This is a genomic window from Shimia fortis (assembly GCF_040225985.1).
In the GTDB taxonomy this organism is placed as follows: Bacteria; Pseudomonadota; Alphaproteobacteria; order Rhodobacterales; family Rhodobacteraceae; genus Shimia.
In genome coordinates, this window is the sequence record NZ_JBBPEU010000014.1 from 1 (window position 1) to 56187 (window position 56187).

The 56187-nt window shown below is 59.2% G+C and carries 57 protein-coding genes (1 of these 57 only partly in view); 14 read left to right on the forward strand and 43 right to left on the reverse strand.

Going from position 1 to position 56187, the window contains the following annotated elements:
- Both WNE31_RS16750 and WNE31_RS16755 read right to left on the reverse strand, forming a co-directional pair.
- On the reverse strand, positions 1-125 hold a 125-nt coding region (locus WNE31_RS16750), incomplete at its 3' end, for a GTP-binding protein (RefSeq protein ID WP_231704078.1).
- Positions 126-229: 104 nt separating this feature from the next.
- Entirely contained in the window at positions 230-841 is a 612-nt protein-coding gene (locus WNE31_RS16755) for a hypothetical protein (protein WP_349981099.1), read from the reverse strand.
- 125 nt (positions 842-966) lie between these two features.
- On the opposite strand from WNE31_RS16755, the gene WNE31_RS16760 reads away from it, so the two are divergent.
- Complete coding sequence (locus WNE31_RS16760; RefSeq protein WP_349981100.1) at positions 967-2322, forward strand: cytochrome P450; 1356 nt, start codon at positions 967-969, stop codon at positions 2320-2322.
- A 13-nt stretch (positions 2323-2335) separates the two neighbouring features.
- Here WNE31_RS16760 and WNE31_RS16765 read toward each other — a convergent pair whose 3' ends face one another.
- The 3 genes from WNE31_RS16765 to parC form a co-directional block, all read right to left on the reverse strand.
- Entirely contained in the window at positions 2336-3454 is a 1119-nt protein-coding gene (locus WNE31_RS16765) for a M48 family metallopeptidase (RefSeq protein WP_349981101.1), read from the reverse strand.
- Complete coding sequence (locus WNE31_RS16770; RefSeq protein WP_349981102.1) at positions 3451-4719, reverse strand: YjgN family protein; 1269 nt, start codon at positions 4717-4719, stop codon at positions 3451-3453. The genes WNE31_RS16765 and WNE31_RS16770 overlap by 4 nt, the downstream gene beginning before the upstream one ends.
- Before the next feature lie 63 nt (positions 4720-4782).
- A complete protein-coding gene (parC, locus tag WNE31_RS16775) occupies positions 4783-7125 on the reverse strand; it encodes a DNA topoisomerase IV subunit A (protein WP_349981103.1) in 2343 nt (780 codons plus the stop codon).
- 155 nt (positions 7126-7280) lie between these two features.
- Here parC and WNE31_RS16780 point away from each other — a divergent pair, with 155 nt between their 5' ends.
- The 4 genes from WNE31_RS16780 to WNE31_RS16795 all read left to right on the forward strand — a co-directional run bounded on the left by WNE31_RS16780 (position 7281) and on the right by WNE31_RS16795 (position 9700).
- Complete coding sequence (locus WNE31_RS16780; RefSeq protein WP_349981104.1) at positions 7281-7931, forward strand: SH3 domain-containing protein; 651 nt, start codon at positions 7281-7283, stop codon at positions 7929-7931.
- 78 nt (positions 7932-8009) lie between these two features.
- Positions 8010-8840: an SDR family NAD(P)-dependent oxidoreductase gene (locus WNE31_RS16785; protein ID WP_349981105.1), complete on the forward strand. Its 831-nt coding sequence runs from the start codon at positions 8010-8012 to the stop codon at positions 8838-8840.
- A 65-nt stretch (positions 8841-8905) separates the two neighbouring features.
- A complete protein-coding gene (locus WNE31_RS16790) occupies positions 8906-9124 on the forward strand; it encodes a twin transmembrane helix small protein (RefSeq protein ID WP_349981106.1) in 219 nt (72 codons plus the stop codon).
- A 3-nt stretch (positions 9125-9127) separates the two neighbouring features.
- Positions 9128-9700 (forward strand): cob(I)yrinic acid a,c-diamide adenosyltransferase, encoded by a 573-nt coding sequence (locus tag WNE31_RS16795; RefSeq protein ID WP_349981107.1) that lies wholly within the window; start codon positions 9128-9130, stop codon positions 9698-9700.
- 109 nt (positions 9701-9809) lie between these two features.
- On the opposite strand, the gene WNE31_RS16800 is transcribed toward WNE31_RS16795, so the two are convergent.
- Positions 9810-10598 carry an enoyl-CoA hydratase/isomerase family protein gene (locus WNE31_RS16800; RefSeq protein WP_349981108.1) on the reverse strand — a complete coding sequence of 263 codons (789 nt, stop codon included), beginning with the start codon at positions 10596-10598 and terminating at the stop codon, positions 9810-9812.
- Positions 10599-10890: 292 nt separating this feature from the next.
- On the opposite strand from WNE31_RS16800, the gene WNE31_RS16805 reads away from it, so the two are divergent.
- On the forward strand, positions 10891-11649 hold the full coding sequence (locus WNE31_RS16805) for an electron transfer flavoprotein subunit beta/FixA family protein (protein WP_349981109.1): 759 nt from the start codon (positions 10891-10893) through the stop codon (positions 11647-11649).
- Positions 11649-12578, forward strand: coding sequence for an electron transfer flavoprotein subunit alpha/FixB family protein (locus tag WNE31_RS16810; RefSeq protein WP_349981110.1), 930 nt, complete (start codon positions 11649-11651; stop codon positions 12576-12578). The genes WNE31_RS16805 and WNE31_RS16810 overlap by 1 nt, the downstream gene beginning before the upstream one ends.
- 57 nt (positions 12579-12635) lie before the next feature.
- Here WNE31_RS16810 and WNE31_RS16815 read toward each other — a convergent pair whose 3' ends face one another.
- Positions 12636-13457, reverse strand: coding sequence for a DUF6473 family protein (locus WNE31_RS16815; protein WP_349981111.1), 822 nt, complete (start codon positions 13455-13457; stop codon positions 12636-12638).
- A gap of 160 nt (positions 13458-13617) precedes the next feature.
- Here WNE31_RS16815 and WNE31_RS16820 point away from each other — a divergent pair, with 160 nt between their 5' ends.
- A complete protein-coding gene (locus tag WNE31_RS16820; protein WP_349981112.1) occupies positions 13618-14493 on the forward strand; it encodes a 3-hydroxybutyryl-CoA dehydrogenase in 876 nt (291 codons plus the stop codon).
- A gap of 52 nt (positions 14494-14545) precedes the next feature.
- Here the strand turns inward: WNE31_RS16820 and WNE31_RS16825 are convergent, their stop codons facing one another.
- The 7 genes from WNE31_RS16825 to WNE31_RS16855 are packed head-to-tail and all read right to left on the reverse strand — an operon-like array spanning position 14546 to position 19955.
- Positions 14546-15433, reverse strand: a complete 888-nt coding sequence (locus tag WNE31_RS16825) for a lysophospholipid acyltransferase family protein (protein ID WP_349981113.1) — start codon at positions 15431-15433, stop codon at positions 14546-14548.
- 29 nt (positions 15434-15462) lie between these two features.
- A complete protein-coding gene (locus WNE31_RS16830) occupies positions 15463-15741 on the reverse strand; it encodes an HPr family phosphocarrier protein (RefSeq protein ID WP_349981114.1) in 279 nt (92 codons plus the stop codon).
- A gap of 4 nt (positions 15742-15745) precedes the next feature.
- Positions 15746-16138, reverse strand: coding sequence for a PTS sugar transporter subunit IIA (locus WNE31_RS16835; RefSeq protein ID WP_349981115.1), 393 nt, complete (start codon positions 16136-16138; stop codon positions 15746-15748).
- Entirely contained in the window at positions 16135-17067 is a 933-nt protein-coding gene (gene rapZ, locus WNE31_RS16840; RefSeq protein WP_349981116.1) for an RNase adapter RapZ, read from the reverse strand. The genes WNE31_RS16835 and rapZ overlap by 4 nt, the downstream gene beginning before the upstream one ends.
- 2 nt (positions 17068-17069) lie before the next feature.
- Entirely contained in the window at positions 17070-17519 is a 450-nt protein-coding gene (locus tag WNE31_RS16845) for an HPr kinase/phosphorylase (protein ID WP_349981117.1), read from the reverse strand.
- A 3-nt stretch (positions 17520-17522) separates the two neighbouring features.
- Complete coding sequence (locus WNE31_RS16850) at positions 17523-19244, reverse strand: sensor histidine kinase (protein WP_349981118.1); 1722 nt, start codon at positions 19242-19244, stop codon at positions 17523-17525.
- Between the two features lie 9 nt (positions 19245-19253).
- Entirely contained in the window at positions 19254-19955 is a 702-nt protein-coding gene (locus WNE31_RS16855; RefSeq protein WP_349981119.1) for a response regulator transcription factor, read from the reverse strand.
- Positions 19956-20316: 361 nt separating this feature from the next.
- On the opposite strand from WNE31_RS16855, the gene WNE31_RS16860 reads away from it, so the two are divergent.
- Positions 20317-21915: a phosphoenolpyruvate carboxykinase gene (locus WNE31_RS16860; protein ID WP_349981120.1), complete on the forward strand. Its 1599-nt coding sequence runs from the start codon at positions 20317-20319 to the stop codon at positions 21913-21915.
- A gap of 81 nt (positions 21916-21996) precedes the next feature.
- On the opposite strand, the gene WNE31_RS16865 is transcribed toward WNE31_RS16860, so the two are convergent.
- The 15 genes from WNE31_RS16865 to WNE31_RS16935 all read right to left on the reverse strand — a co-directional run bounded on the left by WNE31_RS16865 (position 21997) and on the right by WNE31_RS16935 (position 39503).
- Positions 21997-23385, reverse strand: a complete 1389-nt coding sequence (locus tag WNE31_RS16865) for a bifunctional enoyl-CoA hydratase/phosphate acetyltransferase (RefSeq protein ID WP_349981121.1) — start codon at positions 23383-23385, stop codon at positions 21997-21999.
- A gap of 3 nt (positions 23386-23388) precedes the next feature.
- On the reverse strand, positions 23389-24168 hold the full coding sequence (gene fabI / locus WNE31_RS16870; RefSeq protein WP_349981122.1) for an enoyl-ACP reductase FabI: 780 nt from the start codon (positions 24166-24168) through the stop codon (positions 23389-23391).
- Positions 24169-24170: 2 nt separating this feature from the next.
- Positions 24171-25877 (reverse strand): PHA/PHB synthase family protein, encoded by a 1707-nt coding sequence (locus tag WNE31_RS16875; protein ID WP_463407443.1) that lies wholly within the window; start codon positions 25875-25877, stop codon positions 24171-24173.
- A 292-nt stretch (positions 25878-26169) separates the two neighbouring features.
- Positions 26170-26559 carry a RidA family protein gene (locus WNE31_RS16880; protein ID WP_349981124.1) on the reverse strand — a complete coding sequence of 130 codons (390 nt, stop codon included), beginning with the start codon at positions 26557-26559 and terminating at the stop codon, positions 26170-26172.
- 69 nt (positions 26560-26628) lie between these two features.
- Positions 26629-28722: a molybdopterin oxidoreductase family protein gene (locus tag WNE31_RS16885; protein WP_349981125.1), complete on the reverse strand. Its 2094-nt coding sequence runs from the start codon at positions 28720-28722 to the stop codon at positions 26629-26631.
- Between the two features lie 20 nt (positions 28723-28742).
- Entirely contained in the window at positions 28743-29843 is a 1101-nt protein-coding gene (locus WNE31_RS16890; RefSeq protein ID WP_349981126.1) for an acyl-CoA dehydrogenase family protein, read from the reverse strand.
- Positions 29844-29847: 4 nt separating this feature from the next.
- Positions 29848-31026, reverse strand: coding sequence for an acyl-CoA dehydrogenase family protein (locus WNE31_RS16895; protein WP_349981127.1), 1179 nt, complete (start codon positions 31024-31026; stop codon positions 29848-29850).
- A gap of 57 nt (positions 31027-31083) precedes the next feature.
- Entirely contained in the window at positions 31084-32244 is a 1161-nt protein-coding gene (locus WNE31_RS16900; RefSeq protein WP_349981128.1) for an ABC transporter substrate-binding protein, read from the reverse strand.
- Positions 32245-32313: 69 nt separating this feature from the next.
- Positions 32314-34200, reverse strand: a complete 1887-nt coding sequence (locus tag WNE31_RS16905; RefSeq protein ID WP_349981129.1) for an AMP-dependent synthetase/ligase — start codon at positions 34198-34200, stop codon at positions 32314-32316.
- Between the two features lie 2 nt (positions 34201-34202).
- Entirely contained in the window at positions 34203-34976 is a 774-nt protein-coding gene (locus tag WNE31_RS16910; RefSeq protein ID WP_349981130.1) for an ABC transporter ATP-binding protein, read from the reverse strand.
- Complete coding sequence (locus WNE31_RS16915; protein ID WP_349981131.1) at positions 34973-35737, reverse strand: ABC transporter ATP-binding protein; 765 nt, start codon at positions 35735-35737, stop codon at positions 34973-34975. The genes WNE31_RS16910 and WNE31_RS16915 overlap by 4 nt, the downstream gene beginning before the upstream one ends.
- Entirely contained in the window at positions 35734-36831 is a 1098-nt protein-coding gene (locus WNE31_RS16920) for a branched-chain amino acid ABC transporter permease (protein ID WP_349981132.1), read from the reverse strand. The genes WNE31_RS16915 and WNE31_RS16920 overlap by 4 nt, the downstream gene beginning before the upstream one ends.
- A 4-nt stretch (positions 36832-36835) precedes the next feature.
- On the reverse strand, positions 36836-37711 hold the full coding sequence (locus tag WNE31_RS16925) for a branched-chain amino acid ABC transporter permease (RefSeq protein WP_349981133.1): 876 nt from the start codon (positions 37709-37711) through the stop codon (positions 36836-36838).
- Between the two features lie 80 nt (positions 37712-37791).
- A complete protein-coding gene (locus tag WNE31_RS16930) occupies positions 37792-38826 on the reverse strand; it encodes a zinc-binding dehydrogenase (RefSeq protein ID WP_349981134.1) in 1035 nt (344 codons plus the stop codon).
- Positions 38823-39503 carry a TetR/AcrR family transcriptional regulator gene (locus WNE31_RS16935; RefSeq protein ID WP_349981135.1) on the reverse strand — a complete coding sequence of 227 codons (681 nt, stop codon included), beginning with the start codon at positions 39501-39503 and terminating at the stop codon, positions 38823-38825. Before WNE31_RS16935 ends, WNE31_RS16930 begins: the two co-directional genes overlap by 4 nt.
- A 115-nt stretch (positions 39504-39618) precedes the next feature.
- Here WNE31_RS16935 and WNE31_RS16940 point away from each other — a divergent pair, with 115 nt between their 5' ends.
- The 3 genes from WNE31_RS16940 (at position 39619) to WNE31_RS16950 (ending at position 41722) form a co-directional block, all read left to right on the forward strand.
- A complete protein-coding gene (locus WNE31_RS16940) occupies positions 39619-40428 on the forward strand; it encodes an SDR family oxidoreductase (RefSeq protein ID WP_349981136.1) in 810 nt (269 codons plus the stop codon).
- A 134-nt stretch (positions 40429-40562) separates the two neighbouring features.
- Entirely contained in the window at positions 40563-41078 is a 516-nt protein-coding gene (locus WNE31_RS16945) for a sigma-70 family RNA polymerase sigma factor (protein ID WP_349981137.1), read from the forward strand.
- 2 nt (positions 41079-41080) lie between these two features.
- Positions 41081-41722: a ChrR family anti-sigma-E factor gene (locus tag WNE31_RS16950; protein WP_349981138.1), complete on the forward strand. Its 642-nt coding sequence runs from the start codon at positions 41081-41083 to the stop codon at positions 41720-41722.
- 34 nt (positions 41723-41756) lie between these two features.
- Here WNE31_RS16950 and WNE31_RS16955 read toward each other — a convergent pair whose 3' ends face one another.
- The 5 genes from WNE31_RS16955 to WNE31_RS16975 are packed head-to-tail and all read right to left on the reverse strand — an operon-like array spanning position 41757 to position 46466.
- Positions 41757-42317, reverse strand: coding sequence for a DUF3833 domain-containing protein (locus WNE31_RS16955; RefSeq protein WP_349981139.1), 561 nt, complete (start codon positions 42315-42317; stop codon positions 41757-41759).
- Positions 42314-43540, reverse strand: a complete 1227-nt coding sequence (locus WNE31_RS16960; RefSeq protein ID WP_349981140.1) for an MFS transporter — start codon at positions 43538-43540, stop codon at positions 42314-42316. Before WNE31_RS16960 ends, WNE31_RS16955 begins: the two co-directional genes overlap by 4 nt.
- On the reverse strand, positions 43540-44034 hold the full coding sequence (locus WNE31_RS16965) for a hypothetical protein (protein ID WP_349981141.1): 495 nt from the start codon (positions 44032-44034) through the stop codon (positions 43540-43542). Before WNE31_RS16965 ends, WNE31_RS16960 begins: the two co-directional genes overlap by 1 nt.
- Positions 44027-45184 (reverse strand): cyclopropane-fatty-acyl-phospholipid synthase family protein, encoded by a 1158-nt coding sequence (locus WNE31_RS16970; RefSeq protein ID WP_349981142.1) that lies wholly within the window; start codon positions 45182-45184, stop codon positions 44027-44029. The genes WNE31_RS16965 and WNE31_RS16970 overlap by 8 nt, the downstream gene beginning before the upstream one ends.
- Positions 45123-46466: an NAD(P)/FAD-dependent oxidoreductase gene (locus WNE31_RS16975; protein WP_349981143.1), complete on the reverse strand. Its 1344-nt coding sequence runs from the start codon at positions 46464-46466 to the stop codon at positions 45123-45125. Before WNE31_RS16975 ends, WNE31_RS16970 begins: the two co-directional genes overlap by 62 nt.
- Positions 46467-46605: 139 nt before the next feature.
- On the opposite strand from WNE31_RS16975, the gene WNE31_RS16980 reads away from it, so the two are divergent.
- Both WNE31_RS16980 and WNE31_RS16985 read left to right on the forward strand, forming a co-directional pair.
- Positions 46606-47376 (forward strand): DUF1365 domain-containing protein, encoded by a 771-nt coding sequence (locus WNE31_RS16980; protein WP_349981144.1) that lies wholly within the window; start codon positions 46606-46608, stop codon positions 47374-47376.
- Positions 47373-48098, forward strand: coding sequence for an SDR family NAD(P)-dependent oxidoreductase (locus tag WNE31_RS16985; protein ID WP_349981145.1), 726 nt, complete (start codon positions 47373-47375; stop codon positions 48096-48098). The genes WNE31_RS16980 and WNE31_RS16985 overlap by 4 nt, the downstream gene beginning before the upstream one ends.
- A gap of 27 nt (positions 48099-48125) precedes the next feature.
- On the opposite strand, the gene WNE31_RS16990 is transcribed toward WNE31_RS16985, so the two are convergent.
- From WNE31_RS16990 to gntH, 9 genes are all read right to left on the reverse strand, one after another.
- A complete protein-coding gene (locus WNE31_RS16990; RefSeq protein WP_349981146.1) occupies positions 48126-48761 on the reverse strand; it encodes a ChrR family anti-sigma-E factor in 636 nt (211 codons plus the stop codon).
- Positions 48758-49276: a sigma-70 family RNA polymerase sigma factor gene (locus tag WNE31_RS16995; RefSeq protein WP_349981155.1), complete on the reverse strand. Its 519-nt coding sequence runs from the start codon at positions 49274-49276 to the stop codon at positions 48758-48760. The genes WNE31_RS16990 and WNE31_RS16995 overlap by 4 nt, the downstream gene beginning before the upstream one ends.
- A gap of 216 nt (positions 49277-49492) precedes the next feature.
- Positions 49493-50914, reverse strand: a complete 1422-nt coding sequence (locus tag WNE31_RS17000; protein WP_349981147.1) for a pyridoxal phosphate-dependent decarboxylase family protein — start codon at positions 50912-50914, stop codon at positions 49493-49495.
- Between the two features lie 2 nt (positions 50915-50916).
- Entirely contained in the window at positions 50917-52050 is a 1134-nt protein-coding gene (locus tag WNE31_RS17005; protein ID WP_349981148.1) for a DUF819 family protein, read from the reverse strand.
- Positions 52051-52464: 414 nt separating this feature from the next.
- A complete protein-coding gene (locus WNE31_RS17010) occupies positions 52465-53322 on the reverse strand; it encodes a hypothetical protein (RefSeq protein ID WP_349981149.1) in 858 nt (285 codons plus the stop codon).
- A complete protein-coding gene (locus tag WNE31_RS17015; RefSeq protein ID WP_349981150.1) occupies positions 53322-53744 on the reverse strand; it encodes a YidH family protein in 423 nt (140 codons plus the stop codon). Before WNE31_RS17015 ends, WNE31_RS17010 begins: the two co-directional genes overlap by 1 nt.
- On the reverse strand, positions 53741-54115 hold the full coding sequence (locus WNE31_RS17020; RefSeq protein ID WP_349981151.1) for a DUF1622 domain-containing protein: 375 nt from the start codon (positions 54113-54115) through the stop codon (positions 53741-53743). The genes WNE31_RS17015 and WNE31_RS17020 overlap by 4 nt, the downstream gene beginning before the upstream one ends.
- Position 54116: 1 nt before the next feature.
- Complete coding sequence (locus tag WNE31_RS17025; RefSeq protein WP_349981152.1) at positions 54117-55148, reverse strand: CobW family GTP-binding protein; 1032 nt, start codon at positions 55146-55148, stop codon at positions 54117-54119.
- Positions 55149-55229: 81 nt separating this feature from the next.
- Positions 55230-56187: the 3' portion of a guanitoxin biosynthesis MBL fold metallo-hydrolase GntH gene (gene gntH, locus WNE31_RS17030; RefSeq protein WP_349981153.1), read on the reverse strand. Its footprint extends 344 nt past the window's final position; only the last 958 of its 1302 coding nucleotides appear in the window; its start codon lies off the right edge, out of view — the gene reads right to left on this strand; its stop codon occupies positions 55230-55232.

Here is a 56187-nt window from a genome sequence, read left to right on the forward strand (position 1 = left end):
TAGGCTTTGAAGTCACCAAATTGCTTGGTGATCGCTGCGGTCAGCGTGGTTTTACCGTGGTCAACGTGACCGATGGTGCCGATGTTGCAGTGCGGCTTACTGCGTTCAAACTTTTCCTTAGCCATGATCGAGGCGCCTTCTAGTTGAATGGGTGGGCCCGAACGGCCCGAATGTATCTACCGCGCGCGACATATTGTGTTGCGCAGCAAAAATCAAGCGCGACTTCGCGCTATTGGTTTTCAATCGCTTCGCGGCTTCGATCGTCCTTGTTGTCCTGCCAGCAAGCAGCCAGTTGGGAAGCCGTGGCCGTGTCGGTCAGGCAGACGCGGTTCTCGTGGAGCCAGGCCTCGATGGCCTTGGCCGCGTTATAGGAGAGATTCGCCATTTGCTCTTCCGCGTCCATGGTCAGGCCCGAGCCGATCATCGAGGCGCCGGTGATGGTTTCCAGCACGACGATCTCTTTCTGTTCGGCGTTGAACTTCTTGCCCGCGCGGTCATCCCACGCCGACACCATGAGAATCAGCGCGGATTTCGGCGCCATGACCAGAGGCACGCCGGGCTGGGCCAGAACATAGCCCGCGACGTTGATCCCGAGATGCACCAGCCGGTCGCCTTCATAGCGTCCAAGCCGCGCCTCGACCGCGTTCTCGACTGCGGCCTCCCAGCGTTCTGGCGACATCTCGCGCGAGAGCGGTCCCTTGGTGATGTTCTTGGTCACTGCGATATTGTGGCCCAGAACAAAGTCACCCAGATCAAGTTTTGGATCCGTCACCTCGTAAGTCGGCACGGCGCAACCCGCCAAAACGAACAGAGCGGCGCAAAGGGCAAGAAGTCGGTGCATGGGCGCGGTTTCCTCAAAGAAGTGTCCAAAGCGGCATACCCGATGCCACGCACCCGCGCAATCACACTACCGCGATTTGCTGGGACAGGGCGCGCGCCCTATGTTTGATTCACCAGGAGGCCGCCATGCTCGACAACAACACCCTGCCCGCCCATGTCCCGTTTGCCACCGAACCGCTTGGCCTGCTCGGGTCTTTGCGGGCAGCGCGCAGCAACCTTCTGACCATTCTGCCGGAACTGGCCGTGCGACAGCCGATGGTCTCGGGGCGGACCGGAATCCGCTGGCACATGGTGATGGAGCCGGGGGCGATCCGGCGGATACTGCTTGAGAACGTGGACAACTATCCCAAGTCCAAGGCGACCAAGAACATCCTGCGTCCCGCCATCGGCGACAGTCTTTTCATCGCGGAAGACGCGCATTGGCGCTGGCAACGGCGCACCGCCGCGCCCGTGTTTTCGCACCGCAATGTGCAGAACCTTGGGCCGATCATGACCGGGGCCGCCCAGCGCAGCGTCGCGCGTATCGCTGAAAGCGAGGGCCGCGCTGTCGATCTGCTGGATGAGATGGTCCGGACCACCTTTGACGTGATTTCGGAGGTGACGTTTTCAGGCGAAGGCAGCTTTGACAGCGCCGCCGTGCATCGTGCGATTGACGCCTATATCGCCGCGGCGGGCAAGGTGTCGATCCTAGACATGCTGGGCATCCCCGACTGGGTGCCGCGCCCGTCGCGGTTCACCTCGGGGCCGGTGGTGGGCCAAATGAAGCAGGTCGCGGATGACGCCATCGAGGCGCGCCGCAAACGCGGGGCGTCGGACGTGCCGGATCTGTTGGATCTGTTGCTGGCGGGCGAAGACCCCGAAACCAAACGGCGCATGAATACGTCGGAACTGCGCGACAATCTTTTGACCTTTATTGTTGCAGGGCACGAGACCACGGCGCTGACCCTTGCGTGGGCCACCTATCTCTGTGCTTTTGATCCTGCGGTGCAGGACAGGGCCCGCGCCGAGATTGCCAGTGTCACGGGTGGGCGCGACGTGGAAACCGGGGATGCAGCCAAGCTGACCTATATCCGGATGATCGTGGACGAGGCGCTGCGCCTTTATCCGCCTGCGGGGATTCTGTCGCGCACGGCGCAAAGGCCCGATGTCCTGTGCGGACGTGATATTCAGCCCGGTGACACCGTGATGATACCGGTCTATGCGTTGCACCGGCATCACCAATTGTGGGACAATCCCAACGCCTTTGATCCCGAACGGTTTGCTGACCGGTCCAAGGTCGACCGTTATGCCTATCTGCCATTTGGGGATGGCCCGCGCATCTGTATCGGCGCGAGTTTCGCCATTCAGGAGGCGGTGCTGATCCTAGCCACGCTGCTTCAGAATTTTGAGTTCGAGTTGGTACCGGGGCGCCCGCCGGAGCCGGTGATGATCCTGACACTACGCCCCGACACCGGCGTCTGGCTGACGGCCCGCCGGGTATAGGCGCGCGCATCGGTCAGTCGCAGATCGCCTGAAGGGCCTGCCATTCCTGTTCCGACAAAAGCGGACGGGCTTTGAACCCCTGCGGTGTGGCCGCGCGCGCCGCGTCGATCCGGTCGCTCAACTTGGGGTGCGACAGGAAATGGGCCTGCACCCCGTCGATATCGCCGAACCGTGCGCGGAAGGTTTCAAACATGTCACCCATGGCTGACGGGGCGATTTCTGCATTCAGAAGCACATCATAGGCAAAGATATCAGCCGCGGTTTCGGCGTCCTGACTATAGCGGGCCTCGATCAATTGTTCGGTCAGGAACAGCACCAGCGCGCCCCCCGCAAAATCGCCGAACAAAAGCCCCAGAATCCCGATTGACCCTGCCGAGCGCAGGGCATGGCGCGTGGGGTCGCGGGACACAACATGCCCCATTTCATGCGCGAACACGGCGGCCAGTTGCTCGGGTTTGGTGGCGGCTTCGATCAGGCCACGGAAGAACACGATATGCCCGCCCGGAAGCGCGAAGGCATTGACCATATCATGATCCAGCACCCGAACCGTCAGGGTGATATCTTCAGCGGCCAGACGGGTTTCGATTTTTTCGAGCGCGGCCAGACCGGCGGGGTTTTCACAAAACGGCAAAGGGGCGGCCCCCGACGCATCGAGTGTAGAGCGGATTTGTTCCAGTGTGGCCTCGCCCAGCGCGCGCTCTCCGTCTTCGGGGATCAGGGTGGCCAGTTGGTTCGCCATCAGTGGGATCAGCACCAGAATGATGACGGCGACCGAAGACAGAGCCAACCCTGCCCATTTCCAAAGCCGCCAGCGAGACAGTCTTGGACGGTAGGCGCGCAAGTGCGGCATCCGGCTGACAAAATCCCGATCCGCACATTGCACCCGTGCCAGCGGGGCTGCGACCGACCCGAACACCAGTTCCCCTGCCCCGGCCTGGTCCGGCACCTGCCGCAGATCCGACAGCCGCCACGACAAATCCACGCCATGACCGCGCAGCGCAAGCGTGGCCGTTGCATGGTCGATCCAAAGGCCCACCTTGTGGGGACGCGCCGAATGCCCGTCGAAATACAGCGCCTCGGCATCGGGGCGCAGGTCTCCGTCGCGGGAAATCCTTGGGATGACAGACCTCATATCGCGCCCCCCAGATCAAGGGCCTCGGCAAAGCCCTCGGCCTCGGCAAAGGCGTCGCGGTCGCGTTGGGCAATGCGGTCAAGCGATCCGGGATGAATCACGGTCAGGGTTTCGGCATAGTGACGCCAGAGCGGCATGGTCACGAAGGCATGGGTCATCGCGCCCCACGCCAGAAACACGGCGAAATAGAACCCGACCGAAATCAGCGTCAGCATCCATGTCGCCCAGTCACTCACCTGTTCCAACTGCCCGTTCGCGAGCGCGTCGACTCCTCCGACGAATGCCAGCCCGACGATCACCAACGGCACCAGAAGGACCGAGGCGACAAAACCGCTGAGCCCATAGCCCAGCACATAGATCCAGAACACTCGTCCCGGGCGCGGCGTGGCCCGCAAGACGATATCACCGGCGCGCTTGTGGTTGGTCAAGATTTCCCAGCAACGGACGCGGTAGAACACCACCCCGTAGCCCAGCCAGCAAGTCGCAATACAGGCCAGCGTGATCCCCCAGATGTTGTCGTTCACCAGCAGCACCGCCGCGACCGCGCCAATCACAAGGGCAATCGCCACATGTTTCGTTGCGGGATAGAGCAGCGTCCAGCGCCCATCCTGTTCAAGGGGCGTGTTGCCGAACCACGTCCGGTCGGTCTTGTACTTCTCAAGCAAGAAGGTCATGCGCGGCCACAAAAGGCCCAGCGACAGGATCGTGAGGCCCCAGTGCAAGAGCGCACGTCCGGCATAACCCCAAGCGCCCTGATCCAGACCAAAGCGGATCCCGCGCCAGCGGGTGCGGCCCAGAACATAGCGCCGTGCGCGGTAACGGGCATAGAACCAGAGCGGCACGACACCGGCAAAGCTGAGCAAGTAGGCAACGAAACTGTCCTCGAAAAAGGAAAAACTGAGGAACATCAGCAACAGGTTCACAATGCCGATATAGAAGGCCAGGAAGGCAACCGCGATCAGGAAGCCCAGCAGTTTTTCCAGCGGATCGCCCACATATTCGGCAGGCACGCCGCCCACCCTGACCGACGACCAGTACCAGCGGCGCAGGCGGGTTTTCATCCAGAACCGATAGATGCCGAGTGTCAGAACGGTCAGGACACCAGTTTTCGCAGCAAGCCCGAACACCGCGCCCCGCTGCCCTGCAAAGGCACCGTCCAATACCTCAAGATCGTCATAAACATCCTGAGACGCCTCCGGCGCAATGGGATCGGACAGAGTGTCGGGTGTGTCGCGTAATCCCCGGTTCCACGGCGAGCGGTCCATCAGAACACTCCCAAGGATTTGGTATGGATAATATCGGCCCGAGTGTGCGCCGCGTCACGCATTTCAGGTAAACTTGTGGCTGCGCGGGAATCCATAAGGCGGTTTTTTCCCGACGCCAGCGCGTTTGCCCAGCCATTCGGACATGTCCGGTTCGGTGCGCGTCTTGCCCCCCCCCATTTCCCAGCTCAGCCCCTCGGCCCAGTTGAAGGTGGTGACATCCGACAGGCCACCGTCCAGTTCGAGCGTGCCCTGACGCCCGCGTGCCATGTTGTATTTCTGCAGGCGCACGCCCTTGCCGCGGCCCATCTCGGGCAGTTCTTCGACAGGGAACACAAGGAACTTGCCGTTTTCCGACACCACGGCCACGTGATCGCCGGTAACCGGGATGCAAATCTTGGCCTTGATGTCGTCCTTGACGTTGAGCACCTGCTTGCCGTTGCGGGTTTGCGCGATCACGTCCTTTTCGGCCACGACGAATCCGTCGCCCGCAGAGGATGCCACCAACAGTTTGTTCTCGGGGTTGTGGATCAGGATATCCACAATCTCGGCCTCGTTCGGCAGGTCGACCATCAGGCGCAGGGGTTCGCCCATGCCCCGCCCCCCGGGCAGGTTGGCGGCACTGACCGTGTAGAACCGCCCGTTCGACCCGAACACCAGCAACCGGTCGGTTGTTTCGGCATGAAAGATAAAGCGCGGACCGTCACCATCCTTGAACTTCAGCTCGCGGTTGAGGTCGATATGGCCCGACATCGCCCGCACCCAGCCCATTTGCGAACAGACCACAGTGATCGGCTCCTTGTCGATCATCGCTTCGAGCGGCACCTCTTCGATTTCGCCCGCCTCTGCAAAGACGGTCCGTCGCGCGCCGCCCTCGTAGTTTTTGCCGAACTGGACCTTGGCCTCTTTCAGTTGTTCGGCGATCCGGCCCCATTGCAGATCTTCGCTGGCCAGCAGGTCTTCCAACCCGGCGCGCTCTTCCATCAGGGCATCGCGTTCGCGGATCAGTTCGAGTTCTTCGAGACGGCGCAGGCTGCGCAGGCGCATGTTGAGGATGGCCTCGGCCTGTACCTCGGACAGTTCGCCTGCCCCCTCTACAGCTGGCAGCGGCGACACATAATCGGATTCCGAGGTCGCCCGCACATGGTCCACCCCCCAGTTTTCAGCCATCAGGGCCTGTTTGGGAGCGTCGTCATAGCGAATGATGTCGATCACGCGGTCAAGGTTGAGGAAGGCAATAATGAACCCTTCCAGCACTTCGAGACGGTGATCGATTTTCTCCATCCGGTGCTGCGAGCGGCGGATCAACACCTCGCGGCGGAAGTCGAGGAAGGCGCGCAGCACCTCTTTCATCGAACAAACCCTGGGCGTGACCCCGTCGATCAACACGTTCATGTTCAGACTGAACCGCGTCTCCAGATCGCTGTTGCGGAACATCATGTTCATCAACACTTCGGGGTCCACGTTCTTGGAGCGGGGTTCCAGAATCATCCGGATATCATCGGCCGATTCATCGCGGATGTCGGCCAGGATCGGCACTTTCTTGGTCTGGATCAGTTCCGCGATCTTCTCGATCAGCTTGGATTTCTGCACCTGATAGGGAATTTCGGTGACCACGATCTGCCATTGGCCACGGCCAAGGTCTTCGATCTCCCACTTACAGCGCAGGCGGAAGCCGCCCTTGCCGGTGCGATAGGCCTGCGCGATGCTTTCACGCGATTCGACGATCACGCCGCCGGTCGGGAAATCCGGCCCCGGCACATAGTTCAAAAGAGTATCGTCGCGCACATCCGGTGTCTTGATCATGTGCAGGCAGGCATCACACAGTTCGGATATATTGTGCGGCGGGATATTCGTCGCCATGCCTACGGCAATACCGCTGGCCCCGTTGGCCAAAAGATTCGGGAAGGTGGCCGGCAGGACCACCGGTTCGCTGAGCGTGCCGTCATAGTTTTCGCGGAAATCGACAGCGTTTTCGTTCAGCCCTTCCAGCAGGGCCTCGGCCACGATGGTCATCCGCGCCTCGGTATAGCGCGAGGCCGCCGGGTTATCGCCGTCGATATTGCCGAAATTTCCCTGACCATCGACCAGCGGGTAGCGGACGTTGAAATCCTGTGCCAGACGCGCCATCGCATCATAGATCGCCGCATCTCCGTGCGGGTGATAGTTGCCCATCACGTCGCCCGATATCTTGGCCGATTTACGGAACCCGCCATTTGAAGCCAGCTTCAATTCGCGCATCGCATAAAGAATTCGGCGATGCACCGGTTTCAGCCCGTCACGTGCATCCGGCAGAGCCCGGTGCATGATCGTCGAAAGCGCATAGGTCAGATAGCGTTCGCCAATGGCGCGGCGCAGCGTCTCGGTGACCTCGGTTCCGGGAATATCGTCGTCGATCGTATCAGTCATGCTCTTGGTGTATCGCCAAGCGAGGAAGGGAACAAGAAAGCCACGGGGAAAATCCTTCTCTTTTTTCCATTAAGGGAATCGGTTTGGCATGTGATACATTTTGCAAATACCAATCCGTATTTTGCAGACTAGTTTATCCCGGTGGGAGAGTGTTCATGTCGCGTTTTGTTCTTTTGAGTTTTGTCTTTCTGGGCTGGGCTTTCTACGAGGCCAGCGGAGGCAGCGATTTTGCGCCTGAGACCCCTAAACGGTTTGCAGAAAATGCTCAGAGAACGGTGCCTGCCCAAGCGGTAAGCGATGCAACAGCGGCAGGAGCGCGAGTAGTGTCGACCAAGAATTCAGAAGCGAACATTCATCCCACGGTGCCAATCGCCGTTGCCACACCGGCCTCGGCGCACGCCGAACCCCCGCAGGCCGCTGTGCAGGCCGTCATAACTCCTCAACCCGTGCAACCTCCGCCTGCCCGCGACGGGTCGCTTGTGTCACAACCCTTTGCCAACGCAACCGGCGCTGCGCTTTTCAGCCTGACAGACACAGCCCCTGCGCCGGACAGCGACCGCGCGGAAATGACTTTTTCCTCTCTGTCCGATCTGGCCGATCCGGCGGAAGACCTGCGCAAGGTGCGCGCCTCGCGGATCAACATGCGCAACGGGCCCGGCACACGCTATAGCGTGCTGGCGCGGCTCACCCGTGGGGAAGAGGTCGTCGTGCTGCAAAGCCCGGGGTCCGGCTGGGTGAAGCTGCGGGTTGTGGAATCCGGCCGCATCGGTTGGGTTGCAGAAAGCCTGCTGGAAACAGCGTCCTAATGTTGGTCTCCTGAAACCCGATTGAGCCCGCGCCGCTTTTCCCCTAGCAATCCAACGACTGTCAGGAAAAGGGCGCCCATGTCGACAAAATCCGTTCTGATCACCGGCTGTTCTTCCGGCATCGGTTATGACGCCGCAAACGGGCTGCGCGCGCGCGGTTGGCGAGTCTTCGCCGCGTGCCGGCAAGAGGCCGATTGCGAGACCCTGCGCGCCGAAGGGTTTGAAAGCCCGCGGATCGACTATTGCGACCCGACCAGCATCCGCTCCGGTCTCGACAGCGTGCTTGCAGCAACAGGCGGCACGCTTGACGCACTGTTCAACAATGGCGCGCACGGGCTGCCCGGCGCGGTCGAGGACCTGCCCACGGACGGGCTACGCGCCATCTTCGAGGCCAATGTTTTTGGCTGGCACGACCTGACCCGCGCTGTAATCCCGGTCATGCGTGGGCAGGGGCACGGGCGCATCGTGCAATGCTCTTCGGTGCTGGGGTTTGTCACTTATCCCTGGCGCGGAGCCTATGTGGCCACCAAACATGCGCTTGAAGGGCTGACCGACACGCTGCGGATCGAGATGCGCGGCACAGGGGTCGAGGTCATCCTGATCGAACCCGGCCCCATTCCGACAAAGATCCGCGAAAACTCGATCCCGCATTTTGAGAAATGGATCGACTGGGAAAACTCGGCCCGCGCCGACCAGTACCGCAACGGCCTTTTGAAACGCCTCTACGAAGCATCGGGGCCCGATCCGTTCGAACTGCCGCCCTCGGCCGTGACCGCGAAACTGGTCAAGGCACTGGAAAGCAAGCACCCCAAACCGCGCTATTACGTGACCACCGCCACCTATATCAGCGGGGTGGGCCGACGCCTTCTGCCGACACGTTGGCTGGACTGGATCATTGCCAAGGGCTGAAACCCTGTTACATAGCAGGGGCGTGACCTTTCCCAGACCCGGACCGACCGCGGAGGAGACCCAAAATGAATGCCAACGGACTTGCCAGTGACCCCTTGTTCTGGGTCGTCGCCGCGGCCACGATCGGGGTGCTGATCATCCTCATGATCGGGATCGGCGGCTTTGCGAAAGGCGGAGAATTCAATCGGAAACATGCCAACCGGATCATGCGCTATCGCATTGGCGCGCAATTCGTCGCTGTCGCGCTGATCCTGTTGTTCGTCTGGCTGCGACGCGGAGGTTAAGCCATGGTCGTTCTCAACAAAATCTACACCCGCACCGGCGACAAGGGCACCACGGCCCTCGGCAACGGAGATCGCGTCGCCAAGTTCGATGCGCGCGTCAACGCCTATGGCACCTCGGACGAGCTGAACTCTACGGTTGGCGTCGCGCGGCTGCATGCCAACGGCGACATGGATGATCGCCTGTCGATGATCCAAAACGACCTATTTGACCTTGGTGCAGACCTGTGCCGCCCCGACATGGCCAAGGATGCCGAGGCCGAATACCCGCCGCTACGCATGGTGGAAGCCCAGGTCAAACGGCTTGAAGCGGAAATCGACACGATGAATGCCGACCTCGACCCGCTGCGCAGCTTCATCCTGCCCGGTGGTTCGCCCTTGTCGGCGCATCTGCACATCTGCCGCACGGTGGCCCGCCGCGCAGAACGTCTGGCCGTGGAACTGTCGCAGAGCGAACACGTGAACCCCCATGTCATCACCTACCTGAACCGCCTCAGCGACTGGTTCTTCGTCGCGGCCCGCATGGCCAATGACGGTGGCAAAGCGGATGTTCTCTGGGTGCCGGGCGCAAACCGCTAGGCTGCGATCCTGCAAAAAAAATGCAAAAAAGGCGCCTGTCACGGACCGGCGCCTTTTCTTTTTCTTGGGCCAAATACCTCGGGGGTTTGGGGGCGGCGCCCCCAAGACGTCACCGTCCCTTGAACACCGGTTTCTGCTTCGAGATGAACGCCATCACCGCCGCCATCGAATCTTCGGAATTGGCGCACATGTTCTGGTATTCGCTTTCCATCAGCGCGATTTGCTCGTGGCTCTGGGTGTGAGCAGCGCGCATAATGCGCTTGGCATAGCGCAGGCTGAGCGGTGCGCGTTCGGCAAGGGACGCGGCCCAGGCTGCCGCCTCGGCGTCCAGCACCTCATCAGCCACCACGCGATTGACCAGCCCCATCTCTTCACAGTCCTGCGCCGGGATATGCGTGGCCTCGGCGATGGCGGCAAAGGCGCGTTTCGATCCCATATGCTGCAACAACAGCCAGGTCAGGCCGCCATCCGGCACCAGCGAGATGTTGGAAAACGGGGCGAAACAGGTCGCGCTTTCGGCCATAAGAGCCAGATCACAACTCAGCGCAATCGACAACCCGACGCCCCCGGCCACGCCGTTGATCGCCGAAATGTAGATCATGTCGCTCTTGGTGATCGCGTCGATGATCGGTTTGTAATCTCGCACCGAAATATCGAACATGCCATGTTTGCCGCGAAACTCGCCCAGTTCCTTGAGATCGGTACCCGAGGTAAAGGACGTTCCCGATCCGGTCAGCACGACCACCCGGATCGCCTCATCCGCCTCGGCTTTGTGTTGCGCCGCCAGAAGGTCGGCACGCGTGGCAGCGTTCATCGCATTCATGGCTTTGGCCCTGTTCAGCCGGATCGTGGCCACGTGACCGTCGGTCGAATATACTACATTTGGCTCTTCGCTCATCTGTTCCGATCTCCTCTTTCGGATTTGCCCATATCAAAGACCGGAATCACCCGTTGGGGAACCCCTACGCCAAAGCGACGTGGGGACACCCCGCGCTGCCCTTGCGTCAGTTTATTTTCGTTTCCGCAACATTCTTGCAAAAAACTGCCGCCAAACCCGGAAACGCGACGTCGTATGACTGTGACGTGACGATTTTGCGCTGTTTTGCAGAGACGCAAGATTATATCACGTCCATGAGAGCATTTGGTCGAGTCGGATACCCGGCTCACACACATTAAGGAGTCCAACGCCCATGAAGGTACTTGTGCCTGTAAAGCGCGTGATTGACTACAACGTGAAGGTTCGTGTGAAAGCGGATGGAAGCGGTGTCGATCTCGCCAACGTGAAAATGTCGATGAACCCGTTCGATGAAATCGCTGTCGAAGAAGCCATCCGCCTGAAAGAAGCCGGCAAGGCGGAAGAGGTCGTAGCCGTTTCTATCGGTGTCAAGCAAGCTCAGGAAACCCTGCGCACCGCGCTGGCTATGGGTGCCGACCGCGCGATCCTGGTTGTTGCGGCTGACGACGTCCATCAGGACATCGAACCGCTGGCCGTTGCCAAAATCCTGGCGAAAGTTGTCGAAGAAGAGCAGCCCGGCATCGTTCTGGCCGGCAAGCAAGCCATCGACAACGACATGAACGCCACCGGTCAGATGCTGTCGGCCCTGCTTGGTTGGTCGCAAGCCACCTTCGCGTCCGAAGTAGACATCGACGGTGACAAGGCCGTTGTGACCCGCGAAGTGGACGGCGGTCTGCAAACCATCAAGGTTGCAACCCCGACCATCATCACCGTGGACCTGCGCCTGAACGAGCCGCGCTATGCGTCGCTGCCCAACATCATGAAGGCCAAGAAAAAGCCGCTGGACGAGAAAACCGCCGCCGATTACGGCGTCGACGTTACGCCGCGTCTAGAAATCGTGTCTACCTCGGAACCCGAAGCCCGCGCCGCCGGCATCGTGGTTGGTTCGGTCGACGAACTGGTTGAGAAACTCAAAGAAGCGGGGGCTGTATAATGGCTGTTCTTCTTCTCGCAGAAGTCAACAACGGCGAACTGGCGATGGACGCCACCGCCAAAGCTGTCACCGCCGCAAAGGCACTGGGTGACGTGACCGTTCTGGCCGCGGGCGCTTCGGCAGCCGCAGCCGGTGAAGCCGCCGCGAAAATCGACGGCGTCGCCAAGGTTCTGGTCGCCGAGGAAGCATCGCTGGGTCACCGTCTGGCCGAGCCGACCGCGGCCCTGATCGTGTCGCTGGCAGACGGCTATGAGCACATCGTTGCCCCGGCCACCACCGACGCCAAGAACGTGATGCCCCGCGTCGCAGCCCTGCTGGACTCGATGATCATTTCGGAGGCCACCGAAGTGGTCGACGGCAACACTTTCGTACGCCCGATCTATGCGGGCAACGCCATGCAGACCGTCAAATCGTCGGATGCAAAGAAAGTCGTGACTTTCCGTACCTCGACCTTTGACGCCGCCGGGACCGGTGGCGCGGCCGCCGTCGAAACCATCGGTGCCGCCGATAATCCCGGCCTGTCCGAGTGGGTCGAAGACAAGGTTGCCGAAAGCGACCGTCCGGAACTCACCTCGGCCGGTATCGTCGTGTCGGGTGGCCGTGGTGTCGGATCGGAAGAAGACTTCAAACTGATCGAAACCCTTGCTGACAAGCTGGGCGCCGCTGTAGGTGCCTCGCGCGCTGCGGTCGATTCGGGCTACGCTCCGAACGACTGGCAGGTTGGTCAGACCGGTAAGGTTGTGGCCCCCGAGCTTTATGTCGCTGTCGGCATCTCGGGCGCGATCCAGCACCTTGCTGGTATGAAAGACTCGAAAATCATCGTCGCGATCAACAAAGACGAAGAAGCCCCGATCTTCCAGGTTGCGGATTTTGGCCTGGTCGCCGACCTGTTCCAGGCTGTGCCGGAACTGACCGAGAAACTGGGCTAAGACCCAGTCTCTGATACATATTTTTGTGAGGGCCCGCCAGAATTGGCGGGCCCTTCTTCATTGGACCAGAACCGGTTTCAGACGCTGGGCTACCTGTTTGTGCACCGCAGGCCCGAGCATGTGTTGCGCCGCCAACTTTTCCATCTCGCCGCAGACCATGCCAGCCAACCCGTTGCTTCGGGTTTCGGGGCTCGCCACCACCTCGACAATGTCGGACACGAGCGGGCGCAGCCGTTCGACCATGTCCCGATTGACCAGAACAGGGTCAGTGCCAAGGTCGATTCCCGCCTGATCCGCATCCGGCGCATGGTCGGACATCCACAAGAGCACGATCTCTCCGCCAATCAGGTTGATCAGCATTTTCATCCGCGCGACCCAAGCCTGCTGCAGCTCGGTCCGTAACGTGGTGAACCTGTCTGGCGCCCGCGCCGCCAGCGCCCCAAGCATGTGGCGGGTAAAGTGGAATTCGGTGAAATCCACCTCTTTGAACACCATTTTCATTACGTTGGACGCTCCGACGAACCGGTCATTGCGACGTGGATGCACCTTGTAGTACCGGTTTGACAGGTTCTGCGCGCAGGGCACCTGTATCACAGTTTTCCGCGCCCGCTGTGCAACCTGAAGGACCGCAGGGGTCGCGAGAAACACATCCACCCCGGCATTCAGGACGCCGAAATTCACGCTTGCTACGCCGGTCTCGCGCGCCAGACGCGCCGGAAACGGTTCGGGGATGAACTTGCCATAGGTTTCAGTCCCCCCGAGAAAGGCGTTGAAACGACCGGTCAGGTCAGGTTTGGGGCCACGAAACAACAGACGTGACTCGGCCAGTCGATACGGCATGTAGTCGAGGGTGCCGTTCCCCCTTTTCAAATAGGACATGAGTACCCACCAATTTTTCTCACCCGGCTGGCAGATTCGCTGAAAGCCCTTTCAAAACCGCTAATGGGTCACTTTGAGTCGAGTTTTCAGCAACGTGCACTCTTGCCGCGACATGACGCTGGGGCATATGGTCAGGTCCAAAGGGCAGAAGGACCGGATCATGGACATCAAGACAATCGGAGTAGTGGGCGCAGGTCAGATGGGCAACGGGATCGCGCATGTCATGGCGCTTGCCGGGTATGATGTCATGATGAACGACATCAACCAGGATGCGCTTGATGCCGCAGTGGGCCGTATCGACAAAAACCTGGAACGCCAGGTATCACGCGATCTGATTTCGGCCGAGGACAAGGCCACTGCCATGGCGCGGATTTCAACCACGCTGCAGCTGCCCGATTTGGGGCAAACCGATCTGGTGATCGAGGCCGCCACAGAACGCGAGGACATCAAGCACCAGATCTTTGACGCGCTGGTGCCGCATCTTCAGCCGCATACGATCCTGACCTCGAACACCTCGTCGATCTCGATTACCCGGCTGGCCAGCCGCACCGACCGCCCCGAGCGGTTCATGGGGTTCCACTTCATGAACCCCGTGCCCCTGATGAAGCTGGTCGAACTGATCCGCGGCATTGCCACCGATGAAGAGACCTACCAAACCTGTCTGGGCATCGTGCACAAGCTCGACAAGACGGCCGCCAGTGCAGAGGATTTCCCGGCCTTTATCGTAAACCGCATCCTGATCCCCATGATCAACGAGGCCTGCTATACGCTTTATGAAGGTGTGGGTAACGTGGCGTCGATTGACAATGCGATGAAGCTGGGCGCCAACCACCCGATGGGGCCGCTGGAACTGGCCGATTTTATCGGGCTGGACACCTGTCTTGCGATCATGAACGTGCTGCATGACGGTCTGGCGGATACCAAGTACCGCCCCTGCCCGCTGCTGACAAAATATGTCGAGGCAGGATGGCTGGGCCGCAAAACCAAGCGCGGGTTTTATGATTATCGCGGGGAAACCCCGCTGCCCACCCGGTAAAATCGCAGACAACATCAAAAGAAAACCCGCGTCAGATGCGGGCTTTTCGCGACTAGGACTGTTTCCCGAGATCCAGCGTATGCTGCCGCAGCCATGCCATGAACTGGCGCGGGCTTTTTTCCAAGAGCGCCATCTGCTCGTCATTCAGGGGCGCGCCGATGATCGGGGCCTGCGGTTTGTCGCAAGACCGCACAATTTCATGCAGCAACAGGCCCTGCCGCAGGGTCGGCGAAATCTGGCAGGCGATCTGGTATGCGCGGGAGTTGGAGCCCGGGAAGAAGATCGGCACCACGCGCGCGCCGGATTTGCGTATCATCTTTGCGGTAAAGACATTCCACTCGCGCTCAACCGGTTCACCGAACCAGCTGTCCGACGACATCACCACACCCGACGGAAACAGCGCCACGACCCCGTCATTGGCCAAGTGTTCCATCGCCTTGGCTCGCATCTCGACCATCTTGCGCTGTGCATCCGGGTCGTGGGGAAAGGGCACGGGGATCATGAAAGAGGTCGCCGCCTCATCAAGCCCCGTCAGAACCGACCGTGTCAGGATACGGTAATCTTCGCGGACGCGCCCAATCAGGTCGGCAAAAATCATGCCGTCAACCATACCATGCGGGTGGTTCGCCACTACGATCACCGGTCCCTCTTTGGGAATATTGGCCAGTTGCTCGGGCGGGGTCTGAAGCTCGATCCCCATGATGTTGAGCGCCCCGCGCCAGAACTTCTGACCGCGGTATTCGGCATTGTTCTTTTCGAACTGGTTGACCATCCGCAGGATCCGGAACTTGCCCGTCATCCATTCGATGGATTTGATCACGAATGACGTCCAGCGGTCATCAAAGCTGTTGGCATAGGTCAGCGTGCGGCGGTCATATACCTCGCCCTGTTGCTGCTGTGCAGCCACTTCCTGATCCTGTGCGGTCTGTGACACGTCCATGTTCCCATTCTCCGCCCGCGTTTCGGGCGTCAGACGCCTTCGCCGAACTTGTCGGCCACCAGCGCCTCGATTGCGTCCGCCAGCGGCGCCGCATCGGGACCCGAGGTTTCCACCTCGATCATCGTTCCCTTGGACGCTGCCAACATCAGCAATCCCATAATACTGTCTCCGCAAGCACTCAAGCCATCCTTGGACACTTCGGCTGCGGCATCGAACCCCTCGACCACCTCGACCAGCTTGGCAGAGGCGCGGGCATGCAGCCCTTTTTCGTTCACGATCTTGAGGGAACGGGTCACGCTTTGGGTCATGGGGTCAGTCCGTATTGATATTCTGGCTGTCGATATATTTCCTGCCCGCATCCAATGCAGCGCGCACCGCGTCTGGTACAGACAAATGCCTGCTCTTGGCAAGCTTGATCAACATGGGAAGGTTGGCACCGTACACGATGCGGCGATTGTCCGGTGCGCAGGCGCGTAGGCTCAGATTGGACGGAGAGCCGCCAAACATGTCCGTGACCACGACAACCCCGTCACCCTTGTCGACGGCATCGGCGGCGGCACAGATCTCGGCCTGTTTGGCGGGACGGTCATGTTCGGTTTCGATGGTGATGGCGCGGATTCCGGATTGTGACCCGACAACATGTTCCACGGCTGCCAGGTATTCCCGCGCCAACCCGCCATGTGCCACGATCACGATCCCGATCAATTCCGACTATCCTTGTCTTGCGCCTCGAATTCCGACCGTTCCAGGCGTTTTGCCTGCCGGTCCAATTCTCGATGCCTAATTGACACTTGCCAGCCCCGAGTTGCAAGGGCTTCTGCAAGAGTTTCCGCTGCAAAAACCGACCTATGTTGCCCGCCGGTACACCCAAAACCGATCGAGAAATGCGCGCGCCCTTCGGCGACATAGGCCGGAAGCAGCATGTCCAGCATTTCGGTCAGTTTCTGCATGAAAGGGTCAAAACGGTCATCCCCGCCGACATAATCCGCCACTTCGGGATTCGTGCCGTTCAACCCGCGCAGGTCAGGGTTCCAATACGGGTTGCGCAGGAAGCGGCAGTCAAACACGGTATCCACCCCCATGGGCAGCCCGCGTTTATAGCTGAAAGACTGCACCGTCAGGGCAAGGCGCGGCGCCCCTTCGGATACGAACCAGCGTTCGATCTCCGTGCGCAGTGCATGTGGGGTGAGCTCGCTCGTGTCGATCAGAATGTCAGCGCTGGCCTTGATGGGTTCCAGAAGATCAAGTTCGCGGTTGATCCCGTCGAGCGGGCTTTCGGCGGGGGCCAGCGGGTGTCTCCGGCGAGTCTCGCTATAGCGGCGCTGCAAGACCCGGGGCTGGCAGTCGAGATAGAGAAGCTCGGGGGCAATTCCCGGGGTACGGTGCAGCATTTCCATCGCGGCCATAAGCGTGGCCTGTGAAAAATCGCGGTTGCGCACATCGACTCCAAGAGCCAACGGCATGGACTGTCGCGAGACCGTGACCAGATCTTCCAGCAGACCCAGAGGCAGGTTGTCGATGGCCTCGTACCCCGCGTCTTCCAGCGCCTTGATCGCGGTGGACCGCCCCGCACCGGACGGGCCGGTCACGAGAACCAGTTTCTGCAACTTCGAGGATGACGCGTGCGAGCTCATGCTCAGGCCTCTCTGCCATGTGCGAGATATTGAAGAATGGCTGGGGCAAAATGTGGTGCGTCGACCCGATGAAGCAAGGGGACGGATTGCCCCAGAATCTGTGTTTCGCGTCTCTCGGGCAAACGTTCGGTTTCATCAGCATCCAAGTCTATGACCAGCGCAACGGGGGTTGGCCCCGCCGGCAAGGCGCGCAGAATCCCGACGCCCCGCGCCTCGATCAATCCTCGCAAAGGTTCCGGCGCATCCGCCATCACACCATCACGCCCGCGCCAGAGCACGGTGCGGTCATCTGAAACGAGATCAGCCCCAAGGGACAAGAGGTGCAGCGCCAGAGTTGACTTGCCTGCGCCGGATTTTCCCTGGATCAACGCCGCGCGGCCATGACAGGCGACACAAGACGCGTGAAGATTAAGACCGTCCTGTTCACCCTGCGACGACCGCTGTTGCCTCATGGGTCAGACCGGCAGCCCCACCACAAAACGGGCGCCCAGTGGCTCGGATGTGATGTCGGCGTCGGTGGGGCGGATGTTTTCGGCCCAGATCACGCCGCCATGCGCCTCGACAATCTGTTTCGAAATCGCCAAACCAAGGCCAGAGTTGTTGCCGAACTGCTCTTCAGGGCGCTGCGAATAGAAGCGGTTGAAGATTTTGTTCAGGGCCTGATCAGGAATGCCGGGGCCGGTATCTTCGACCACGACAAGCACGCGGTTTTCGCGACGACGGGCCCAGATACGGATGGCGTCGCCGTCTTCGCAGAAGCTGATTGCGTTGGTGATAAGGTTCACGAACACCTGCGCCAGACGTGCCTCAAGCCCCCGGATATCAATCGGGTTTTCGGGCAGGTCGGTGATAAAGTCGATCCCCTTGCTGCGGGCATCCTCGCCAAGATACTGCGCGATATTGTTCAGCATATTCAGAAGGTTGAACACCTCTTCTTCTTCCTTGACCAGTTCACTGTCAAGGCGCGAGGCATTCGAAATATCGCTCACCAGCCGGTCAAGACGGCGGACATCGTGGTCGATCACATCCAGCAGTTTCTCGCGGTGCTCTTCCTTTTTGACCATGCGCAACGACCCCACTGCCGAGCGCAGGCTGGCCAGCGGGTTCTTGATCTCGTGCGCCACGTCAGCGGCAAACTGTTCGTTGCTGTCGATCCGGTCATAGAGGGCCGACACCATGCCGCGCAACGCGCCGGACAGGCGTCCGATTTCGTCGGGGCGCGCCGTGAGGTCGGGGATCCGCACACGTCCCGGATTTACGGTGCGCGCGTTGTTGTTATCACGCCCGATTTCCGCCGCAGCGGCAAGGTCGGACAGAGGATTTGAAATCGTAGAGGCGAGAACCATCGACAGGCCGATCGACACAACCGTGGCAATCAGGAACATTTGCAACACGCGTTCGCGTTCGCTGCGGACCCACTGGTCCAGTTCTCCGGCCGCGCTGGTCAGGACCACCGTGCCGACCATGGCGCCGTTGTGTTCAAGAGGCACGCCGACGGCGAAAATCGTTCTGTTTTCCGGGCCTTTCATGGTGGTGAGGACCTCACCTTCGGCCGCGACCTGTTCGGCAAGGGCCGACGCCTGATCCATGATGCTGGGCAGGTTATAGATGACATCATCACCTTCGCCCGCGACAAGCCCCCAGACCCAGTTTAACGCGCTGGTAAAGGGCGTGCCCTGTGGCCGTTCCGAGAAAACCTCGGCGGCTTCGGCGCTTTCCGTGCCACGCGCGGTCCCGACAAGGGCTTCATTGCCGTCAAAGACATAGACATGTGTGCCCTCGCGCAGAGGCAGCACATCCAGCGTGCCATCCACGTCAATCCCGTCGCCCGTGACCATGTTGACCGGAGCACCGGACGGCATCTGGGCCACGAAAGCACCGGAAATCAGGCGTGCTTCGGACATAAGTCCAGCGGCGCGCTGCACGGCAAGACTGTCTCGGGCCGAATTGAGATAGAGAATCCCCGCAACCAGCACGCAAAGCGCAATCAGGTTGAACGTGATGATCTTGCGGGTCAGGGGCGACTTGCTTAACGGCAAAAGGCGCCGACGCTCTCGGCGCCCGCGCATCTCGCTCTCGACGTTGGCCTCGGGCGCGACCCAGTCATCGCCCAAAACTACATCACCGTCCCGTCCTTGGGCAACCTCGCGCACGTCTATCCTCTCGGCCAGAGCCATGTCCGGCCCTTATTCTTCGTTGTACCTATACCCGATCCCGTAAAGTGTCTCAATTGCCGAGAACTCGGGATCTGCAGTACGCATCTTCTTGCGCAGACGCTTGATATGGCTGTCAATCGTACGGTCATCCACATAGACCTGATCGTCATAGGCGACGTCCATGAGCTGATCGCGGCTTTTCACGAAACCGGGGCGTTGGGCCAGCGCCTGCAAAAGCAGGAACTCGGTCACGGTCAGGGTCACATCATTACCCTTCCAACTGACCGAATGGCGCAGCGGATCCATCACCAGATCACCGCGGGTCATCACCTTGGTTTCTTCGGTATCGGCCACGATGTCGCCATCAAACGCCTCTTGGCGGCGCAGAAGGGCGCGGATGCGTTCGACCAGAAGACGCTGCGAGAAGGGTTTCTTGACGTAATCGTCCGCCCCCATGCGCAGCCCAAGCACTTCGTCGATCTCGTCGTCTTTCGACGTCAGGAAGATGACCGGCATCTGGGTTTTCTGGCGCAGTCGCTGCAACAGGTCCATGCCGTCCATGCGGGGCATCTTGATGTCCAGCACGGCCATATCGGGCAATTTCTTGTTGAACGCGTCCAGCGCCTGCTGACCGTCATTATAGGTTTCGACCTCAAATCCCTCTGCCTCGAGGGTCATGGACACAGACGTCAGGATATTCCTGTCATCGTCCACCAAAGCGATTTTAGACATTGGTATGTCCTCTCAACTGCTCGTTTTTATTGCCTGCTTTTTGCGTCATTATGGGGCTTTGGACGTGGTTTTAGCAATCCCAAAACGCGAATCAGGCGGTAAACCCTGCTTATTGCAGCCAGATTTTCGTTACGAATGGCTAAAATGACTCACCTTTCTGGGCGGTTTTTCACCGATCCGGCCCGTGGTGGCGTTAACATCCAGTTGGTTGCGCTAACTGCGTTAAAGCGTCCTGTTCAATCTCGAATGCGTCATGTTAAGACCCCGCCACCGGGCGCATTGCCCGTGAAATGACTGCGGGGTCCACCTCGCGAATATCTAGCACCGCCGCCTCATACGAGCCGGCTACAGGAGTTTGACTATGACATTTGGACGGGTAAACCCGCAATTCCGCCTCGAAGATCAAGGGATCGAAGGGCTGGGCAATGTCTATTATAACCTCATGGAGCCCGCGCTGATCGAAGCCGCGCTCAAAAAGGGCGAAGGCACGCTGGGCAACGGCGGTGCATTCCTCGTGTCGACCGGCAAATTCACCGGCCGTTCGCCCAAGGACAAGCACGTCGTCAAAACCGACAGCGTTATCGACACCATCTGGTGGGAGAACAACGCCGAGATGTCGCCCGAAGGGTTCGACAACCTTTATGCCGATATGCTCGAGCATATGAAGGGTGGCGAGTATTACGTGCAGGATCTGGTTGGCGGTGCCGACCCCAAACACGCGATCAACGTGCGTTTCGTGCAGGAACTGGCGTGGCACAACCTGTTCATCCGTCACATGATGCGCCGCCCCGACCGCGAGGACCTGAACGACTTTACCGCTGACTTCACCGTCATCAACTGCCCGTCGTTCCAGGCCAACCCCGAGCGCCACAACTGCCGTTCGGAAACCGTGATCGCGATGAACTTCGACAAGAAGATGATCCTCATCGGCGGCACCGAATATGCCGGTGAGAACAAGAAGTCGATCTTTACCCTGCTGAACTATCTGCTGCCCGAAAAAGGCATCATGCCGATGCACTGCTCAGCCAACCACGCCAATGACAACCCGGTCGATACCGCCGTGTTTTTTGGCCTGTCGGGAACCGGCAAAACCACCCTGTCGGCAGATCCGTCGCGCACCCTGATTGGTGACGATGAACATGGCTGGTCGGACAACGGCACCTTCAACTTCGAAGGCGGCTGCTATGCCAAGACCATCAGCTTGAACCCCGAGGCCGAGCCGGAAATCTATGCGACCACGTCGAAATTCGGCACCGTGATCGAGAACATGGTTTACGACGAAGAGACCAAGGAACTCGACTTCGAAGACGACAGCCTGACCGCCAACATGCGCTGCGCCTATCCGCTGCACTACATCTCGAATGCTTCGGACACTGCTATCGGCGGCCACCCGAAGAACATCATCATGCTGACCTGTGACGCATTTGGTGTTCTACCTCCGATCGCCCGTCTGACCCCGGCGCAGGCGATGTACCACTTCCTGTCTGGCTTCACCTCGAAAGTGGCCGGCACCGAGCGCGGCGTGACCGAACCCGAGCCGACCTTCTCGACCTGCTTTGGCGCGCCCTTCATGCCGCGCCGCCCGGAGGAATACGGCAACCTGCTGCGTGAGAAGATCGCCCAGCACGGCGCGACCTGCTGGCTGGTCAACACCGGCTGGACCGGCGGCGCTTATGGCACTGGATCGCGGATGCCGATCCGTGCGACCCGCGCGCTGCTGACCGCCGCTTTGGAAGGTACGCTGAACGATGTCGAATTCCGCAAGGATCCGAACTTTGGCTTTGAAGTGCCCGTGAACGTGCCCGGTGTGGCCGAGGTCCTGCTGGACCCGCGCCGCACCTGGGACGATGGCGATGCCTATGATCGTCAGGCGGCCAAGCTGGTTGAGATGTTCTCGAACAACTTCGAGCAGTACCTGCCCTATATCGATGCAGACGTGAAAGCCGCGGCAATCGGCTGATCCTGATCGGATTGCAGGAAAACAAAGAAGCCCCGGATCAGGCCGATCCGGGGCTTTTTGTTTGAACCACAATGGTCGCGCTTAATGGGTGATGCTTGCCCGTTTCTGCTGCTGCATCAATACGGCAAGTGCGGATGACGCGATCTTGGAACGTGCACTGTCTGCGCGGCCATTGACAAGGATCGGCACGCGCGCGCCTAGAATAATGCCTGCCGCCTCGGCCCCCGCCAGATGCACCAGTTGTTTGGCGATGACATTGCCCGCCTCAAGCCCGGGCGCGACCAGAACATCCGCCTCGCCCGCAACACCCGGGCGCCCCGAGAACCTTTTCGCCATGGCCTTGGAAATGGCGGTATCAAACGCCATTGGTCCATCCAGAACCCCGCCCGTAATCTGGCCGCGCTGCGCCATCTTGCACAGGGCAGCTGCGTCAATCGTCGCGGGCAGGTCGGGCGTGACTTCCTCAAAGGCGGACAAAAGCGCCACCTTGGGCGTGTCGATCCCCAACGCCGTCGCCAGCAGGATCGCGTTCTGGATGATGTCCTGCTTGGTTTCGAGGGTAGGTTTGGTGTTGACCAGACCATCGGTCACAATCAGCGGTTTGGCATAGCCCGGCACATCCAGCGCAAATGCGTGGCTCATTACCCGCTCGGTCACAAGCGCCGGCTGGACCGCCTTCAGCAGGGCCCGCACTCTCGCGGTGCCTTCGTCTATTGCATCCACCTCGCCCGCCACGGCCATTGCGACCGCCTGCGCCGTCGCCTCGCGGACCGACACCGCGTCCACGATCTGCACCCCGTTCAGGGTTTCCCCAATCTCGTCGGCGGTGTCGCGGATATCTTCTTCGGATCCGATTAGCACCGGTAGGGTCAAGCCCTGATGGTAGGCATCCATCACCCCGTTCAGGGCACGCGGCGTGGTTGGTGCAATGACGGCAACCCGCAGGCTCTGGGCCGATTGCGCGGCATGGATCAGCCGGTCGTAGGCGGCCCCGTGATGGTGCAGATGCACATCCGGCAAATGCGTCCGCGGGCGGCGGATTTTCTTGGTGGGGGCAATGACCTCGGCCTCGCCCTTGATCACCGGTTTGCCCGCCTCGTTCAGACATTCGCAAGCCAAGCGCACATGGGCATTCTCGGGGTTCTTGTCAGTGACGGTCACAACCACGCGAATGCGGTCTCCCAACCCGACGGGTTTACGGAAACTCAGCGACTGGTTGAGGTAGATCGTGCCTGGTCCGGGCAGTTCCGTACCAAGCACCGCAGAAATCAGCGCCCCGCCCCACATCCCGTGCGCAATCACCTTGTGAAAGATCTCGCCCTCGGCAAATTCGCGGTCCAGATGCGCGGGGTTGATGTCGCCCGACATGATCGCGAACAGGTCAATGTCGCGTTCGGTCAAAACACGTTCGACCTCGGCATGGTCGCCGATCTGGATTTCATCAAAAGTCCGGTTCTCGATAAACTGCATGGCTCAGGACATCACGTGATAGCCGCCGTCAACATACATGATGTTGCCGGTCATGGCGCTGGATTGATCTGACAAAAGGCAAAGTGCGGACTGTCCCACCTCTTCGATGGTGACAAGCCGGCGCAGGGGGGCGCGCGTTTCCGCATGCCGGGCCAGGTCGTCGAAATGTTCAATCCCGCTGGCAGCACGCGTCATCAGAGGGCCGGGCGAAATCGCATTAACCCGGATGCCCTGCGGCCCAAGTTCGGACGCCATATAGCGTGTCAGGCTTTCCAACGCGGATTTCACAGGCCCCATCACGTTGTAATGGTCGACGACCTTTTCCGCCCCGTAGTAGGTGACGGTCAGAAGACTGCCACCGTTTTCCAGCATCAGCGGCTCGGCCAGTTTCGCAAGGCGTGCAAAGGAATGGACCGAGATATCCATGGCTTGCAAAAATCCCGCCTTGGAACTGTCCGTCACGCGACCGTGCAGGTCGTCTTTTGGACAAAAGGCAATCGAGTGCACGAGGAAATCAAGCCGTCCCCACGTCTTCGCAATGTCATCGAAAACCTGCGCCATCTGCGCATCATCGATCACATCCAGCGGCAAAAGCATTTTCGCTCCGCACGTCTCGGCCACCGGGGCCACGAAGGGTTTGGCCTTGTCCGACAGATACGTCAGGGCAAGTTCTGCCCCCGCGTCAGACAGCACACCGGCAATTCCGGCAGCGATAGAGTGTTCGTTGGCAACCCCGACGATCAGTCCGCGCTTGCCTTGCAAAAAACCGTTTTGTAGCGACATGGTTACTCCATCATCACATAGGTGCCCGGCGCATCGCACAGCGCCTTGCCCATTTTAGGAGGCGCGACGGCGTCGCCCTGTTGCTGGGTCTTGAGCCATTCGGCCCATTCCGGCCACCAAGACCCATCCTTGAGGTCCGCGACCTTTTCCCACTGCGCAGGCGGCAGGTAATGGTCTGAGTCCTTGCTGGAATGGATGCGATAGTGGCGACGCGGGTGCCCCGGTTCGCTGACTACACCGGCGTTGTGGCCGCCATTGGTCAACACGAAGGTCACCGGAGAATGAGTCAGTTGCTCGACCTTATAGGCCGATTTCCACGGGGCCACGTGGTCAGTCTCGGTACCGACGCTGAAAATCGGGATGCGGATGTCATAAGGTGTGACGGGATCATCCCCAACCATGAACTTGCCTTCGGCAAACCGGTTCTCAAGGAACATGCGGCGCAGGTATTCGGAATGCATCCGGTATGGCATCCGCGTGGTGTCGGCATTCCACGACATCAGATCGTTGTAGCGGGGCTTTTCGCCCATCAGGTATTCGTGCTGGATGCGCGACCAGACAAGGTCGGTCGAGCGTAGCAGTTGGAATGCCCCGGACATCTGGGTCGCGTCCAGATACCCCTCTTTCCACATCATATCTTCAAGGAAGGACACCTGGCTTTCGTTGATGAACAACATCAATTCGCCCGCATCAGTGAAATCCATCTGCGCGGCAAACAGCGTCATTGAGGCAAGGCGAGCATCACCATCGCGCGCCATTGCCGCCGCCGCGACACTCAGCAGCGTCCCGCCAAGGCAATAACCTGCCCCGTGGATACGCTGAGAGCCGGTGATCTTCTGGATTTCGTCTAGGGCCGCCATCGGCCCCATGCGCCGGTAATCGTCAAACCCGAGATCCCGATCCTCGGCAGTCGGGTTGCGCCACGAGATCATGAAGACGGTGTAGCCTTGCTCGGTCAGGTATTTGACCATCGAATTCTCGGGGCTGAGATCAAGAATATAGTACTTCATGATCCAAGCTGGCACGATCAGCACCGGCTCGGGCTGGACCTTGTCCGTGGCCGGTTCGTATTGGATCAGTTCCATCAGGTGGTTGCGATAGACCACCTTGCCCGGCGTCACGGCGAGGTTTTCACCGACGCGGTATTCCGATTCTCCGCCCAGCCGTTCATGCAGCACCGCGCCTTTCATATCATTGAGATAATTCTGGAAACCGCGCGCGAGATTGGCGCCATTTTCCTCGACCGTTTTCTCGATGATTTCAGGATTGGTCAGGGGGAAGTTGGCGGGCGACATAGCATCAAGCACCTGCCGCGCGGCAAAGCCGACAGCCTTTTCGTTGGCTGCACTTACGCCGTGGATGCCGGTGGTGGCCTCTTCCCACCACTGCTGCGCCAGAAGAAACGCTTCTTTATAAGCACCAAAGGGTTTGGCATCCCAATCAGGATGCCGGAAGCGGCGGTCCTTCTTGCCCTCTGTCACACAGTGTTTTTCGCCGTGAGACATGGCGCACTGCATCAGGAAACGCTGGTATTCGGCCCATTTCTCAAGCGCGCTGATCCCAAGCTCGGCCCGCTTGCCCGGCGACGCCGCCAGATGCAGCGCCCAATCTGCATAGACCATCCCCAGCGCTGCAGGCGACAGCCCGCCCGTCATGCTGCTCAGGGCTGCGTGTGCTGCCGTATCCATGGTTTCCGCGATCTCGGCCATGGTGTCATGTGACGTACGGGTTTCGGGGTCTTTTTGGGTCACGATGGGGCGTTTGGTCATCTGCGGCTTCCGGCTGGTCTCTATCTCGGCTCTCAGGCACAGTTTCTGCACCTGCAAACATTCTATAGCGTGATCTAAGTGCAGATTTTATGACGTGAATGCGTCAACTAATTCAGCATAACGGCAATGCATCTGACGCATGGATGAATGCCCGCTTTCCCGGCATATCCGAGAAGGCTGGTCGCTTTCATAGCAATCAGAGAAGCAAAAAGCCCGTTGCATGCCCCTGCCGTCAGGCGCTTTCGGCGGCCATGACCTCAATCTCAACCACGAATTCTGGCTTGGTGAACCCTGAAACCACCATCAGGGTCGAGGCCGGCAAAACCGGCACACCGTCAAGATAGCGGTCGCGCACGGCCATGTATCCCGCCATATGCTCTCTGGCGGTGACAAAGGCGTTGATCCGCAGGATATCCGCGCGGTCCAACCCCGCCTCGGCCAGAATAGCATCAATATTGCCGAAACAGATTTCGGCCTGCGCCGCGCTGCCGTCGGGAATCTGCCCGTCCTTGTCGATCCCCAACTGACCGCTGGTCAGCACCAACCGCCGCGGGGAGACTTCAACGCCGTGGCTATAATTGGCAAAGGGCGGCGCAATCGTGTCAGGGGTCAGGGCTTTCATCAGGGTCTCCAAAAGAAAGGGGGGCGGTCCGAGAATGCCCCAGACCGCCCTCATTGTCCTGCCCTAATTTCAACTCGCCAGTTCGACCGAGACCGGCACGCCATTGAAGGCTGCATTACCGCTGACCGGATCAAGCCGCGTATCATCCGTCAGATCGTTGATCGACACGGTGCCAACCTCTGCGGCGGTACGGATATGCCCGTTTTTCTGTCCCCAGCCCTGCGGGATTGAAACCACGCCCGGCGCCATCTCGTCCGTCACTTCGGCGGGCATCGCCACTGCGCCCACCCGTGCCCGGACAATCACCTGTTCCGCGTCCCGGATGCCAAGACGCGCCGCATCCTCGGGGTTGACCTGCACGGTGCAGCGGTTACGCCCTTTCACAAGGCGGTTGCTGTTCTGGGTCCAGCTGTTGTGGCTGCGCACCTGCCGCCGTCCGATCATCATCAGCGGAAACGCCTCTGACACAGGCGATTGAAAGGCCAGAAGCCGCGGCAAATCCTCGACAAACGCCTCGGGGGCAAGGTTCAGGCGCCCGTCCGGCGTTTCCATCCGCCCTTTGAGGCTGGGCTTTAGCGGCCCCAGATCAACGGGAGTGCCTGCCGCCAAAAGACCGTCAACCGACACCGTGTCGCCGTGATAGCCGCGCGGCAACAACGCCCCGAGCACCGTGGTCGGGTCGGGGCCGATATCGTTGGCCCCGGTCAGACCCGCGGCCAGGCGGGCGATCACTTCCCATTCCTGCGGATTGCCCTCTGGCGGATCGAAAAGCGCAGGCGCAAACCCGGCGGTGTTGCGCACGGCAAAGGTATGAAAGACCATGTCATACATCACTTCTTCCAGCGCGACCGTCCCGGGGAGGATCAGGTCGGCATGCCGCGTGGTATCGTTGATGTGAATGTCGACCGAGAGCATGAAGTCGAGCCCTTCCAGCCCCTTTTCGATCCGCCGTCCGTTGGGCGCAGTCAGCACGGGGTTTCCCGCCACCGTGACCATCGCCCTGATCTGCCCGTCACCGGGGGTTTCCATTTCTTCGGCCATGACCGAAATCGGGAACTCTCCGTTATAAAGCGGCTGACCAGAGACGCGAGACCGCTTCTCGGGGTAAGACCGCTTTTGTCCCTTGCGACTGGTCATGCCGACGTAGTCCAGCGCGGGCGTCGTAAACATCGCGCCGCCGGCACTGTCAAAGTTTCCTGTGATGATGTTCAACCCGTTGTTCGCCCACTGACACAAGGTGCCGAAACTCTGGGTCGAAGCGCCCATGCGAGCATAGCACACCGCCGACTTTGCCTCTGCAAAATCACGCGCCAACTGTCGGATGACCCCGGCCTCGATCCCTGTCATTTCGGCTGCTTTTTCGGCGGTGAACGGCGCCACGGCGGCCTGTAACCGGTCGAGACCGTCCACGACATCGACCAACGTCCCAAGATCGACCAGTCCCGCTGCAAAGACCTCGTGAATCATTGCAAACATCAGGAAAGCGTCAGTTTCAGGTTTGATGAACAGGTGTTCACTGGCCCGCTCTGCTGTTTCGGTCCGGCGCGGATCAATCACCACAACACGGCCACCGCGGGCCTTAATCTCGTCCATACGCTTGCCAAAACCCGGCGCGGTCATCATCGACCCGTTCGACACGAGCGGATTGCCCCCGATGATCACCATGAAATCTGTGCGCTCAACATCCGGCACAGGAATGAGCATCGGATGGCCTAGCATATGGATCGAGGCCACGTGATGCGGGATCTGATCCGCCGTGGCCGATGAATACCGGTTGGTGGTACCCAGCGCCTTGACCAGACGCGGCAGATTCAGAAGGTTGCCGAACTTGTGCGCATTGGGGTTGCCCAGATACACCGCTACGGCATCCCGCCCGTGTGCGGCCTGCACCTGTTGCAGTCGCTCCACCGCATAATCGAACGCCTCGTCCCAGCTGATTTCAACGAAGTTTCCGCTCACCTTTTTCAGCGGCTTGGTCACGCGGTCGGGATCGACACGGAAGTCTTGCAAAGCCACGGCCTTGGGGCAGATATGCCCGCGCGACAGCGGGTCGTCGGGATCGGGTTTCACAGACAGGACATCCTTGCCATCATGCGTGATGATCAGGCCGCACATGGCTTCGCAAATGTTGCAGCTACGGTGATGGGTCATGGTCTGGGTCATGGGATCGCTCGCTTTCCGGATCAAAGGCCGCGCGCACGCAGCAGCCATTCAGCATGGCAACTTGCGTCACCCAAGTATTCGCTGCAGGCGCGTGCCTTTTTCATGAACAGGCCAATGTCCAGCGCATCGGTCATGCCGATGCCACCATGCATCTGCACTGCTTCGCGAACCGCGAGACTCGCGGTCTTGGCCGCCTTGGCCTTGGCCACACGCGACAGACGTTCGGCCTCGTCCTCCCCTGCGTCAATCGCCTTGAGCGCCGCCGCGATCACCGCTTCGGTGGTCTGGATCTGGGTATAAAGATCCGCCGCACGGTGTTGCAGCGCCTGAAACCTCGACAGGGTCACGCCGAACTGTTTGCGCTCTTTGAGATAGGCCACGGTGCGCTCCGCCGCCTCTTTGGACACCCCAACCAGTTCTGCAGCGCCTACGGCACGCCCGACACGCAACGCCGCCCCAAGGGCTGCTTCTGCATCTTCCCCGCGCGCCAGCAACGCCGCGCCATCGACCTGCACCGCGTCTAGCGTCAGGTTTGCCGCGTCGCGATTGTCCAGCGTCTTGACCGGATCCACTTGAACCCCGCCGGTTGAAGGGTCGAGAAGCAACAGGGCCATACCGTCTTCGGTCATGGCAGTCACAATCAGGCGGTCGGCCGCCCCGCCATCGCAAACAAACCGTTTTGTACCATTCAGTACAAACCCGTTACCCGACGCCTCGGCGCGTGTACCAATCATGTCAGGTCGGTGCTTGATATGCTCGTCCATGGCAAGCGCGACAACCGCCTCGCCCGATGCGATCCGTCCGGCCCACTCGGTTTCCTCGACACTGCGCAGCACGGTCGCCGCCATCACAGCCGAGGACAGGAATGGCGATGTCGTCAGGTTGCGCCCCATCTCTTCAGCAACAAGTCCGGCGGCCTGCGCGCCCATGTCGACCCCGCCCGCGGCCTCGCTTGTGAGCATCCCGAACCAGCCCATTTCAGCCATCTCGCCGTTCAGTGCCGGATTGCCGGTGCGACCCGCGTCGCGTTGGGTGCGCAGAGCCTGGACCGATGCTTTCTCCGCAAGGAAACCCGCCGCCATGTCGCGGACCATTTTCTGTTCTTCTGTCAACAAAATCATAATCTTACCCCAGTTCCAGAACCGCCTTGGACAGAATGGAGAGCATCACCTCAGAGGTACCCCCTTCGATCGAGTTGCCCTTGGAGCGTAACCAGAGCGATGCTTTCTCATGGCCCTCGGCATGGGTGAAATCCCATTCGAGCGCCTCAAGCCCGCCGGTTTCCATAATCAGTTCCTGACGCCGCTTATTGAGTTCGGTGCCTGTGTATTTCAGCGTGGCCGATTGCACGCCCAACTGCTGCCCCGCGCGCATCCACTCCTTGGCACGGGCCAGTTCCGCATCGAACGCCATTTCATCAATCAGGAAATCCGCGATCTTCCCCCGCAGAACAGGATCGTCCAACTGTTTGTTTTCATTGAGGCCAATCGCCTCTCGCGCCACCTGAACCAGGTCTTCAGATCCGAACAAAGCCGCGTCGGACGCCCCGATCATTTCGCGTTCGTGGGTAAGCAAATACTTGGCTACGGTCCAGCCTTTGCCACGCTCTCCGACGATCTGATCCTTGGGGACTTTCACGCCGTCAAAGAAGGTTTCGCAAAACGGCGACGATCCCGAAATCAGTTTGATCGGCTTTGTGCTGACACCTTCGCTGGCCATGTCGAACAGAAGGAAGGAAATGCCTTCGTGTTTCGGCGCGTCCGGTTCCGTGCGCACGAGGCAGAAGATCCAGTCTGCTTTGTCGGCATATGACGTCCAGATTTTCTGACCAGTGACTTCGAAATAGTCTCCGCAATCCACGCCTTTGGTCTGCACACCTGCCAGATCCGAGCCTGCACCGGGTTCAGAATACCCCTGACACCAGCGGATTTCGCCTCGCGCAACCTGCGGTAAATAATGACGTTTTTGTTCTTCGGTGCCGAATTCCAGCAGCGCCGGGCCCAACATCCAGATTCCAAAACTTTGCAAAGGCGGGCGCGCATTGATCCGCGCCATTTCTTCTTTCAGGATGCGCTGTTCATCCCCATTCAGGCCTCCACCGCCATATTCCACTGGCCAATCCGGCACGGTCCAACCTTTTTCGGCCATCACGTTCAGCCAGTCCCGCTGTGCGTCCGACTGAAACTGCCAGTTGCGCCCGCCCCAGCATACATCCGCCTCGGTCATGGGTTGCCGCATGTCCGGCGGGCAATTCTCCTCCAGCCACGCACGCGTTGCGGCGCGGAAGTTCTGCAAATCCGTCATGATGTCACCTGATGTCTTGTTGCGGGCGCCCACCATAGGGCGCCCGCGATAAGGTCTTTACTCTTCGTAGACCTTTTTCCATTTGCCGTTTTCAACGACCGAAACGTAAACCGAGTCTGCGCCCTGATGGTCATCGGGGCCATAGGTCATTTTGTTGCCGACAAGGTCATCCTGATAATCCAACGACTCCATTGCGGAGATGAACGATTCATGGGTCAGATCAGGGCCGGCTTTTTCAAGCGCCATGACCGTCATCTTGGCGGCGGCATAGCCGAGCATCGAGAAGCCGACAGGGTCTTTGCCGGTTGCGGCCTTGTATTCCTCGATAAAGGCTTTGGGCGCAGGCTCATCCGCGCGAGCCCAGAGATCCTGCCACGACGCCGCGGCATAGAAACCTTCGGTCACACCACCGGGCACACCGGCTACAACGGTCAGGAAGCTGGCGGAGGTCCCTAGGAACTTCATGTCAGCCAGACCCATTTTCTTGGCGGTCGCCACAACGGTGATGGCCTGACGGACCGGGATACCGACAACAACAATCTCGCAACCCGCTTCGTTCAGCTTGGACAGCGACCCGACAAAGTCACCTTCGTCCGGCTTGTGCGTGGTTTCAGTGACAAAGCTGAGACCGGCTTCTTTTACACCGGCATGAGCACCTTCAAGGATTTCCTTACCGAAATCGGTCGGCAGGTACATGGCGCAGACGTTCTGGCCGCCAAATTCCTTGTTCAGGTATTTCACACCAACCCGCGCCTGATCATAGTAGGACGAGAACGACGTGAACTTGTTGTCCATCGGGTCTTGCAACATCTGACGCGCAGCCGTCAGGGGAGCCACGTTGGGAATGCCGATCGGGTCGAGCAACTTAAAACCCGCCATGTTCATCGGAGTGCCCAGTGATTGCAGCATCATGAATGCCTTGTCGCGTTTCAGGAGCTTGTTATAGCCCTGCATCGCACGCGGCAGCTGATAGCCGTGATCCTCGGTGATGAAGCGAATGGTCCGTCCATGCACCCCCCCTGCGGCATTGACCTTGTCGAAATAGAGGTTGGCCCCCCGCATTGCAGGTTCACCCACCGCAGCGAACACACCAGACAGGTCGCTGACCGACCCGATGACGATCTCGGTGTCCGTGACACCTTGTGTTTCGGCCGAAGCCATCGACGCGGCAGCGGTCAGACCCGCAGCAAGCGTCACCTTCTTTACCAAACTCTTCATGTTTTTCCTCCCGTTGGTAATTCTGATTTTTTGCGTTTCCGAATTCTAGTATTTTTGCGTTTCCGAATTCTAGTACATGTCCTCGATCAGGTGGGCGTGGGCCTTTTCGACATAGCTCCGCTTGAGCTTCATCGTGGCCGTCAGCTCTTCGTCTTCTGCCGTCAGCAGCACGTCGATCAGGCGGAAATCCTTGATCTGTTCGACGCGGGCGAATTCCTTGTTCACCGCCTGAACTTCACGGTCGATAAGGTCTTTCACCTCTTTGGCCGCACAGAGCGATGCGAAATTCGAGAACGGCACCTTCCTGTCCTGAGCGTATTTCTCGACGTTCTCCTGATCAATCATAATCAGCGCCGTCAGGTATTTGCGACGGTCCCCGATGATGACCGCGTCCGAGATATAGTGCGAAAACTTCAGGCGGCTTTCGATCTCGGCGGGGGTGATGTTCTTGCCCCCGGCGGTGATGATGATGTCCTTCAAACGCCCGGTGATGGTGATATAGCCATCCTCGTCCATCCGCCCGACATCGCCGGTGCGCAGCCAGCCGTCATCGGTAAAGGTCTCGGCGGTTTTCTCGTTATTGCGCCAGTACCCTTGGAAGTTGTTGGCACCACGCGTCTGGATTTCGCCATCCTCGGCAATCCGAACGTCGTATCCCGGGATGGGCGTGCCGATGGTACCCACCTTGTTTTCCATACGGGTGTTCATCGTGGCCAGACCCGAGGTCTCTGTCATGCCATAGCCCTCGACCATCGGCACCCCGATAGACCAGTACCATTTCAGCAACTCCGGCGAGATGGGCGCAGCACCGGTACCGGCACGGCGCATGTTATCCAGCCCCAGCATCCGGCGCAGGTTGTGCAGGACAAGCTTGTCCCAGATCCAGTAATTCGCCGCCACACCTGCTGGCACGGGTTTGGCCTGCATCATGTATTCGGCGCGCGCCATGCCTGCCTTGATCGCCATGCCATAGGCCGCGCGCCCCAAGGGCGTGGCTTCCTGTACGAGGATCAGAACCTGTGAGTAGATCTTTTCCCAAACCCGTGGCACGGCGGTGAACGTGTCGGGAGAGACTTCCTGCAGATTGTTGAACACCGTTTCTGGGCTTTCCGCAAAGTTCACAACACATTTTGCAGCCAGTGGGAAATAAATTGAAACATCCCGTTCCAAGATGTGACAGAGCGGCAGGAAGCACAGCTGGTTGTCCGTCTCAAGGCATTGTAGACGCCGTGCGCCAGCCTCGATCGCTGCCATGATGTTTTCGTTGCCAAGCATGGCGCCCTTGGGCATGCCCGTGGTGCCCGAGGTATAAATCAACAGCGCCGTGTCCGTCGGCTGGGCCTTGGCGATTTCCTGTTCGAACACGCCGGGCTCCTCGGCATCTGCCGCTTTTCCGATATCGTAAAGCTGGTCGATCAAAAGGCATCGGGGGTGGTCAAGATCGTGCAACCCCTCGTCTTCAAGGATGATTACCTTCAGAAGGCCGGGCACATCGCTCTCGATCTGGAGGAACTTATCGAGTTGTTCTTCGTTCTCGACAATCAGGAAGCGGCTGTCGCTGTCATTGACGAGGTATTTCAACTGAGCCGCCGAGTCGGTGGTATAGACACCCGAGGCGATCCCTCCGACCGACTGGATTCCCATGTCGAAATAGGCCCATTCCTTGCGGTCTTCTGAAAGGATCGAGACAACCTCTCCCCGTTTCAGACCCAGCTTGCGCAGGCCCATGCCGATCCATTTGGCGTGGGTCCAGTAATCGTTCCAAGTGTAGTCTTTCCAGATACCAAGGTCTTTTTCGCGGTGAACGGTACGATCCCCCAGCGCCTTGCAGCGCTTTTCGAACAGGGCCGGAATTGTGTAACAACCATCCACCTGAATGGGGCGCTGGCCCGCCTCGGCGTTGTAGGTGACACCGTTGATCACAGTCGTACGGGGCATGTTTGCAGTATCCAGCATGTTTACCTCCACGTCTTCTTGCGTTTCCAGCGACGCTCTTCGCGCGCGCCCTCTTCTTGAACACCCAGATAAAAGTTCTGAATGTCCTCCGAGGCCATCAACTCATCCGCCGTGCCGTCCATCACGATCCGGCCCACCTCCATGACATAACCATCATGGGCCAGCTCAAGCGCGGCACTGGCGTTCTGTTCAACCACCATCATCGTCATGTTCTGCTCTTCATTCAGGCGTTTCAGGATACCAAAGATTTCCTGCACCAAGAGGGGGGACAGTCCCAGAGACGGTTCATCCAGCAGCATCAGTTTAGGGTTGGCCATGAGGCCGCGGCCAATGGCCAGCATCTGCTGTTGCCCACCCGACAACGTGCCCGCTTCCTGACTGCGGCGCTCCTTGAGGATCGGGAAATAGCTGAACACCATTTCACGGTCCTGTTCGATCCCGGCCTTGTCGTTGCGGGTATAGGCCCCGAGGCTAAGATTTTCGTCTACGGTCAGAAGCGGGAAAACCTCGCGCCCTTCGGGCACGTGCACAATGCCACGGTCCACCACCTTGTGCGGTTCTTGCCCCTGAATTTCATCGCCTTCGAATGTAATCGTCCCTTTTTCAGGGTCCATCACGCCCGAGACGGTTTTCATCAGGGTGGTCTTGCCTGCGCCATTGGCGCCGAGGATCGACACCACACGGCCAGGGTGCACATCCAGCGACACACCTCGAATGGCCATGATCGGGCCATAAAAGCTTTCGACGTTTCGGATTTTCAGTACGGGTTCACTCATGCTGCATGCCCCAGATATGCTTCGATCACGGCCGGATCCGACTGCACTTCGGCAGGTGTCCCTAGGGCCAGCTTCGCGCCATCGGCCATGGCAAGAACGCGGTCAGACACCCCCGAGACCAGCCCCATGTCATGTTCGACCATCAAAACGGTAATACCCATCTGGCGACGGATATCGTCAATCCACCACCGCATATCGGTGGTTTCCTCGACCGACAGACCCGAGGCTGGTTCATCCAGAAGCAACAGCTTGGGATCGGTGGCCAGTGCGCGGGCTACCTCGACCACCTTGCGCACCCCATAGGGCAAACCCGCAATGCGTTTTTCGCGGTAGGCCTGCAGATCAAGGAAATCGATGATCTCTTCCACGAAATGGCGGCTTTGCAGTTCCTGCTTCTTGACGGAGGGCGTGAAAAACAGCTCGGTCAGGAAGTTCGACTTGCGGTGACGGTGACGGCCAACCAACAGGTTTTCCAGTACGGTCGCCTGTTCGAACAGTTCGATGTTCTGGAAGGTCCGCGCCACGCCATGGTCTGCAACATCCGACGCTTTCTCGGCGAGCAGGTCATGCCCATCAAAGACGATGCTGCCCTGGATCGGCGTGTAGAACCGCGAGATCAGGTTGAACACGGTGGATTTGCCCGCGCCGTTGGGACCGACAATGGCAAAGACCTCGCCCTGCTGGACAGTGAAGGAAAGGTTATCCACCGCCGTCAGCCCGCCAAACTTCAACGTCACGTTTTCGATTTCTAAAAGGCTCATCTCAGACGCTCCGTTTTCAGGTAGGATTTCTGACGTTTGAACATGTCCTTGCGATAGAACGGGAACAGCTCGAACCATGTGCGGATCTTGAACCAGCGCCCGTAAATGCCCATCGGTTCAAACAGGATAAACAGGATCAGGATCACGCCGAAGACACCGAATTCCAACCCCGGAATGGCGACATCCGCACCGCCCAAAGCGGCCCCCACCCATTCTTTCGAGATCGACAGGAACTGCGGCAGGAAGCCCACGACAATAGCGCCGAAAAACGCCCCGTGGATGGATCCAAGGCCCCCAATCACGATCATCATCAGAAGCTGGATTGAAATGATGACACTGAAGGTTTCGTTGTTGAACGCCCCGGCAAACAGCCCCATCAAGGCACCCGCTAGCCCGGTGACACCACAGGAGATGGCGAATGAAATCGCCTTGGTGCGGGCCACGTCGATGCCCATCGCCTGAGCCGACACTTCAGAGTCGCGCACAGCGATAAAGCTGCGGCCCAGAGGCGCTCGCAGCAGGTTGATATAGCCGAGCGTCACCACAACGGCCACGACAAGACAGAGGTAATAGAATTCGCGCGGGGTGCCCCAACGGTCGATCATGATGCCAAAGACGTTCACGGGCGGCGCAAATTTCCCGCCGACGCCACCGGTCCACGGTTCGGTCAGAACGATGATGTCATCAACAAGGATCGACATCGCCATCGTTGCAATCGCGAGGTAGATGCCGTGCAACCGAAGTGCGGGAATGGCGATCACCATCCCGATGATTCCCGTCAGGATCCCGGCCAGGGGGAAGGCCAGCATGAAGGGCACGCCGGATTCGATCAGGATGATATTGGCATAACACCCCATGGCAAGAAACGCGGCATGGCCAAGGCTCGCCTGACCGGTGTGGCCCGTCAGGATCATCAGGCCAAGCCCCGCGATGGCCCAGATCAGAACATTGGTCAGTTCGCCAAGATAGAACTCGTCAATGACGAAGGGTGCAGCAAACACCACCGCCAGAAGGATCAGGTACAACGACAGTTGATATCCATCCTTCCAAGGGCGGATGTCCTGCATGTAGTTGGTTTTGAATACAATACGCATGGATCTACACCTTCTTCACGCGGACCTGGCTGAACAGGCCATGGGGACGGAAGATGAGCACGGCCAGCAGAAGCGCATAGGGTGCGATCTGGCTGTAACCGGCGGCGATATAGCGGCTTGCGAAGGGTTCGATCACACCCACGATCAGCCCTCCGGCCAAAGCGCCCGGCAAGCTGCCAAAGCCCCCGATGACAGCCGCGGCAAAAGCCTTGATTCCCATCAGGCCGGTACTCGGGTCCACGGCACCCTTGGCAGCAAACAAGATACCCGCGACACAGGCCACGCCCCCGGCAAGCGCCCAGATAAAGCCCTGCACCCGTTTGACCGGAATCCCCATGTAGTAGGCGGCCAGCTGGTTTTGCGACGCGCCCTGCATCGCCAGGCCCAGCTTGGTTCGGTTGAAAAATTCGTAAAGCCCCCAGGTCAGGAGGATCGTCACAACGATGACCGCCACATCTTCCATACCCAGAACCAGTCCGCCGAACGACACTTCCTTCCCTGCAAACGGGTTCTCAAGTGTCTGCGGTTCATGCCCCCAGATGAGACCCGCGACAAAGCGGATCACGAAACCCAGCGCGATGGTCAGGATGACAACGGCTGTCTGGCTTTCCCCGAACATGCGACGAATGACCAAACGATCCAGCAGGTAACCCAGCACCGCCATAATCCCGAGTGAAATCGGCAATGCCACCCAGAAGGGCAGCCCCATATAGTCGGCATTGGTCAATCCGATGGTGATGAAAGCGCCAAGCATCATGAAATCGCCCTGAGCGAAATTCACGGCCTCAGTCGCCTTGTAAATCAGAACAAAGCCAAGGGCGATCAGGCCGTAAACACAGCCATTCGCCAGCCCGCTGATCAAGAGCTGTAAGTTATCCAAGTTTTCCTCCCTGCGCCGATTTGCCCGGCTGCATTTTTTAAAGGTCCGCGGCTCCTCACTTCCAAGGACCTTCCCCTCTACTATGGCGTGATCATCACCTTCCCGTCAGTCTTTTTCAGGGCCTCGGCCAGATTTGACACAACGTCACGCAGCGGCAGATGCACTGAAACATCCGTTTTCCAGCGGCCATCGGCAAATCTGGCCTGAACTTCCCCGACAACCCGCATCTGGTCGGCAGGGGGGGTGGTCATCATCCAACTGGTCAGCCAGAAGCCCTCGATTCGCTTGCCTTGGAAGATCAACTGTCCCATTTGGGTCAGCTTCGGCAGCTCGGGGTTGAGTTTACCGTAGCTGATCCAGCGGGCGCGGTTTGGCATGGCCGCGAAAAGTTGCTCGGACAACTGGTCCGAGACCGCATCAAGGAACACGCGTGGTTTCAACTCGGCGCTGACAGCCGCGAATTGCTTGACCACATCCGGATCGGTCGTGACCAGCACTTCGACGGCCCCCATTTCTTTAAGCGGGGCGACCGCTTCTTCCCGACGCACCAGCGCGATCGGCTTCAGCCCCAGATCTTTCCCGAGCGACACCATCAGCTTGCCAAGCTGGCTGGTCGCGGCGGACACCACAAACGCCTCTCCATCTTGGCGGGCAATGTCGACCATTGCCATTGCGGTCAGGGGGTTCACGATCTGCGCCGCCCCGTCATCGTCCGACACATCAGGCCGCAACGGAATACAGTTGATAGCATCGGTGATGGCGTAGTCCGCCCACGCACCGGAACATCCCAGCGCGACAACAAAGGAAACACGCTGACCGATCAACCCTTCCGCTCCTGCACCGGCGGCGACCACATCGCCGCAGCCTTCGAAACCGGCGGGGTTTCCCTTGATCCGCGGCTGGCCATATTCGCCCTTGATGAAATGCAGGTCCGACGGATTGACCGAAGCGACGCGCAGCTTGACCAGAACCTGTCCGGCGCCGGGGGTCGGCACGGGGATTTCCGCCGCTTCAAGGTATTCGGAAGCATCGGAAATCGCCGGCCCTTCCGCCGCGCCGGAATAGCCTTCGCCTTTTTGCAGGACGGCAAACATCGTATCGGGAAGGTCACTCATACCTCGACTCCAGTTTCTGTTTTGAGGTTTCGGGTCATTTCGGGTGTCCATGCGACACCGAACCCGCTCATTGCGAATCCGACAACTTCGTCGGCAATTCGGGTGTACTTGTCTTCGTCATCGCCCTCGCGCGCGACATACCAGAAGACCGGGCCGTTGATGGCCACCAGAAGGCTCTGTACAAGGAATGACACCTCGCCTTCGCGCAGCAAACCAGCGCCCATGCCATCCTCTATTACCTCGCGAAACATACGTTCGAATTCGTTGCGCTGCGCGAGATGGCGCTCCAGCGCCTCACGCTGAAATTCGGTCGTGGCGCCATAGCGGCGCATGCGCAATCCATCCAGCAGGACCTGCATGAAGGCGTGATAGCGGATCATGGTCACGACATGCCCATGCGCCATCAGCGCAAGACGCTCGACCGGTCCGGTCTTGGCTTGATAGCCGGGCATGACCCCTTCAAACGCCAGCTCCATGCCGCGGTCACGCACCACGTTGAACAGGTCCATCTTCGAAGGAAAATAGTGATAGATGCGGCCTTTGGTCGATCCGAGATAACGCGCCACCGTGTCAATCGAGGTCGCGGCAAACCCCTGCTGGCGGAAACACTCGGCTGCCGCAGAAAGAATCTCTTCATAGCGGTCCGGCTTTGGCTGTTCTGCAACAGAAGACGTCACGGCATTCCCTTGGTTTGGTGTTTACGGCTGAGCTCAAGGCAAACATACTACCGAGTATGTTGTCAACTTGCGGCGTTCGGAACTGACGCCACGGCAGAACACGAAAGGATCAAATATGCTTGAAGAGCTGTTCAGCCTGAAAGGAAAGACCGCATTGGTCACGGGCGGTGGCACGGGGATCGGGTTCATGATTGCGACCGGGCTGGTCGCGGCTGGCGCACGGGTGCTGATCTGTTCCCGCAAAGACGCGGTGGTGCAAGGAGCTGCCGAACATATTTCGGGCCTCGGCCATCCGGGAACGATCGAGGCTTTCGCAGGCGACGTCGGATCGAAAGGCGGGGTCGATGCGTTGGTGTCACACCTTCGAGACCGCACCGATGGCCTTGATATCCTCGTCAACAACGCGGGCATCACATGGGGGGCCCCCCTACCCGACTTTCCTTACGAGGCATGGGGCAAAGTCATGGATGTGAACGTGACGGGGCTCATGTACCTGACGCAGAAGCTGCTGGCGGATCTGGCCCGCAAGGCCACCCCGCAGGATCCGGCCCGGGTGCTTAACATCGGATCGCTGATGGGGACGGTCCCGATGGGGGACGGGGCCTATTCCTATGCGGCATCAAAGGCGGCGGTGCACCACATGACCCGCATTCTGGCCAAGGAACTGGCCGCACACCATATCACCGTGAACGCCCTTGCTCCTGGGCCGTTCCAGTCCAAAATGACGGCTTTCGCCACGGGGTCAGACGAACAGGCCGACAGAGTCGGAAAGAACGTCCCGCTGGGCCGGATCGGGCATCCAAGCGATGTGCAGGGCGCGACGCTCTTCCTTTGTGGCAAGGCCGGGTCTTACACCACAGGGGCCATTTTGCCGCTGGATGGCGGGCTACATGCCCAAACAGCAGGCAATCTGTTCGCTGAATAGGCAAGAATCCAAACTGGTCTTTGACGAACGGGGACGGGCAGGTCTATGCTCGTCACCAACACTTCTTTCGATACCGCGAAGTACCAGATTTGGACGCCGAAACCCTCACGGATCTCACCCAGGAAACCCATTGGATGCTGGCAGTACGCGACCATCGCGACCGCCAAGCGTTTTCCAAGCTTTTTGACCACTACGCCCCGCGCCTGAAAGGGTTTCTCATGCGGGCAGGCGCCAGTGCGCCACAAGCCGAAGAAATCGTTCAAGAGGTGCTGCTGACCATCTGGCAGAAGGCCGCACAGTTCGATCCACACCGGGCGCAGGTGTCCGCCTGGGTGTACCAGATAGCCAGAAACAAGCACATCGACCACGTCCGGCGCGAGAAGCGCCCGGAACCCGAGATGCTGCATCAACCCGACGAAGATGTGCCGGATTCGGGCCAGATCGTTGCGCTTGCGCAGGAAACCGAACATTTGCGAGAGGCGCTTGCGCAACTGAACCCGGAGCAAAGACGCTTGATCGAACAGACTTATCTTGGTGAATTGTCCCATGGTGAGATAAAAGACCTGACCGGACTGCCCCTTGGCACGATCAAGTCACGCATACGGCTTGGCTTGAACCGGCTGCGACACGAAATGAAGGCCCTGCGCTGACAATGAGGACAATCTCGCATCATATCCCTGAGCCCATTTTGGCGGCTTATGTGAGCGGCAACTTGCCCGAACCGTTCGCGCTTGTCGTGGCGGCGCATATTTCACTGTGCGAAGATTGCCGTGCGGCGGCCCATGCCCACGAACAGATGGGCGGTCTCGTTCTGGAAGGGACAGATTCGGTCGCTGTGTCTTCAGACCTGAAAGCTGCGCTGTTCGCCCAGTTGGATGATATGCCACTTGAAGCGCCGCCCTCCCCTGCGCGGGCCATAGGCCCGTATCCGGCCCCTGTGGCCGAGTATTTCACGGGGAAAGAGCCACGTTGGAAATCGCTGGGGCGCGGAGTCAAGCAAAGCATCTTGATGAACAACGGCACCGGCTCGGTGCGTCTGCTCTATATCCCGCCGTCCATGGCTATGCCGGATCACAGCCATGGCGGGCTTGAACTGACCCTCGTTCTGCAGGGTAGTTTCAGCGACTCGCAAGGGTTTTACGCGCGCGGGGATGTCGAGGTCGCCGATAGCGACGTGACCCACACGCCGATTGCCGGGCCAGAGGCACCTTGCATCTGCCTTGCGGCGACAGATGCGTCGCTGAGGTTCAACGCACTGGTGCCACGGCTTTTGCAGCCCCTGTTCAAAATCTAGCAGCAGGGTATTTCAATCCCCTGTTTGCGCCCGATCACTTGGCCGCGTTCGGGTCGGGTCGCATCGTGGCCACCAGTTCTGCAACCTTCAGGCCGAATTTGCGCAACTCCGACTTGTTCATGATCGCCCCGTCACGCGTCAGGTACAGCCAGTCCGTCACATCCAGCACATGACCGCCTGAGTCTTCCGGCAGAACAATACGATATTCCATCTTGACCGTTGAGCCAGAGATGATGCCACGCGCCTCGCCGATGATATCATCCGCCGTCGCGGTGAAACTGTTTCCCTCCCCGAGTGTCAGAAACCACTTGCGGCTTTGCTGCTTTCCGTTGGAATAGGTGAAGTCTTCCGACAACGTTCCCGTCTGACCATCCCATTCGCCAACCATTCTGGCGACAAAGCTATTGGTCATCTTCCCATTCGGGCCAAAGATCAGACCTTCGGACAGGATTTCGCCGTTCAGGTGATCGGGTAGGGAGAATTGCGGTCCGGTTCCGGAATAATCCGCGGGGTTTTGAGCGCGAAAACTGAAGAACATGCTTTTGGCGATCACCAGAAGCAGAAGGAACAACAGGACGACAGCAATAATTTTCATGATGTTTGACCTTCGGTGGGAAGCGCCAGAACAAGGGCAAAGGCGCAAAGTTTCAAAAGACAGGGCACAATCGCATAAGCGATATTGAGAGTTGTGAGCGCTTGGGCGGTGTTTTCAGCACCGGGCACAAAGCCGCTGTGTTCGAGGACTGGCAACACCGCAAAGGCTGCAAGGGCAAGGCCAAGCTTGCCGGCAAAGGACCAGATACCAAAGGCAAGCGACGCCTTGAGCCCTGCGCGCGTCAGCGACACCGAGAACATCGCCGGCAGGATCACCATATCCGCCCCAAGCGCAGCCCCGGACGCAAGGCAGACCAGCGCGAAGCCCAGCAGGTTTCCGGACGCCAGGAAGGCAGCGCCGACAAAGCCCAGAATGGCCAGCGGCATCGCGATCACCAGCGTGGTTTTGGGGCCGATCTTCTGACTGAGTTTGGTCCAGAGGGGCACGCTCGCCCCTGCGCTCAGGAAAAACAGGATCAAGAGCGGTCCGGACTGCCCCGAGAGTTGCAACCGGTCCTCGACAAAAAACAGGAACAGCGTCGAGGTAATGGCAACCGGCAGACTGTTCACCAGCGCCAGCACCAAAAGCCTGAATGCCCCGGATTGCACAAGGTCAGCCGAAGACAGACTGTCACCAAGCACGGGCGGGCGACGCCATATCGGCAGGGTCACAACGGCGGCAACGGCCGCCAGCCCCCCAAGAAACCACCCAAAAGCACCATAGCCCTGCCCCGCTGCACCAAGGGCGACAAAAACGGACGGCGCGATGGCCGCAAGGATGACACCACTCAGCATGCCAGCTTCACGATAGCTGGCCAATGTCATGAGGGCTGATGGGCTCGTGTCCTTCGCCAAGGTCGCGCTGCGTCCGTAGAGCAGGATCATACCCAAGCTGTAGGCCGAAAACAGCAGCACGAGCACCCCAACCAGCTCAAACAAGAGCGCCGGTCCCGGCTCAAGCGAAAACAGCAGGGGAAACCCCACCGCCAGCCCAGCCGCCGCCAACATCGCGAAGCCGACCTGACGGTGTGGCCACCGGTCAATGGCCCAGCCCAGCGCGGGGTCCTGCACAAGGTCAATCATCCGGATCGCCAGCAGGATGGTGCCAATGGTCCCGAGACCAACGCCAAGGTTGACCGACGCGAACCGCGGCAGGTGGATGTAAAGCGGGATACCAGCCGCAGCCAGCATCAGCGCGTAGAGGCTGACACGCGGGTAGGTCATCACTCGCCTTTGAGCTTGCGGGTGAAGTTGCGCGAGCGCGTGTTATCGCCCACGAAGATCGCCATGAAACGCGTCTTGATGTCGGGATAGCGCAGCGTGCAGGTGCGGCTGCCGTTCAACCAAAAACTCACCTGGTCTTCGCCACGCGAGACCGCGAGGAATCGGTCGCCTTTGTCTACATCCGCAAAACACTGGTTCAGTTGCGCACGCACCTGACTGGGGGCGCCTGTGCGCGACAGTTCACGCATGGTGCCCTCAACCAGATCCTGGCGAGTGAGGTTGCGCAGATAGCGCAGCTCGATGCCGAAATCCTCACGCCAGTCCAGCGCGTCCGCATCATTTGTGAACAGGCGCGCCTCGTAAAGCGGGAAGCCGAGATAGCGGAAAGTGGCCACCCCGCGCAACTCGGCATCGGGCATGACCGACTTGATCGTCGAGCCAAGCACCGCAGCGGGCATGAACAACAAGATGATGGCGAACAGGATCCTAGGCATGGGCCAACTCGACCTGAACAACATTGGTGTGACCAATGGCAAACGACGCCGCACAGATTTCAAGGTAGTATTGCCAGTTGCGGAAGAAGGTCTCGTCATATCCCTGCTCAGAGATACGCCGCTTCTGTGCCACCAGCCTTTGCCCCCATTGACGGCAGGTCTCGGCATAACTTTGACCAAAAGCATAATTGTCACGCACGGTAAGACCTGCCGCCCCGGCCTGATCTGCAATCACCTTGTCGGACAACAACATCCCGCCCGGGAACACGTATTGGCGGATATAGTCCGACGACGTCCGGTAGGTTTCGAAGAAGCTGTCTTTCACGGTGATGGCTTGAAGCAACACGCGCCCGCCTTCGGCAAGGTTCTTTTTGAGTACCGAGAAATAGCTGGGCCAGTAACGTTCGCCGACAGCCTCGATCATCTCGATGGACACGATATTGTCGAAGCGGCCATTCACATCACGATAGTCGCGAAGCTGGATATCGGCCCTGCCATCCAGCCGGCACTCGGCATAGCTGTGCTGGTTGCGCGAAATGGTAATACCGGTCACATCGCGCCCGTCAGAGGACGCATGTTCGGCAAAGCCGCCCCAGCCACAACCGATTTCAAGCACACGCTCGCCGTCGCCCAGCCGCGACAGGACGCGCCCGTTCTTGCGGGTTTGCGCGGTTCCAAGATCATTGTCGCCATCCTCGAAAATGCCCGATGAATAGGTCATGCCTTCATCCAGCCACAGACCATAGAACTCGTTCCCCACATCGTAATGCGAGCGGATGTTCTTGCGCGATCCCCGACGCGAGTTGGCCCGTAGTACGGTGTCGACCAGACGGAACTTTGCCTTGTTCAAGGGGCTTGCCTGATCATAGGCACCAAGGTGATCGCGGTTGGTCATCGCAAGGCACATCAGCCCCTCGATGGACGGGGTATCCCACATGCCCTGCACATAGGTTTCGCCCAGCCCGACCTGCCCGTGCGCCGCGAGGGCGGACACGGCGGCCCAATCGCGGATAATCATTTCCGCTTCCGGCCCCGACTCACCGAAACGATAGACGTCGCCTTCCGGTGTCCGAAGGGTCAACTGTCCTTCACGCAGACGCTCGCAGGTCGCCAGAAATTGCGATTTCAGGGCTTTGTTGGTCAGTCGCAAGGGCTGTTCCTTTCTTGTTCATCGGGTCGTTGATCATACGGACAATGCGCATAGCGCTTGCAATTCCGTCTTCGTGAAAGCCGTGGCGGTTCCACGCGCCGGCAAACCAGGTTTGGTTTTCACCTTGCATTGCGCGAATGTCGCGCTGTGCTTGCAAAGCAGCCTTGTCAAAGACGGGATGCGCGAACTCGACCTCGTCGTAAATCTTCGCCTGCGGGATCGGACGGGACGGGTTGAGCGTCACAAACAGGGGATCGGTTTCAGGGATGTTTTGCAGGCGGTTCATCCAGTAGGTGACACCGATGGCGCCATCCTGCGAACGATAGGCCCAGCTTGACCAGCATGCTTTGCGCTTTGGCATCTGGGCGGCGTCGCAGTGCAGCACGGCCTTATTGGGTTGGTAGCGGATGCTGCCCAGCGCCTTGCGTTCGGCCTCGGTGGCCCCCTGTCCGAGGATCGACAGAGTCTGATCCGTGTGGCAAGCGAATATAACGTCGTCAAAGGTCTCTGCGGGCGCATCGCCCGTTTTCACACTTGCGGCGAATGCACCACGCTCGACCTGACGCACGGGCGTTCCGGTACGGATCTGGCATCCCCGCGCGACAAGAGCCGCTTCAAGACGGCGCACATATTCGATACTGCCCCCGTCCACAGTCCACCACTGGTGCTGACCGGTTCCGGCCAGAAGGGCGTGGTTACGAAAGAAACGGACCAGCGATTTCGCGGGAAACTGGTCGACCTCGGCCACCGGGGTGGACCAGATCGCACCGCACATCGGCATGAGATAGTTATCACGGAACCAGCGGCCCAGCTTCAGTTCGTCAACCAGTTCGCCAATCGTCTTGTCATCATCCTTGGCCGCAGCTTCGGCATGTTTCCCGAAACGGATGATGTCCAGGATCATCTTGTAGAATTGCGGCGTGACAAGGTTCGATTTCTGCGCGGCGATGGCTCCAAGGTTGTTCAAACCATATTCAAGCCAGCCGTCATTGATGCTGGCGCCAAAACTCATCTCGCTTTTTATGACAGGCACATCCAGCTCGCGGAACAGGCGTGTCAGGTTCGGATAGGTCACATAGTTGAAGACAATAAAACCAGTATCAACGGGTTGGTCTCCGTTCTTGCCAGCCACCACCGTGCGTGCATGTCCGCCCAGACGCGGCGCGGATTCGTAAAGTGTCACATCATGATAGGGTGACAGGTAAAATGCCGCTGACAGCCCCGAGATACCGCCCCCGATGACCGCGATTTTCTTGCGCGTGCCGTGCGTCTGATCAAACATTCCGTCCTCATTTCTTGTGAGTTATGAGCAAATTACGCCATACTGTCGGAAGTGGATCACTTTTAGATCCACAAATAAAGAAACATCGGATTTGGCCACGAGAGTGATCCACTTCGCCCCCCTGAACGTAGCGATTCACATGATTGATCATATTCAAGCCAAAACATCCCATGCCCGCAGGGGCAGCGTGAAGAACGCCTTCGTCTATGGTGTCGACTTTGTTCTCACGGACCTGAATGACGACGGACCGCTGGTCCTGTCGCGCAATCGTTTCAACCTCTGGTCACTACGCGACCGCCACCACGGCGGCCCCCGTGAGCAGGGACAAGGTGTGGCGTGGTTCCGCGCTGAATTGGAACAGCGCGGCTTTCCTGTCGAACAGGCGCAGTTGTTCCTGCTGACACAGCCCAGCCTTCTCTGGTTCCACTTTAATCCGGTAAGTTTCTGGATTGCCCAAATCAACGGCCAGATGTGCGCCTTTATCGCCGAGGTGAACAGCACCTTTGGTCAGCGTCACTGTTATTTCTGCGCGCATGACGATTTCCGCCCGATCCGGCAAAGCGATACGCTGACCGCAGAAAAGCTGATGCATGTGTCACCGTTCCAGAAAATCGAAGGTACCTACAGGTTCAATTTCGGGCTTGATGAGTCTTCGATCCAGATCCGGATTGCTTATGAAAACGGCGAGGAAGGTGTCATCGCCACCTTGTACGGTCCGCGTCGCCCTGCAACCAACCGGTCGCTTCTCTGGGCAGCGGTACGGCGCCCCTTCGGCGCGGCTCGGGTGCTGGCTTTGATCCATTGGCAGGCCGCCATACTATATGTGAAACGCGCCCCATTCCTGAAAAAGCAGCCGGCGCCCGATCTCCTCATTTCGGACGGCCAAAGTCTGGAAGGAGCCCCGAAATGAGCCCCTTTGCCGGAAAGACATACTGGATCGTGGGTGCCAGCGAAGGTTTGGGCCGCGAACTGGCGCAACAGCTGTCGGATGAGGGCGCGGCGCTGATCCTGTCGGCACGCAATCGTGACAGACTGGAAAGGCTGGCCAAAGAGTTGCCGAAAGCGCGGGCGGTGCCCATGGATGTGACGGACATGGAGTCTGTCCACAATGCCTTGGCCGAGGCCGGCGAGATCGACGGCCTCGTCTATAACGCCGGGGCCTATGATCCGATGAAAGCGACAGCCTGGGACAGTGAAGTGGCGCTCAAAATGCTAGAGGTCAATTTCACCGGCGCAATGCGGGTCCTTGGGGCGGTAGTGCCAGGATTGGTCGAAAAGGGACAGGGCGACATCACGTTGATCGGGTCTCTTGCGGGCTATCGCGGCCTGCCTGCTTCGGTCGGGTACAGCGCCAGCAAATCCGCGCTGATCAGCCTTGCCGAGACGATGCGGTTTGACCTGAAGGGGACTGGTGTCGTTGTGCGTGTCGTCAATCCGGGGTTCATCAAGACCCGCCTGACCGAGAAAAACGAGTTCAAGATGCCAATGCTCATGACACCAGAGGCCGCGGCAACGCGTGTCAGAAAGGCGATGGAGAAACGTCGGTTCCGAACGGATTTCCCAGCCCCGTTTTCATGGGTGATCCGCACAATTGATCTGCTTCCGGACTTCATCGTCTACAGAGGCAAATAAGAAGGGGCCGCGTGGCCCCTTTTTTTATCAGATCCGAAATATCGGTTGTAGCAGTCGCGGGACATAGGCGTTGAACCGCAGCCGCGCGTCGGTCGCGGCCAAACAGATGCATGGTAAACCCGGGTCCGCGGTGGGCGTATGCTCAAGCTCGTGATCCGCCACTTCCAGGTCACCCACACCAAACCGGCCTGTCTGGTCACTGAAACTGCCTTGCAGCACAAGTGTCAATTCCAGACCATTATGACTGTGGTCCGGAACAGCTTGGCCGGGTGGAATCCACAACAGACGCACGGACCCGTTTTTATCTTCGGAAAGAATATCCTGCCGAACCCCCATCCCCATTTTTTTCCACTTCGGGTCGCGCCCCTTCATGGCTTCCATCACGGGACCGGGATAGACACCAGACCGTTCAAACACCGGTTCCGGCGTGAACGGTTCGTCCAGTTGCGCTAGCAGACTGTCCTTCAGCGAGGCGGACACCGGCACGGCATCGCCTGTCTCCAACAGGGCGCCCCCCACGCTTTGATGCGCCTCAAGCGCCGCGCGACATTTGTCACACATTGAAATATGCGTAGCCACGACCACCGCGAAGGCATGCGGCAGCGTTCCAGCAGCGTATGACGCGATCATCGCGTCCGGGATATGATGGTTTATGACGCTCATGGGGTGAGGTCCTTCAACTCGTGCCTGAGGCGCTCCAGTCCCAGCCGGATGCGCGACTTGATTGTTCCTAATGGTAGCCCGGTCTGGGCGCTTATCTCTTGATGTGTCAATTCGCCCAGATAAGCCTTTTCGATGATGTCCCTTTGTTCCGGCTTTAGCTGCGAAAGTGCCTTTCTCAGCTGATCCGTTTCCTGGTCCAACCCGATGATTTGGCTGGCATCCGGTTCGCTCCCGGGTTCTTCCCTAAGCTCCTCGGGCACCGGTCGCCTTTCCTTGCGGGCGATATCGATCTGGCGGTTCCGGGCGATCTGGTAGATCCAAGCCGACACTTGGGCACGGTGTGGATCAAAAAGCGAAGCCTTGCGCCAGACGGTCAACATGACGTCCTGTACGATTTCTTCCGCCTGATGGGCCGACGTACCCGAGCGCATGACAAAGCCCTTGAGACGCGGCGCGAAGTAGTCAAACAGCGCAGCAAAGGCGCCCCTGTCTCGATCATCCCGAATGGCGATCATCCACACGGTTTGTTCGGACAACACAGGCTTGGCCTCTGGCGCGGGGGCTTTGCGCAGCCCTTTCCGCACTCTCGGCGTATCCCTTGGTATGTCCAGTGTTTGTGACAACATGCCAGCATTACGCGGCTTGGCAGAGCTTGGATCACAATTCCGGAAGTTTTTTTCGATTTTTGTCCGATTGTTTTTTGCAACAACCGGTCAGAGCGGCTTTGGCCCCTACCCCTTGCCGGATCGCCAATGCACGTACTTGGCCATAAGCCTTTCGGGCAGGCTCGGCTTGGCTGGCTCTCCAAGGTCCAGCGTGCCCCCACCAGCCCGGTACATTTCCGCGAAGACATCCAGAACCCTGGTCTTGACCATGCCCCGCAGCGGGACGTGCGCCATCATCCCATAGGTCGCGGCCCCGCCTGTCTTGGCAAGATCTGGATTGGCCCGAACCGTTTCGACCGCTTCAGCCAGATCGGCAATATACTGATCCGCCACCTCGCCGTGCTGGGCGGTGACCATCGCATGAATACCGTCCGGATTCTGTGTGCGGTTCACGCTCCACCCTTTGAGTTCAAGCTGGTCCGCCACTGCGAAGATATTCACCTTCCTGTCCGTCGACCCATAGGCCAACAGCGGCCCCTGTGGATGCCCGAGGATATGCAGGCCGTTGATCCCTTCGATCCCGGATTTGAGCGTCTCGACCGCCTCTGAGGTGCGCATCGCAAGGTCGCGATATCCATCAACCCCGAACTTTTGCAACACGGCCCAAGCCGCCGCATAGGCCCCGCCGGGCCGCGTACCCAACAACGCGGGGGATGCAAAGACGCCCCCGGGCCAGTCCTGATAGACGAACATCTGGAATTTCAGCAGGTCCAGATTTCGGTATAGGATCGTTGAGGCCCCTTTGGCCGCAAAGCCGTATTTGTGAAGATCAGCGGAAATGGAGGTCACGCCGGGGACACGAAAATCCCAGTCTGGCAGATCAATCCCGTTCATTTCCATAAAGGGCAAGATCAATCCCCCCACGCAGGCATCCACATGCATCGGGATGCCTTTGCTGTCCGCAAAGGCCCCCATCTCAGCAATCGGATCAATCGTGCCATGTGGGTATTCCGGTGCAGATCCAAGGATCATGACCGTATTTCGATCGGTCATCCGTTTCAGTTTGGAAATGTCGGTACGCAGGTCTTTGGTCATCGGAAGCAGGCGCGGCTTGACGCCAAAATATCCCGCTGCCTTGAACCACGCGACATGGGCCGTGGCGGGAATGACCATGTTGGGCCGTTTCACGCCCCGCTTTTTTCGGGCCATGTCACGATAGGTCTTGACCGCAAGCAGGCAGCTTTCAGTGCCACCAGCCGTCACGACACCGCACGTGTCGGCCCCCCCGTTCAAAAGCCCCGCCAAAATCGAAATGATCTCGGTTTCCATTCGTTTGAGGCTCTGGAAGGCACCGGGGTTGAGCCCGTTCGCCGAAGAGTATTGCTGATAGGCCTCGGCGGCGAACGCATCGTGTTCATCGTCAAGGTGATAGACGAGGCTCCACAACCGCCCCTCTTTGTAGGCGGGGTCGTTGCTGGCGAACCCCTTGAGGTCTTCCAGAATTTCCGACGGCGGGCGCCCGTGTTCGGGCAGATGCAAGTGCGACATTTTCAAACTCCAGAACCGAGCAGAAGGGCAACCACGATGCCCAGATAATTCCCGATGGCAAACCCGAGGATCCCAGTCGCCATACCCGACATCAGGATAGCGGGATTGTTCAGGCTGCGCGCCACCATGGGCACAAACGCTGGCGACATGATCGCTGCGACCGAGGTGATGAGGAACGTGTCGGTATCGACCCGCATCAGTCGACACAGCAAAGCGTGCAATGCGAGGCTCCCGAACAGGGCCACCAGTATGAACACAAGAATGGACACATCCATTGTCCTCAACGCCCCCAGATCCAGCGAGGCGGCAACACAGAAAGAAAAGACGTAGATCAGGTACATTCCAAGCTTCGTCGCCACCACATTTTTCCGTATCGGCCCGAAAAACGACAGGACCAACCCAAAGGTGGTCAGCAGCGTAATCACCGCAATTTCCGTTTCGACAATCCCCACCATGGGCGCCAGAAGCACCGCCGCCGCAACACAGGCTCCAGCCGCGACAAGTGCGGTAACTGTCTGAACAACGGGCGATGCGGCCGCCCCGTTTTCGTCGGGCACCGCGCCCTCTTCAACATCCGTGCGCTTATCAAAAGCAGGAAGAAAACGCGCAAAAAAGGATGGAGCCTTGGTCAGGACAAACAGAAGATAAGCGGCGCCCGCAAGGGTATCCAGTGTGGCAAACAACAAATACCGCGCGTCCGGGATGCCCAGCGCGAGCTTGATCGCACCCAGATTGGCGATACCGCCGGTATACATGCCCACCGCCATACCCGAAAGCTGTTCGGCCCTTTCAACTCCGCCCGCACTGAAGGCGTAGAACAATAGTGTCGAGAGGAACACGACCGACGCAACTGCCAGAAACATGGATAACAGGGCCCGCCCCGCCAACCGCCGCCAAGCCAAGACATTGACCGAAAAGAGCAACAAAGGCAGCGCCAAACCCAAGCTGGCTTCGGTCACCGTGGTGCGCATGGCCTCGGCCGTACTTGGCACCAACCCCGTCACCCCCAAAATCAAACCGGCACAATAACACAGAACGATCGGCCCCAGTTTGGCCATGGCCGCAACATGTCGAGACCCAAGAAGCAAGACCGCAGGCACGCCCAGATACACGATAACAGAGAAAAGTTCTGACATGCCCCTCCCCCAAAGGTACACCAACTCGGCCTACATTATCAGGTGACAACGCCGTATGGGAGCTTTCGTCACGTCAACGCCCCCATTACGAGCCTCTGGGATGGCATCGCTCATTCAGAAGATCACCACAAAGGCCGCCCGCCTGCCCACGGCTCTCAGAAAAGCGGGCCCACGTCTCGTTAATCACATACGTGTCTGGATCCTGACCGCCATTGCGCCTGACCGCAGAAGGGCAGAGATCAAGGGCTTGTTATCCCAGACATTCGCAAGAGCCGTGCGACCTAAGCACCGCTTACCAATACTCTCGGTCGTTGGGTGGTAAAGAATGTGGTGTTTACAATGGGCTTATCTGGAGTCTGTTCTACCAATGACGCACGCGTAGTTTTTGAGTTGCGCCGTACGCTTGGTCCCCTTTCAGCGTCGTTTCCGCAAGACTCCACACACGATGGTCAGCACAAGGTTTGAAGGCACCATCAGGGCCATGAACGCAAGGACAGCCGTGGCGTGGAGGTCTGTACTGCAGCATCCCTCGACCAACACATAGACCAGCCCGACATTGCGCAGGTTTGTCGTAACCGCCAGAACCTGTGCCTCACCTGCATCTGGGCCGCCCAGCCACAAGCCCACCCCCATTAGGCTGGCGATAAAGATCAGCATCGCAGCAAAGGTGGCAGGGCTAAAGGCGGCAAGCGCATCTTGCCTCTGGCTGAGGCTGAGGACGACCGAGGCGATGAAGGCGACGGTCGACACTAGCATGACGGGTTTATATAGACGCGCGGCAATCTCGGGCGCCCTCTGTCTTGTCACCATGCCAAGCGTAAGAGGCAACGCCATAAAACCCAGCAGACGGATTAACAGACTGCCTACGGGCAAGGCCACGCGCGCCGTCTCTGGCAGTACCCAGAGGGCCGCAAACGGGGCTGTGACGAGGCCAAGCAACGAAAGCACGATCAACAGTGCCCCGGCTGCCGGCAACTGGCCCGAGGCCTTGGTCGAGAACTGGACCGCGTTGATTCCACCGGGCGCGAAAGCCAACAGCAAAAGCACTGTTGCCGCTGCAGGACCCACCGGCAAAAGCGCAATCAAGACCAACGCCACCACCGGCGGCACGACGAGGTTGGCCAACAGCACATGCACGCGCCTGCGTCCGCTTGACAACCAAGCGGCCATGTCCTTGAGTGTCGCGCTGGCCCCGATGCAGAACATAGCACAGGCCAGAAACACGTGGATCAGGATGGCGACCGTGGCGTCAAAGGGGATAGGGGCACTCATCAGAAAATGTCAATCTGGGTCAGGATGTTGATCAGGGCGAAAATGGCGACTCCAAGCACAAGGAAGGCTGACACGAGCGCCACCGAGATTGGAAAGGATTTGTGAGAGATGCGCGATAAACGCCGCAGGAAAAAAATCTGCTGCAGCAGGGCAGTGAACAGCATGAGAACCGACAGGGCCAGCATGAACACCCCGATGAAACGCGCCCGTTCCACCGGCGCGTTTTCAAGACCCGGCACGCCGGTCAGCACCTGAAACAAGGCCGGGATCGAAAAGCCGAACCCGATCAGGGAAATCGAGGTACGCATATATCCCATTGTGGTGCGGTCCGAAGCCAACCGCGACCGCTCAAATGCCAGTTCAGTGCGGTCTTCGGCAAGTTCAGTGCTGCTGCGGTGGGGAATGTCGTCTTCCATGCTCATATCGGCGTTTCGTGCCCTTGGTCTGTTTTTTGTGCTTCGACCGCACGCTTTTCTTCACGTAGTTCGAGCACAAGGAAATAATTCAGGAAGGTCCGGATCAGGGCGATGGCGGCAAGTTTGCCCAGTTCCTGCAAAGAGGGATGCGTGGCAGTGGCGACGATGTCGGCGGCCAGCTGCAGTTCAAGAGCTACAATAAGATAGCCTGCCAGCGCGCGGCGGGCCTGCGCGAAAGGACGCCCCCCCCGATTGCGGACAAGGGCAGCAACGAAAGCGACGCCGCCCCAAGCCACGACAAGAACGCTTGCCGTTTCAAAGGCCAACTGGATCAGATCGGCCAGCCAGACAATCGTTGCGTCAAGCCCCTCCATCATCTCAAGCGGTCATCTGCTGCCGGGAATCGGCCGCATCCGCACAGGTGTCGAACAGGGTCTCGAGATGCGCGGTGTCCAGTGTCGTTTTATGCGCAATGGCGACGATTCGGTTGCAGGGGGGCGAGTCCCCCCATTCTGCGTCACGGATCAGATCCATTCTGCGTCCGACCACCTGAAGCACATAGCGGTGAGCTGGATCATCGGCAAGATGCACGAAGCCTTTGCAGCGATAGATATTGGCGGGCAATTCCCGTTTGATCATGCGTTCCAGCAACCGCCGGTTCAGCGGTGTCGCGAACACGTGGCTCCATGTGCTGAAATAGGACCCATGGTCATGAGTATGATCGTGGTCATGGTCGTGATGATGCGCGTGGCCGTCATGTGCCGCGTCGGCTGCTGCCAGATGGCGGGCCTCGTCGAACCGGCCCACAGACAACAGGATTTCAAGCGGCACCTTGCAGTCAACCGCAGGCACGATGCGTACGCGGCTGAAATGGCCTTCGATCCAGCGTTTGACCTTGGCCGATCCTTCGACGCCCGCAAGGTCCACCTTGTTCAGGATCACGAGGTCAGCAAACCCAATCTGTTGCAATTTCAGCTTGGCCAGATCGGGGTCGTCATAGCTGAAGACCTGATCGGTATCGACGACGCAGGTCACACTGTCGAGCCGGATCATGTCGCGATAGGCCGAGTCCACGAATGTCATGTAAATGCCCGCTGGGTCGGCCACGCCGCTGGCTTCGAGGATGATGTATTCCACCGGGTCTTCGCGCCCGAGAAGATCAGCCACCGAATCGACAAGATCGTCGCGGATCTGGCAGCAGACACAGCCGTTGGCGAGGCTGATCATCCCGTCTTCGACGTCGACGACCAGTTCGGCATCTACGTTGATCGCGCCGAAATCGTTGACGAGGATTCCCACCTTCAACCCGTGGTCGCCGGTCAGGATGTGGTTGAGAAGAGTTGTTTTCCCAGCCCCGAGAAAGCCGGTCAGGATCGTGAGGGGAACGGGAGTCGCAGGCGCGTCGGTCATGTTGGCACTCATTCGCAGGAAAGAGAAAAGGGGTCGCCGCGCCAGTTAAAACGCGACGACCGGAGATGTGCATCGCGGAGCCTAGCGGCCTTCGCGGGCGTCGATCAGGGCCTGGATATCCACCCGGAATGTCTCTTCGTCATAGTGCTGGGTCAGCGGACGCACGACATCTTCGGGGTAATACAGGGCCGGATCCAGTTCGCGATCCCGCAGGAAGGCATCCTGCTGTTCCTCGCGCGGCAGGCGCGGCTTGGGCATCTGAACATAGTCCGGCAGTTTGCCACCCGGGAAGTTCTCAACCGGCAGGGTGCTCGGGTTCGGCGGCTGCATCGCGGGTGTTTCGGGGCGCAGGGCCATTCGTTCCCAGATGCGGTCCTTGGTGACGTTCACCACCTTGATGTCAGGGCCACCCCACAGGAACAGGCCGTCCCAATGGGTGCGGATTTCCGCGACGGCTTCTCCTTCGGGGGCTTCGGTGTAGTGACAGATCATGCCGACACGAGGCTGAATTTCGTTCATCAGATACCCGGCGGCATAATAGGGCGTGTGGTAGGTATCCAGCGTGAACTCCAGCACCTCTTTCGGGGTGCCGTACTTGTAGTTCAGCAGCTGCGGCAGGTCGGCTTGGCCTTCTGTCACAAACACGTCACAGCCTTTGGCGAATTTGATCGTACTTTCATCCGGGCGGCCATCGCCGGTCCAGACAAAGGACAAGCCCGCCTCTTCCCAATCCACGCGGAAGGCCGAGGCACCGTTCTTGACGTGGCTACGCGCCCAGTGCGTCACCTTGAGGCCGGGTTCTTCAAGGATCACGCCGCCTTCGTCCTTGTAGTCGAATTCGACCACTTCGGTGTCATAGCCCGCGCCGATCGGGCAATGGTCAAAGTTTTCAAGGTGCCACGTCATCATCTCGTGCATCTTGTCGACCATGTATTGCGTGCCGGTCTCGGGGCGGTCACCCGACGGACCGAAGATGCGCAACCCGTTCCGCCAACCACCGGACCATGCGCGGAACGGCATGAAATACGGCAGGTCAGCA

Bases quoted from the DNA above. Each gene is read 5' to 3' on its own strand.
- WNE31_RS16790 (WP_349981106.1), top strand. From the start codon at position 8,906: ATGAATGCCAACGGACTTGCCAGTGACCCCTTGTTCTGGGTCGTCGCC.
- WNE31_RS16965 (WP_349981141.1), bottom strand. From the start codon at position 44,034: ATGCCTAGGATCCTGTTCGCCATCATCTTGTTGTTCATGCCCGCTGCG.
- WNE31_RS16865 (WP_349981121.1), bottom strand. From the start codon at position 23,385: ATGCAGTTTATCGAGAACCGGACTTTTGATGAAATCCAGATCGGCGAC.
- WNE31_RS16755 (WP_349981099.1), bottom strand. From the start codon at position 841: ATGCACCGACTTCTTGCCCTTTGCGCCGCTCTGTTCGTTTTGGCGGGT.
- WNE31_RS16795 (WP_349981107.1), top strand. From the start codon at position 9,128: ATGGTCGTTCTCAACAAAATCTACACCCGCACCGGCGACAAGGGCACC.
- WNE31_RS17010 (WP_349981149.1), bottom strand. From the start codon at position 53,322: ATGAGTGCCCCTATCCCCTTTGACGCCACGGTCGCCATCCTGATCCAC.
- WNE31_RS16955 (WP_349981139.1), bottom strand. From the start codon at position 42,317: ATGAAAATTATTGCTGTCGTCCTGTTGTTCCTTCTGCTTCTGGTGATC.
- WNE31_RS16760 (WP_349981100.1), top strand. From the start codon at position 967: ATGCTCGACAACAACACCCTGCCCGCCCATGTCCCGTTTGCCACCGAA.
- WNE31_RS16915 (WP_349981131.1), bottom strand. From the start codon at position 35,737: ATGAGCCTTTTAGAAATCGAAAACGTGACGTTGAAGTTTGGCGGGCTG.
- WNE31_RS16780 (WP_349981104.1), top strand. From the start codon at position 7,281: ATGTCGCGTTTTGTTCTTTTGAGTTTTGTCTTTCTGGGCTGGGCTTTC.
- WNE31_RS16900 (WP_349981128.1), bottom strand. From the start codon at position 32,244: ATGAAGAGTTTGGTAAAGAAGGTGACGCTTGCTGCGGGTCTGACCGCT.
- WNE31_RS16785 (WP_349981105.1), top strand. From the start codon at position 8,010: ATGTCGACAAAATCCGTTCTGATCACCGGCTGTTCTTCCGGCATCGGT.
- WNE31_RS16930 (WP_349981134.1), bottom strand. From the start codon at position 38,826: ATGAGTGACCTTCCCGATACGATGTTTGCCGTCCTGCAAAAAGGCGAA.
- WNE31_RS16815 (WP_349981111.1), bottom strand. From the start codon at position 13,457: ATGTCCTATTTGAAAAGGGGGAACGGCACCCTCGACTACATGCCGTAT.
- WNE31_RS17015 (WP_349981150.1), bottom strand. From the start codon at position 53,744: ATGAGCATGGAAGACGACATTCCCCACCGCAGCAGCACTGAACTTGCC.
- rapZ (WP_349981116.1), bottom strand. From the start codon at position 17,067: ATGAGCTCGCACGCGTCATCCTCGAAGTTGCAGAAACTGGTTCTCGTG.
- WNE31_RS17005 (WP_349981148.1), bottom strand. From the start codon at position 52,050: ATGTCAGAACTTTTCTCTGTTATCGTGTATCTGGGCGTGCCTGCGGTC.
- WNE31_RS16810 (WP_349981110.1), top strand. From the start codon at position 11,649: ATGGCTGTTCTTCTTCTCGCAGAAGTCAACAACGGCGAACTGGCGATG.
- WNE31_RS16765 (WP_349981101.1), bottom strand. From the start codon at position 3,454: ATGAGGTCTGTCATCCCAAGGATTTCCCGCGACGGAGACCTGCGCCCC.
- parC (WP_349981103.1), bottom strand. From the start codon at position 7,125: ATGACTGATACGATCGACGACGATATTCCCGGAACCGAGGTCACCGAG.
- WNE31_RS16910 (WP_349981130.1), bottom strand. From the start codon at position 34,976: ATGAGTGAACCCGTACTGAAAATCCGAAACGTCGAAAGCTTTTATGGC.
- WNE31_RS16960 (WP_349981140.1), bottom strand. From the start codon at position 43,540: ATGACCTACCCGCGTGTCAGCCTCTACGCGCTGATGCTGGCTGCGGCT.
- WNE31_RS17000 (WP_349981147.1), bottom strand. From the start codon at position 50,914: ATGTCGCACTTGCATCTGCCCGAACACGGGCGCCCGCCGTCGGAAATT.
- WNE31_RS16860 (WP_349981120.1), top strand. From the start codon at position 20,317: ATGACATTTGGACGGGTAAACCCGCAATTCCGCCTCGAAGATCAAGGG.
- WNE31_RS16975 (WP_349981143.1), bottom strand. From the start codon at position 46,466: ATGTTTGATCAGACGCACGGCACGCGCAAGAAAATCGCGGTCATCGGG.
- WNE31_RS16830 (WP_349981114.1), bottom strand. From the start codon at position 15,741: ATGACCCAAAGCGTGACCCGTTCCCTCAAGATCGTGAACGAAAAAGGG.
- WNE31_RS16950 (WP_349981138.1), top strand. From the start codon at position 41,081: ATGAGGACAATCTCGCATCATATCCCTGAGCCCATTTTGGCGGCTTAT.
- WNE31_RS16880 (WP_349981124.1), bottom strand. From the start codon at position 26,559: ATGAAAGCCCTGACCCCTGACACGATTGCGCCGCCCTTTGCCAATTAT.
- WNE31_RS16940 (WP_349981136.1), top strand. From the start codon at position 39,619: ATGCTTGAAGAGCTGTTCAGCCTGAAAGGAAAGACCGCATTGGTCACG.
- WNE31_RS16770 (WP_349981102.1), bottom strand. From the start codon at position 4,719: ATGGACCGCTCGCCGTGGAACCGGGGATTACGCGACACACCCGACACT.
- WNE31_RS16875 (WP_463407443.1), bottom strand. From the start codon at position 25,877: ATGGCCGAGATCGCGGAAACCATGGATACGGCAGCACACGCAGCCCTG.
- WNE31_RS16920 (WP_349981132.1), bottom strand. From the start codon at position 36,831: ATGCGTATTGTATTCAAAACCAACTACATGCAGGACATCCGCCCTTGG.
- WNE31_RS16905 (WP_349981129.1), bottom strand. From the start codon at position 34,200: ATGCTGGATACTGCAAACATGCCCCGTACGACTGTGATCAACGGTGTC.
- WNE31_RS16825 (WP_349981113.1), bottom strand. From the start codon at position 15,433: ATGGACGTGTCACAGACCGCACAGGATCAGGAAGTGGCTGCACAGCAG.
- WNE31_RS16980 (WP_349981144.1), top strand. From the start codon at position 46,606: ATGATTGATCATATTCAAGCCAAAACATCCCATGCCCGCAGGGGCAGC.
- WNE31_RS16945 (WP_349981137.1), top strand. From the start codon at position 40,563: ATGCTGGCAGTACGCGACCATCGCGACCGCCAAGCGTTTTCCAAGCTT.
- fabI (WP_349981122.1), bottom strand. From the start codon at position 24,168: ATGTCGCTACAAAACGGTTTTTTGCAAGGCAAGCGCGGACTGATCGTC.
- WNE31_RS16805 (WP_349981109.1), top strand. From the start codon at position 10,891: ATGAAGGTACTTGTGCCTGTAAAGCGCGTGATTGACTACAACGTGAAG.
- WNE31_RS16855 (WP_349981119.1), bottom strand. From the start codon at position 19,955: ATGTCTAAAATCGCTTTGGTGGACGATGACAGGAATATCCTGACGTCT.
- WNE31_RS16985 (WP_349981145.1), top strand. From the start codon at position 47,373: ATGAGCCCCTTTGCCGGAAAGACATACTGGATCGTGGGTGCCAGCGAA.
- WNE31_RS16885 (WP_349981125.1), bottom strand. From the start codon at position 28,722: ATGACCCAGACCATGACCCATCACCGTAGCTGCAACATTTGCGAAGCC.
- WNE31_RS17025 (WP_349981152.1), bottom strand. From the start codon at position 55,148: ATGACCGACGCGCCTGCGACTCCCGTTCCCCTCACGATCCTGACCGGC.
- WNE31_RS16995 (WP_349981155.1), bottom strand. From the start codon at position 49,276: ATGATCGCCATTCGGGATGATCGAGACAGGGGCGCCTTTGCTGCGCTG.
- WNE31_RS16800 (WP_349981108.1), bottom strand. From the start codon at position 10,598: ATGAGCGAAGAGCCAAATGTAGTATATTCGACCGACGGTCACGTGGCC.
- WNE31_RS17020 (WP_349981151.1), bottom strand. From the start codon at position 54,115: ATGATGGAGGGGCTTGACGCAACGATTGTCTGGCTGGCCGATCTGATC.
- WNE31_RS16895 (WP_349981127.1), bottom strand. From the start codon at position 31,026: ATGACGGATTTGCAGAACTTCCGCGCCGCAACGCGTGCGTGGCTGGAG.
- WNE31_RS16820 (WP_349981112.1), top strand. From the start codon at position 13,618: ATGGACATCAAGACAATCGGAGTAGTGGGCGCAGGTCAGATGGGCAAC.
- WNE31_RS16845 (WP_349981117.1), bottom strand. From the start codon at position 17,519: ATGAGGCAACAGCGGTCGTCGCAGGGTGAACAGGACGGTCTTAATCTT.
- WNE31_RS16890 (WP_349981126.1), bottom strand. From the start codon at position 29,843: ATGATTTTGTTGACAGAAGAACAGAAAATGGTCCGCGACATGGCGGCG.
- WNE31_RS16850 (WP_349981118.1), bottom strand. From the start codon at position 19,244: ATGGCTCTGGCCGAGAGGATAGACGTGCGCGAGGTTGCCCAAGGACGG.
- WNE31_RS16990 (WP_349981146.1), bottom strand. From the start codon at position 48,761: ATGAGCGTCATAAACCATCATATCCCGGACGCGATGATCGCGTCATAC.